This is a genomic window from Streptomyces sp. H39-S7 (genome assembly GCF_027158205.1).
In the GTDB taxonomy this organism is placed as follows: Bacteria; Actinomycetota; Actinomycetes; order Streptomycetales; family Streptomycetaceae; genus Actinacidiphila.
Map to the genome: position 1 here is coordinate 55768 of NZ_JAPVLU010000030.1, position 57671 is coordinate 113438.

A 57671-nucleotide genomic window follows, 5' to 3' on the forward strand; every position below is an offset into this window, starting at 1 on the left:
AGCTGGAGATGGTGAACAGGGAGGAGCAGTCGGTGCCCGCCATCGGCCCGGCCAGCGCGTCGGCCAGCGGCCGGAGCATCGCGTCGCCGACCAGTGAGACGCTGCTGACCTTCTCCTTCTCGACGGTGCGCAGCACCTCCTCCGGCACGTACTTGCGGTGGATGACGATCTTCTGGCCGAAGTTGAAGCCGATGAACGCGGTGAGCGTGGACGTGCCGTGCATCAGCGGCGGGGTCGGGAAGAAGACCAGCCCCTCGCCGCCCGCGGCGACCCGCTCCGCCAGCTCCTCGGGCCGTTTGACCGGCTCACCGGTGGGAGCGCCGCCGCCCATGCCGGAGAAGAACAGGTCCTCCTGGCGCCACATGACGCCCTTGGGCATCCCGGTGGTGCCGCCGGTGTAGATGATGAACTGGTCGTCGGCGGAGCGCTGCGGGAAGCCGCGGTCCGGCGACCCGGCCGCCTCGGCGTCGGTGAAGGCGACCGGCGCGATGGCCGGTTCCCGCGCGTCCGCGGCCGGTACGCCCACCCGCACGAGGTGGCGCAGCTTCTCGGTGTGCGGCAGCGCGGCGGCCACCCGGTCGGTGAACTCGGCGTCGAAGACCAGCGCCGTCAGGTCCGCGTCCCGGTAGAGGTAGACCAGTTCCTCCTCCACGTACCGGTAGTTGACGTTCACCGGAACGGCGCGCGCCTTGACGCAGGCCAGCGCCGTCTGCAGGTACTCGATGCCGTTGTAGAGGTGCAGGCCGACGTGGTCGCCGGGACGGATCCCGTGGTCGATCAGGTGGTGGGCGATCCGGTTCGCGGCCGTGTCGAGCCGGGCGTACGTCAGCCGGCGCTCGGCGCCCGTGCCGGGGTGGTCGATGTAGACGAGCGCCTCGCGGTCCGGGACCACGTCCACGACCGACTCGAAGAGGTCGGCAAGGTTGTACTCCACGGCTCCTCCAGCCTCGATGCTGCGAAGGTCTCGGCGGTCATTAGAACCCTCCTGGAGTGAGGTGGGAAGGGTTACCGGGCCGGAAATCTGACTGGTAGTCAGAAAACTATTGAACTCGACCTGCGCCTACTGCAACCTGTTCTAGGTCCGCGACGGAAGACTGCGACCTTGGAGGCCGGCCATGGGCGGCACGGAACATCTCACGGTGGAACGCGTCGGCGCGACGCTCGTACTGACGCTGAACCGGCCCGAGGCGAAGAACGCCCTCTCGCTGCCGATGCTGGTCGGCCTGTACGACGGCTGGCTGGAGGCCGACGCCGACGACACCATCCGCTCCATCGTCCTCACCGGGGCCGGCGGCACGTTCTGCGCCGGCATGGACCTCAAGGCGCTGGCCTCCGACGACGGCGCGATGGCTGGACAGGGGTACCGCGACCGGATGAAGGAGGACCCGGACCTGCACTGGAAGGCCATGCTCCGGCACCACCGGCCGCGCAAACCGGTGATCGCCGCCGTGGAGGGGTACTGCGTGGCCGGCGGCACCGAGATCCTGCAGGGCACCGACATCCGCGTCGCCGGGGAGAGCGCCACCCTCGGCCTCTTCGAGGTCCGGCGCGCGCTCTTCCCGATCGGCGGCTCCACCGTGCGGCTGCCCCGCCAGATCCCCCGCACCCACGCGCTGGAGATGCTGCTCACCGGCCGCCCCTACTCCGCGGCGGAGGCGAAGGAGATCGGCCTGATCGGCCACGTCGTGCCCGACGGCACGGCGCGGGAACGGGCCCTGGAGATCGCGGAACAGATCAACGCCAACGGGCCGCTGGCCGTCGAGGCGGTCAAGGCGTCCGTCTACGACACCGCGGAGATGACCGAGACGGAGGGGCTCCAGCACGAACTGGAGCACGGCTGGCCGATCTTCGCGACCGCCGACGCGAAGGAAGGCCCCCGCGCCTTCGCCGAGAAGCGCCCGCCCGTCTACCGGCGCCTGTGACCGCTCCGTCGTGCATCCGGCCCGTCCGGCGTGGCCGCAGGTCGCGCACCGCGCAACGAATGGAGACCAGCCCATGACGTCCGCCCCCGCACCGGAGGTGCTCAGCGCACCCCTGGTGGTCGAATTCCCGTTCACCCGCTCGCTCGGCCCCGTCCAGAGCGCGTTCCTCACCGGCCTGCGCGAACGGACCGTGCTGGGAGTGCGCACCGGCGACGACCGGGTGCTCGTACCGCCCGTCGAATACGACCCCGTCACCTCGGCGGAGCTGCGGGAACTCGTCGAGGTCGGCGTCACCGGCACCGTCACCACCTGGGCCTGGAACCCCGACCCCGGACGCAACCAGCCGCTCACCACCCCCTTCGCCTGGGTCCTGGTGCGCCTCGACGGCGCCGACACCGCGATGCTGCACGCACTGGACGCGGCAGGACCCGACTCGGTCAGCACCGGCATGCGGGTACGGATCCGGTGGGCCGCCGAACGGGTCGGCGCGATCACCGACATCGCCTGCTTCGAACCGGACGACGGCACCGGGCGGCGCGAGCCCGGCGCCACCGCGCACACCGGCGAGTTCGCCGACCCGGTGACCGGCATTGTCGCCCTCGCGCGCCTCGACTACGTCTACAGCCCCGGCCGCGCCCAGACCCGCTACCTCGCCGCGCTCGCCGACCGCAAGATGATCGGCGAACGCTGCCCGGCCTGCCGCAAGGTCTACATCCCGCCCCGGGGTGCCTGCCCCACCTGCGGCGTCGCCACCGAGGAACAGGTGGAAGTGGGGCCCGGCGGCACCATCACCACCTTCTGCATCGTCAACATCAAGGCCCGTGGCCTCGACATCGAAGTGCCGTACGTCTACGCGCACATCGCCCTCGACGGCGCCGACCTCGCCCTGCACGGGCGCATCGGCGGCGTCCCCTACGACCAGGTGCGGATGGGCATGCGCGTCGAGCCCGTGTGGAGCGACGACGGCGGCTTCCCCGACCACTACCGGCCGACCGGAGAGCCCGACGCCGGCTACGACACGTACAAGGAGATGGTCTAGATGCGGGACGTCGCGATCGTGGCGTTCGCCCAGAGCCGCCACGTCCGCAGCTCGGCCGAGGTCTCCGAGGTCGAGATGCTCATGCCCGTGCTCCACGAGGCGCTCGGGCAGGTCGAGCTGAGGGCCGGCGAGATCGGCTTCACCTGCTCCGGCTCCTCCGACTACCTCGCGGGCCGGGCCTTCTCCTTCACCATGGCCCTGGACGGGGTCGGCGCCTGGCCGCCGATCTCCGAGTCGCACGTCGAGATGGACGGCGCCTGGGCGCTCTACGAGGCCTGGGTCAAGATCCTCACCGGTGAGGCCGACACCGCGCTGGTGTACTCCTACGGCAAGTCCTCGCCCGGCGACGTCCGCGAGGTACTGACCCGCCAACTGGACCCGTACTACGTCGCGCCGCTGTGGCCAGACTCGGTGGCGCTCGCCGCGCTCCAGGCCCAGGCCCTCATCGACGCGGGACACACCGGTGAACCCGAACTCGCCGCCGTCGCCGCCCGCAGCCGCACCTCGGCGCGCGACAACCCGTACGCGCAGCTCACCACCGTCCGCGAAGGCGAGCGGTACGTCGTCCGGCCGCTGCGCCGGCAGGACTGCCCGCCGGTCGGCGACGGCGCCGCCGCGATCGTGCTCGCCGCCGGGGACACCGCCCGCCGGCTGTGCGACCGGCCCGCGTGGATCCGCGGCCTCGACCACCGCATCGAGGCCCACAGCCTCGGGGTCCGCGACCTCACCGACTCGCCGTCCACCCGGCTCGCGGCCGAACGGGCCGGGCTGTTCGACGCACCGGTCGACACCGCCGAACTGCACGCGCCGTTCACCTCCCAGGAGATCGTCCTGCGCAGGGCGCTGCGGCTGGGCGACGACGTCGACGTCAACCCGTCCGGCGGCCCGCTCGCCGCCAACCCCGTCATGGCCGCCGGTCTGATCCGCCTCGGCGAGGCGGCCGCCCGCATCCACCGCGGCGACTCCGACCGCGCCGTCGCCCACGCGACCTCGGGACCCTGCCTGCAGCAGAACCTGGTCGCCGTCCTGGAAGGGGATGTGAGATGAGCAAGGCACCTGTGGCAATCGTCGGCATCGGCCAGACCAAGCACGTCGCGGCCCGGCACGACGTGTCGATCGCGGGACTCCTGCGCGAGGCGGCCCTGCGGGCGCTCGCCGACGCCGAGCTCACCTTCGCCGACATCGACGCGGTCGTCATCGGCAAGGCCCCGGACTTCTTCGAGGGTGTGATGATGCCGGAGCTGTACCTGGCGGACGCCCTCGGAGCCGTCGGCAAACCGATGCTGCGCGTCCACACCGCGGGCTCGGTCGGGGGGTCGACCGCGCTGGTCGCCTCGAACCTGGTCGCGGCCCGCGTCCACCGCACCGTACTGACCGTCGCGTTCGAGAAGCAGTCCGAGTCCAACGCCATGTGGGGGCTCTCGCTGCCGATCCCGTTCCAGCAGCCGCTGCTCGCGGGCGCCGGCGGCTTCTTCGCCCCGCATGTGCGCGCCTACATGCGCCGTACGGGGGCGCCCGACCACATCGGGTCCCTCGTCGCGTTCAAGGACCGCCGCAACGCCCTGAAGAACCCCTACGCGCACCTGCACGAGAAGGACATCACGCTGGAGAAGGTGCGGGCCGCCCCCATGCTGTGGGACCCGATCCGCTACTCCGAGACCTGCCCGTCCTCCGACGGCGCGGTCGCGATGGTGCTCACCGACACCGAGGGCGCGGCCCGGTCGCCCCGTCCGCCCGCCTGGCTGCACGGCGGTGCCATGCGCAGCGAGCCGACGATGTTCGCCGGCAAGGACTACGTCAGCCCGCAGGCCGGCAAGGACTGCGCCGCGGACGTGTACCGGCAGGCCGGGATCACCGATCCGCGCCGGGAGATCGACGCGGTCGAGATGTACGTGCCGTTCTCCTGGTACGAGCCGATGTGGCTGGAGAACCTCGGTTTCGCCGCCGAGGGGGAGGGCTGGAAGCTCACCGAGGCGGGCGTCACCGAACTCGACGGGGAGCTGCCCGTCAACCCGTCGGGCGGGGTGCTGTCCACCAACCCGATCGGCGCGTCCGGCATGATCCGGTTCGCCGAGGCGGCCCTGCAGGTACGCGGCCAGGCAGGTGATCACCAGGTGGAAGGGGCCCGGCGGGCGCTGGGGCACGCGTACGGCGGCGGCGCGCAGTTCTTCTCGATGTGGCTCGTCGGCGCGGACCGGCCCACCACCTGATCGGGGGGTGTATCCGGGCAGCTTGCCCCATTGCCTGTCGGGCCAGGGGCCCGGTGGCTAGTGTGGGTCGCGGATGACGACCTGGGAGGAGAGCGGACGTGGCCGAGAGCACCATCGGACAGCCGTTGACGAACGGTACGAAGCCGCAGCTGGATCTTGCGAGCGCGGAGTGGCAGTCCAGCAGTCAGGGCACGGGCGACGTCCAGATCGCCTTTGTCGAGGGCTACATCGCGATGCGGGACGGGCGGAGCCCGGACGGGCCGTCGCTGATCTTCACCCCGGCCGAATGGCGCGCCTTCGTACTCGGCGCGCGGGACGGCGAGTTCGACCTCACCTGAGGCGTCCGCCGTGGACGCCCACCGCCGGCCGCCGGACCTCGTCATCGGGGCCCGGCGGCCGGCGTTCGCGGGGCGCCGCTCTGCGGCCAGGGCCTATGGCCAGGGCCTGAGTTCGGGCAGCGGCTCGGCCCCGCCGTCCAGCGGGCCCTCCGGTTCGCGTCCCGCCAGCCACGCGGTCAGGTCGGTGAGCGCGCCGCGCACGGTGACCGGCCGGCCGTCCCCCAGGACGACGGCCGGCTCGGGGCCGTCCGACGCCGCGAGCGTCAGCCGCACGCCGTCCGGTACGCGCGGTGCGAGGAAGTCCAGCACCTGCGCGCAGAATGGCCGTGACCACCGCGCGGTCCGGTACCCGATCGCCGCGTCCGCCGTGTGGATCTCCAACTCCCGCCACCAGGCGTGCGCGGCGGCCGCCAGCGTGGCGTCGCGGTAGCGCACAGGCCGCTCCAGGTCCCGCGGGCCGACGGCCGTCCACGCCTGCTCGGCTTCGTCGAGGGCCGCGGTGACGGCCGCGCGCAGTTCCGCCGCCGAGCGGCCGTGGCCTGCCTCGATCGCGGCGTCACGGGCGGGCCGCCCGCCGTCGTAGGGGTCGATCAGCTCGTCCTCGAGGGCGTAACGGGCCTGCCGGGCCAGGGCGAACCCGACCCCCTCGATATGGCTGAGCAGGTGCCCACGGGTCCAGCCGGGCAGGGCGCTCGGGGCGCGCACGTCGGCATCGGTCAGATCGACGAGCAGCCCCCGCAGCCGCGCCTGGCCGGCCAGGATCGCCGGTACGGGGTCGGGAAACCCCCGGGAGGTGCGCGGGAGTTGACGGTTCTCTGCCATACGGCCCCCTCGTTGCCGACTGCGGACGCATCACCTAATGCATTGCCGTGAATATAACATTAGGAAGCCGTTGTGGGGTGGCCGGTTCCGGTGGTCCCGGTGGCGTGTACGGGACGTCCGGAGGGCTTTGCCGGTACTTGGGGCGCCCGTCATCTGGTGTGCGGCAGGCGGCCATGGCAGTCTCCGCGGATATTGGCGCGCCCGTCGCGTTGCCCCCGTTCAATACGGCGCGACCCCGCACCTGTGCCCCCTCACCGAGGAGTCGCTTTGACGCCACTGTCCCGCCGCGGATTTCTGGGAGCGGCCGCCGGCGCCGCCGCGTTCGGCACGCTGCCCGCCGCCATCCAGCAGGCCATGGCCGCCACCTCGGCGGCCGGCACGCTCGACGATGTCGAGCACGTGGTGATCTTCATGCAGGAGAACCGTTCCTTCGATCACTACTTCGGCACGCTCAAGGGCGTGCGCGGCTTCGGTGACCGCTCGCGGCTGCGCTTCCCCAACGGCCAGGACGTGCTGCGCCAGACCGCGAAGGGACCCGCCGGCGGCAGTCTCGTCCTGCCCTGGCACCTGAACACCGCGACGACGGACGCGCAGCGGGTGCGGGATCTCGACCACGGCTGGTCGGGCACCCACAACGCCTGGAACGGCGGCAAGTACAACAACTGGGTACCGGCCAAGAGCGCCTGGTCGATGGGGTACTACCAGCGCGCCGACATCCCGTTCCAGTTCGCGCTGGCCGAGTCGTTCACCCTCTGCGACCAGTACTTCTGCTCCGTGCAGGGGCCGACCAACCCCAACCGGCTGTACCAGTGGACCGCCACCGTCGACCCCGCGGGCAAGTACGGCGGGCCGGTCACGGACAACTCCGAGAAGGGGTACTCCTGGACCACCTACGCCGAGCGGCTGCAGTCGGCCGGCATCTCCTGGCGGGTCTACCAGCAGCAGGACAACTACGACGACAATCCGCTGGCCTGGTTCAAGAACTTCAAGAACGCGGCCACCACCTCGCCGCTCTACGTCAACGGGATGCAGCGGCGCGGCGCCGACGCGTTCAATCAGGACGTGAAGAACGGCACGCTGCCCGCCGTGAGCTGGGTCGTGGCCCCCGCCAACCAGAGCGAGCACCCGGAGTACCCGCCCGCGTACGGCGCGAACTACACCTCGAAGTACGTCCTGGAGTCGCTCGCGGCGAACCCCGACGTCTGGGCGAAGACCGTGGTCTTCCTCAACTTCGACGAGAACGACGGGTTCTTCGACCACGTGGCGCCGCCCGTCGCGCCCGCCGGAACCGCGGACGAGTTCATCGGCGGAGTGCCCATCGGGCTCGGCCCGCGGGTGCCGATGATCGTGATCTCGCCCTGGAGCCGCGGCGGGTACGTCAACTCCGAGGTCGCCGACCACACCTCGCCGCTGCGCTTCCTGGAGAACTGGACCGGGGTGAAGGAGACCAACATCTCCGCCTGGCGCCGCACCGTCTGCGGCGACCTGATGAGCGCCTTCGACTTCACCACCAGGAACACCACCTTTCCCTCCCTCCCCGGCACGGCCGCGCTGGTCGCCGCCTGCGACGCCCAGAACTCCCTGCCCGACGCCGCCCCGCCGGCCGCGCAGGTGGCGCCGGTCCAGGAGCCGGGCGCCCGGCCGGCCCGGCGGATCGGCTACGGCTTCGACACCACGTCGTGGACCGAGACGTCCACGGGGCGCATCTGGATCAAGGTGGCCAACACCGGCACGCTGGGCGCCGGATTCGCGATCTACACCGTCAACCACCGGGCCTACGACAACTGGCGCTACACCGTCCCGGTCGGCGGCAGTGTGCAGGACTACTTCAGCGCCCAGACGTACGGCGGCGGCCTGTACGACATCGACGCGCACGGCCCCGACGGTTATCTGCGTGGCTTCAAGGGCGATGTGCGCACCTGGTCGAACGCGGCCAAGGGCCACCCCGAGGCGGCTGTGGCCATCGCCCGCGCGACGCCGCGGAACCTGGCGCTGACGCTGACCAACGCCGGTGGCGCGGCGGTGGTCTTCACCGTGGGCGGCAACGCGGCGGGGGACGGTTCCGGCGGCAGCACGGTGACGGTCGCGGCGGGCGGCACCCAGCAGGTCGCGCTCACGGCGGCGGCCGACGGGGGCTACGACATCACCGTGACCGCGAACACCGGCGACGGCTTCGAGCGCCGCTTCGCGGGCCGCACCTACCCCGTCCAGTAGCGCGGGGCGGCCCCCGCCCGGGAACCGTACGGAAGGGGGCCGGGAGCCGCACCCCCGTGCGGCCCCGGCCCCCTGCCGTACGCCCGTCCGGTCCCGGTCCGGAGTCAGCCGCCGCCGCGGCCCCGGTCCGCGCTGAACAGGTCCGACCACGGCCGCTGCCGCCCGCCGCTCACCGCGGCGACCCCCGAAGCGCGGTAGCGGGCGGTCTCCAGGGACCAGTCGAGATTGCCGCGCATCACATGGCGCATGGCACGCACGTAGTCCTCCACCTGGGCCCGCAGTTCGGGCGCGGCGTCGTACGCGTCGAGCACCGCCGGCAGGCGGTCGGCGAGCAGCTGGAACCGCTTCACCCGCGCGTTGGCGGCCCGCGCGATGAGTTCCACGGCCCCGTTCAGGGTGTGGTCCGTGGTGTCGAGCAGCAGGATCACGCTGTTGTTGACGTCCCCGGCCGCCAGTTCCTTGTCCACCGACATGATGTCGTTCACGAAGATCACCACGTCGCCGGTGATCTCCCGCATCTCGGCGAGCGCGCCCGAGTGCAGCATCTCCGGCAGGGTGTAGCCGCCGCACCGCTCGGCGAAGTCCAGGCACGGCTGGACGCCGATGGAGTCCCGCCGGCCCCGCAGGAAGGTCCCGAGGGTCATGGCCGGCCGCCGCGTCCGGTTCAGTGACTCCCAGTGATACGCCCGCAGGTAGTCCCGCCAGTGATCACGGAACCGGTGCTGCCACACGGTCGGCGTGCCGGCGGCCGAGCGCGTCCAGATGTCGCGGAATCCTTCGGCGAGCGGGTTGTCCGACGGGTTCGGGGCGCCCCCGCGGGGGGAAGGTGGTTCGTAGAGGATGGACACCAACGTGTCGACCTCGCGTTCCACGTCGTCCGGCCGGCGCCCCAGAGGGCCGTCGAACTGGTCGTCGAAGATGAAGAACCAGGCGTTGAAGTCGGCGGCGAGGTCGAGGTCGGGTCCGGTCGCGCGGGGGTAGAAGAACGCCATCAGGCGCTCCAGCCGCAGGGCGTCGTACTCCTCGACGTCGCGGTCGAAGCGGAGTATTTCCAGGTCGCGCAGCCATTGCAGGGTGTGCCGCCGGGACCGGTCGGTGTGCGGGCTCGAGCGGCCCTGGAAGGGGATGCTCAGCAGGGTGGTGCGTTCCGCGAGGATGTCGCGCTGGATGGGGCCGCTGGGGGCTGTGGTGTCCGACAAGATGCCCACCTCGGGTTGCTTCGCGGTCGGTCCGGAGCCGCCCGGACCGCGGGGAAAGTGAACTGGCGTTTGCCATCTACCCGTTCGTCCGACGTGGATATCACCAGGGAGCACTACGGAGCGTCCCGACGGGCGTACGCTCGGCGCTACCTGCCGAACAGGCAACGAGAACGGGAACGGACATGCCAGACGCGGTGGAACAATTAGGACGAGTGAATCGCTTGGTTCTCGAACGTGAGTCCGAACTCGTCGCGCTCGACGGCGCTTTGAACGATCTCTGCGGAATTCGGTCCGGCACCCGGCACGGCGGACTGCTCGCCTTCGCGGGTCCCGCCGGGCTCGGCAAGACGGCGCTGCTCGCCGAGGTCCGCAGGCGGGCCGCGGCGCGTGGTTGCACCGTGCTGTCCGCTCGCGGCGGCGAGCAGGAGCAGGGCATGGCGTTCCATGTCGTCCGCCAGCTCGTCCAGCCGGTGCTCGCGACGGCCCCCGAGGAGGAGCACCGCCGGATACTCGGCAGCTGGTACGACATCGTCGCCCCGGCGGTCGGGCCGGTCGCCTCACGGGGTGACGGCGCCGCCGACCCCACCGGCGTCCGTGACGGCCTGGACTGGGTGGTGACGCGCTTCGCCGTCGAGCGGGCGCCCGTCGTCCTCATCCTGGACGACGCGCACTGGGCCGACGCGGAGTCGCTGGCGTGGCTGACCGCCTTCGCCCCGCGGGCCGAGGAACTGCCGATGCTGGTGATCGTCGCCTACCGGCCCGACGAACTGCCCGCCGACGCGGTGGCGTTCCGCAAACTCGCCGGCCGGCACGGCTCACGCCCCTTCGACCTGGTGGCCCTCACCCCGGGTGCCGTCCGGCGCATCGTGCGCGACGCCGTCGGGGAGAGCGCCGAGGAGGCGTTCTGCCGTGAGGCGTGGGCGGTCACCGGAGGCAACCCCTTCGAGGTCACCGAGCTGACCGCCAAGATCTGCGACCGCGAGCTCAAGGGCCAGCGCGATGACATCGCGGAACTGCGCGAACTGGCCTCCGCGGTCAAGGGCAGCGGCCTCATCGAGCGGATCGGGAAACTGGGCACCTCCGCGGTCCGGTTCGCCTGGGCCGCGGCCGTCCTCGGCACCTCGATCGCACCGCAGCTGGCCGCCGGGGTCGCCGCGCTCGGCCACGAGGAGGCGGCCGACGCCTTCGAACGGCTGCGCGCCGCGCGCATCCTGAAGATCGGCACGTCCGACGGCTCCACCCTGGAGTTCGTCCACCCGCTCATCGCCACTGCCGTCTACCGGGCGATCCCCAGCGCGCTGCGCGTCGGGATGCACGGCGAGGCGGCGGCAGCCGTGATGGAGGCGGGACTGGGCCCGACGTCCGCCGCCCGGCACCTGCTGGAACTGCACCCAGAGGGTGACGAGGGGGTGGTGCAGCAACTGCGCGCCGCCGCCCGCGAATACCTGCGGGCCGGAGCGCCCGAGGCGGCGCAGCGCTGCCTCGCCCGCGCCCTGCGCGAACCCCCGCCCTACGGCGAGCGCGCGGCCGTGCTCTTCGAGCTGGGCTGCTCCTCGCTCCTCAACGAGCCCGCCAACACCGTCAACCACCTGCGGGCCGCCCTGGAGGAGCCGGAGCTCGAACCGGAGCTGCGCGAGGCCATCATCTACCGGCTCGCGCAGGCCTTGGGGCACACCGGCCGGATGGCGGAGGCCGCCCGTACCGTCGAGGCGGAGGCCAGCCGGGCCACCAACGCCCGCACCAAGCTGCGCATGCAGGCCGAGCAGTTCATGTGGAACGCCTTCCGGGCCGACGAACAGGACTCGCCCGCCCGCTCCCGGCGGCTGAACCGGCTGGCGGACCACCTCACCGGCCGCGGCCAGGCCGAGCGCTACATCCTGGGGCTGCGCGCGTGGGACGCGATGGTGCGCGGCGAACCGGCCGCCGTCGCCCTGCGCTACGCGGAGGAGGCCCTCGGCGACGGCCTCAGCTGGACCGACGAGAACTGGGGCTTCGAGGTACCGGTCCTCGTCGCCTTCACCTTCATGTACTGCGACCAGCCGGGCCGCGCCGAGGACCTGTTCAACAAGGGCATCGCGGAGCTGGAACGCAAGGGCTGGCGCGGCGCGCACCTGTCGTTCGGCTTCACCCTGCTCGGGTACATCCGCTACCGGCGCGGGCGGCTCGCCGAGGCCGAGGACCTGGTGCACGCCGGGCTGGGCATCGCCGACCGGGTGGGGACGGGAGTGCCCGCGCAGTGGTTCGCGATCGGCATCCTCATCGAGATCCTGCTCGCCCGCGGCCGCACCCACGAGGCACAGGAGCTCTCCGACACGTACAACTACGGCGAGGTGATCCCGAACGCGGTGGTCTACCCCGACTCCCAGACGGTCTACAGCGAACTGCTGCTGGCCCAGGGCATGCGGGGCGACGCCGAACGCCACCTCACGGCGGTCGGGCAGCGACTGGAGGCGCGCGGGATGCGCAATCCCGGCTGGTGCCCGTGGCAACTGCACCTCGCCCAGGCGGTTGCTCTCGTCGAGCCGGAACGGGCGGCGGACACCGTCCGGGAGGCCCTGCAGCGGGCCCGCCAGTTCGGCACCGCCTCGGCGATCGGCCAGGCGCTGCACGTGGCTGCCGAAGTGACCGGTGGGTCTGACAGTCTGCGGCTGCTGGCCGAGGCCGTCAGCCATCTGGAACGCTCACCCTCGGCGTTCGAACTGGCCCGCGCCCAGGTCGCGTACGGAGCCGCACTGCGCCGGGCGGGACTGCCGCTCGACGCCGCCGACCGGCTGCACGCCGGACTCGAGGGCGCGCTGCGCTGCAATTCCGACGCGCTCGCCGGCCGGGCCCGTGACGAGCTCGCGGCGGCGGGAATGCGCCCGCTGCAGCTGAACAGCGCCGGGACCGACACGCTGACCGGCCCCGAACGTACCGTGGCGGTACGGGTCGCGGCCGGCCGGTCCACCTCCGACGTCGCCGAGGAGATGGGCACCGGGGAACGCGAGGTGACGCGCATGCTGTCCGCCGTCTACCGCAAGGTCGGCACCGATCACGCGGGGCTGTCCAAGGCCCTGGAACAGACAGCGGACGGCTTCCAGCACTCCGCGCCGGGGCGATGAGCGAGGAGCGCGGCGGGTAGCCCGCGGCAAGGTCCGGAAGAGCCTCCCGGACCTTGCCGCGCGAGTACGCTGAGGTGGCATCGGGCGCGCGTGCGCCGAGCGCACCGGGTGCCGGGCGCACGCGGTGGTACCAGGAGGTGCACGGTGCCGGAGCACAGGGCCCGCCCAGGGCGCCCGTTGCTCGAACGCGATCCCGAACTGGACGCTGTCGACGAGGCGTTGCGCCGGCTCACCGGACTGCGCGCCGACGGCGGCGAGAGCCGCGACCGGCCGCACGGCGGCCTGCTGGCCTTCTCCGGCACCGCCGGACTCGGCAAGACCACGCTCCTCGCCGAGACACGGCGCCGCGCGGCGGACCGGGGCTGCGCGGTACTGTCCGCCCGTGGTGGCGACCAGGAGCAGCGGGTGGCCTTCCACGTGGCCCGCCAGCTCCTGCAGCCGCAACTCGCCGGGTCCGGCGAGAGCGAACTGCGCTCCACGCTCGGCGGCTGGTACGGCATCGTGGGGCCGGCCCTCGGCCTGTGCGTCGCCCCCGACGGCGCCGCACCCGACCCCCAGGGCCTGCGCGACGGCCTGGACTGGGTGCTCACCCACCTCGCCCAGCGGCGCGCCCCGGTGGTCCTCGTCCTGGACGACGCCCACTGGGCCGACCCCGAATCCCTCGGCTGGCTCGCCGCGTTCGCGCCACGCGCCGCGGACCTGTCCCTGCTGATCGTCGTCGCCTACCGGCCCGAGGAACTGCCGGAGCACGCCGAGTCCTTCCGCGGACTGAACGGCAGCGCCGGTCACCGGGCCCTGAACCTGGAACCGCTCACCACCGCCGCGACGGCCGACCTGGTGCGCGCGGCGGTCGGCGAGCACGCGGACGACGCGTTCTGCCACGAGTGCTGGACGGTCACGGCGGGCAACCCGTTCGAGGCCGTCGAGCTGACCGCCAAGATCCGCGACCGGGGCCTGCGCCCCGACGGGACCAGCGCGCACCTGCTTCGCGAACTGGCGGCCGCCGTGAAGGGCAGCGGGCTCACCACCGTGCTGGAACGGCTGGGCGTGCCCGCGGTCCGGCTGGCCTGGGCCGCCGCGGTGCTGGGGACGGAGATATCGCGGGACCTGGCCGCGGACATCGCGGGCCTCGGCGCCGCGCAGGCGGCGGAAGCCGCGGACCGGCTGCGCGACGCCCGGGTGCTGACCGGAGGCACGACCCTCGAGTTCGTCCACCCGCTGATCGCCACCGCCGTCTACCGGGCCATCCCCGACGCGGCGCGCGTCGCGCTGCACGGCCAGGCGGCCTGGTCGGTGGTCGAGGCCGGCCTGGGAGCGTCGGCCGCCGCCCGACACCTGCTGGAGACGCATCCCGAAGGCGACCCCTGGGTCGTGGGCCAACTGCGGACCGCCGCCCGCGAGACGCTGCGCGCGGGCGCCCCGGAAGCCGCCCGCGGCTACCTCGCGCGGGCCCTGCGCGAACCCCCGTCGCCCGGCGAGCGCGCGGCCGTCCTGTACGAACTGGGCTGCGCCTCCCTGCTGCTCGAACCCGCGACCACCGTCAACCACCTGCGGGCCGCCTTGGAGGAACCGGCCGGGGACCCCGCCCTGCGCGAGGGAATCCTCTTCCACCTCTCCCAGGCGCTCGCCCACAGCGACCGGCTCGACGAGGCCGCCGACACCGTCGGCGACGCGGCCCGGGCCGCCACCGACCCCCGCGTCCGGCTGCGCATGCAGGCCGAGCAGTTCATGTGGGACGCCTTCCGGGCCGACGAACCCGACTCGCCCGCCCGCTCCCGCCGGCTGGCGCGCCTCGCCGACCGGCTGACCGGCCGCGACCTCACCGAGCGGTACATCATCGGGCTGCGCGCCTGGGACGCCGTCCTGCGCGGCGAACCGTCCGGCACCGCACTGCGCCACGCGGGCCGGGCCCTGGACGGCGGGCTGCGCTGGGCCGAGGTGGACCGGGGCTTCGAGGTCCCGGTGCTGGTCGCCCTGGTCCACCTGTACGCGGACCGGCCCGGCCGGGCCGAGGAGCTGTTCGCCGAGGGGATCGCCGAGTTCGAGCGCCAGGGCTGGCGCGGCGCCCATCTGTCGTTCGGGTACGTGCTGCTCGGCTACGTCCGCTTCCGGCGCGGCCGGCTCTCCGAGGCCGAGGACTTCGCCCGCGCGGGACTGCGGCTCGCCGAGCGCGTCGGCCGCGGCACCCCCGTCCAGTGGTACTCCGTCGCGGTCCTCATCGAGGTGCTGCTCGCCCGCGGCCGGGTGGCGGAGGCGACGGAACTGGCCGCGGACCAGGACTTCCACGCCCCGTTCCCCAGCGCCGTCACCTTCCCCGACGCCCAGGGCGTCCACGGCGAGCTGCTGCTCGCCCGCGGCCTGGCGAAGGAGGCCGCCGCGGAACTGGCCGCCGTGGGCCGCCGGCTGAACCGGCGCGGCATGCGCAACCCCGCATGGTGCCCCTGGCAGTCGCACCTGGCGCTCGCGGAGGCGTCCGCCGCCCCGGAACGGGCCCGCGCCACCGCCCTGGAGGCCGTCACGCGTGCCCGGCAGTTCGGAGCCGCCTCGACGATCGGCCAGACCCTGCGGGTCGCCGCCGAGGTGTCCGGGGGAGCGGAGCGGATGAAGCTCCTGGAGGAGTCCGTCGACTGGCTGGAACGCTCCCCGGCCGGCTACCAGCTGGCCTGCTCGCTGGTCGCGCACGGCACGGCGCTGCGCCGGGCGGGGCGCCCCGCGGAGGCCGCCGAGCAGCTCTACCGGGGCCTGGAGGGCGCCCTGCAGTGCGGCGCCGACGAGCTGGCCTCCCGGGCCCGCGGCCAACTCACGGCGGCGGGACTGCGGCCCCTGCGCCTGCCCGCCCCCGGGACCGCCACCCTCACCGGGCGGGAACGGGCGGCCGCCGCCCGCGCGGCCGCCGGTTCGAAGCCGGCGGAGATCGCGGCGGCGCTCTCCACCGACGAGGCGACGGTCGGCCGGCTGCTCTCCGCCGTCTACCGCAAGCTCGGCACCGACCCCGGCGGCCTGCCGGGGGCGTGCCCGGCGGACCCGTCCGGCGGGCTGCCGGGAGCGGTCGCGGGAGAGGAATGAGGGCGGGGCGCCGGGAGGTCCGGCGACCGCGGCCCCCGGCGCCGCGCTGGGGGCCGCGGGCCACGTACGATGGCCGTATGTCGTTCCTCCGCCGCCGCACCGCAGCCACGCCCACCGGGCCGGACTTCGATGTCCTGGCCATGGACCCGGGGGACTGGCCCGGCATTCTCGGCGCCGGGCTGCTGCCCGGTCCCGACGGCAGTTGCCAGGGCATCTTCCTGCGCTACGACCTCTTCGGCGGCCGCGGTCCCGCCATGCTGATCGGCAATCTCCCCGAGGGCTCCCCGGCACGTGAGCTGGAGGACGGCCAGGTCCCCTTCGAGGTGGCGCAGCTGATGGTGGCCCTCGGCAACGAGGAGCCGGTGGAGGTCGTCAGCACCGAGGACACCCCCGCGATGCACGGCGACGGCCTGCTCATCGTCCGCCGGATCAAGGTCTCGGAAGCGCGGATCGCCTGCGCGCAGTTCGACCGCAGCGACGGCGTCCAGGTCACCATCGCCACCTGGGACCGCCCCATCACCGACGACCTGTACCAGCTGCTGAAGCCGCTGCCCGCGGAGATGTTCCAGCAGGGCTGACGGCACGCACACAGCACGCGAAGGGGCGCCGCCGGGATCCGGCGGCGCCCCTCGCACGTCCCGTGGGAGTACCGCTCAGCGCGGGGCGCCCACCTGGGACGGCAGGACGGTGACGTCCTCCGCCTTCACGTACTCCACCCGGTGGCCGAACTGGATCTCGTAGTAGACCTGCTTGCCGCGCACGACCTGGTGCGAGGCCGGGTCGAAGGTCGTCGAGTAGTAGTACTCGCCCTGGACCCGGTTGCCGATCGCGTACTCCTGGCCCGCCAGGAGCTTGTAGGGCAGTGGCACGATCGCCTGGACGGGAACGCCCGCCGGGAACGCCGCGGCCTCGGGATAGGCGCGCCCGTAGACCGGGATGTCGGCCAGACCCGCCTTCGGGGTGACGGTGAAGCCCCAGGCGTTGACGGCGGTCGGCTGCGACCGCGGGTTGCTGAACCAGGCCTTCTGCCCGAGGTACCAGACCGCGGTCCAGTCGCCCTGGCGCTCGGCGACGGCGTACTGCTGACCGGTCGAGGCGCGGGCCCCGACGTCGTTGACGCCCGTGGTGGAGTCACCCGTGGGATGCAGGCCGATGTCCTTCACCAGCGGCGCGTCCTCGCTCGGCGCGGTGTGCAGCCGCACCGCCTCGGAGCCGAGGGACGGGCAGGTGTCGCCCGCCGTGACACAGCCGGTGTACAGCGGCCGGTTCCTGTCGTAGTCCGGCCGGATGGTGACGAGACCGCCGGCCGGGCCCGCCGTGGCGTGCAGCGGTGCGCCCATCAGCTGGAAGTAGTGCGCCCAGTCCCAGTACGGCCCGGGGTCGGTGTGCATCCCGCCGATGTACGCGCCGGTCGGTCCCGGCACGTTGTCGTGGCCCAGGATGTGCTGGCGGTTGAGCGGGATGCCGTACTTCTTCGCCAGGTGGGCGACCAGCCGCGCGGACGTGCGGTACATCGACTCCGTGTACCAGGTGCCCGGCTCGGTGAGGAAGCCCTCGTGCTCGATGCCGATCGACTTGGCGTTGATGTACCAGTTGCCCGCGTGCCAGCCGACGTCCTTGGTGTTGAGGTGCTGGGCGATGTGGCCGTCCGCCGAGCGCACCGTGTAGTGCCAGGCCAGGTACGTCGGGTCCTGCACCAGTTTCAGCGCGGTGTCCCAGCTGCCCTCGGTGTCGTGGATGACGATGGTGTCGATCTTCTGGGTGGCGGGCCGGTCGGCGAGGTCGTGGTTGCCGTAGTCCCCGGGAGCCGTCTCCTGGTAGGGCGCGGGCAGCCACTCGCAGCCCACCGTGCGCGGGCACTCCGTCCCGCTGTCGTCCAGGTGCTTCAGCCCCAGGGCCGCCGTCCGCGCGGCGGCCGGGACGAGCCCGGGAGCCGCCGCCAGGATGACGTTCTGCCCGTCGTCGGTCGTGCGGGTCTGGCCCTGCCGCAGCACGTCGTAGACGTCATCGGCGAACGCGGCGGCGGTGGCCGAGTCGTCGGCGCCGGAGAAGCGCGCGACGGCGCCGTACCAGTCCGCGGGGTCGGAACTCAGCGGCTGCCCCAGGGACTTCTGGGTGTCAGCGATCAGCGCCGCGCCGCCGGCGACGTTGGCCGCCGCGTCCTGGCGCAGCTCCTGGGACGGCAGCCCGGTCAGCCCGGCGGCCCGCTCCAGCGTGGTCAGGGTGGCGGGCAGCTTCGACAGGTCGGCGTCGGGAACGGCGTGCGCGGTAGTGGTCAGCGGCCGGGAGTCGTCACCGCGGGGATCGTTCCCGCCGTCGCCCCCGCGCGGGAAGGCGGCGAGCGCCGTTCGGGCGTCCGTGAGGTGCATCGGGCCGTATCCCGCGGTGACGCTGGGCAGCCCCTGGTGGGTGTCCCAGCGTGACTCCAGGTAGGACACGCCCAGCAGGACACTCGCCGGCACCCGGTAGCGCTGGGCCGCGTCGCTGAACGCCTGCTGCAGCGAGGTGGTGGCGGGCGGGGCGGCGTTCGCGGATGCGGCCGTGGAGAGCACGGGCAGCAGCGCCGCGGCGGCCGCCGCGGCGGTCACCGTACGCAGGGTGCTCCGTCGGTGTCTCGCTGGTCGGGCGGCGGACTCTCGCAAAGCGGCCTCCTTGAAGCGGTGCTGGGGCGTACGGCTCCACAGAGGTATCGGCTTCCGGACGATCCGTCAACAGGGCCTGAACGGGAGCTGTTTGCGCACGTCAAAAGCCCGTGCCGGGGGTTTCCCCGGCACGGGCGCGCTGGCCTGCCCCGCGTCAGTGGTCTGGACCGGTGACGTGGTGGGCGGCGGCGGTGAGAACCCGCGTGAAGCGGGGGCGGGACGGATGCCCGCGGGCTCAGCGCGTGCCGACGGCGGCACGCACCGCCCGCCGGGCCAGGCCGCAGTCGTCGTGCAGCCGGCGCAGCAGCAGCCGCTGCTCCTCGCCCGCTCCGGCCATGGTCTGCGTGGGCGGGGTCGTGCTGCGCATGGTGCGCTGCACGGCGGTCTCGTACGTGCGGATCTCCCGGGTCAGGACGAGCATCAGGTTGACCAGGAAGGCGTCCCGGGAGGCCGGGCCCTGGTTCTGGGCGAGCTGGCTGATCTGGCGGCGCGCCACCGGGTCGTTGCCGAGCACGGACCACAGCACCGCGAGGTCGTACCCCGGGAGGTACCAGCCGGCGTGCTCCCAGTCGACCAGCGCCGGGCCGGCCGGGGAGAGCAGCACGTTGGAGAGCATGGCGTCGCCGTGACAGAACTGGCCCTGCACATGGGCGAGCCCGTGCAGGAGCTTCTGCAGGTCACCCATGTCCCGGTCGGTGAGCAGCCCCAGCTCGTGGTAGCGCGAGATCCGAGCCGGGTAGTCGATCGGCGCGTCGAACACACCGGCCGGCGGCCGCCACAGGTTGACCCGGCTGAAGGCGCCGATGACCGCACGGACATCGGACCGGGGGAAGGTCTCGGTCGGATGGCGGTGCGCCGACACAACGCGTCCGGGCATGCGCTCCAGGACCAGCACGCAGCTCTCCGGGTCCGCGGCGATCAGCCGCGGGACCCGGGCCGGTGGCCGGTGGCGGACGAACGCCCGGTAGGCCGCTATTTCGTGCTGGAACCGCTCGACCCACGCGGGGGACTGGTCCAGCAGGCACTTGGCGACCGCGGGACTGCGTCCCGACGTACCGACGAGCAGGGCGGTGCGCCCGCTGCGGCGCAGCATCTGGACGGGGCTGAACTCGGGGCATATCCGCTGGACCGCGGTGATGGCGGTCCGCAGCTGTGCGCCCTGGGGGCCGGTCAAGTCGAGTCTCCCGCTGAGCGGATGGGAGGTACCCGTCGGGAGGCCCCGCCGAGCGGCGGTGAGCGGCGGACGGGAGCGCATGGAGGAGTCCGTACCAGCGGGGAGCGACAACCGGGGCGGAGCGGACACGGAGGACGATGCTGAATACATGAGGGGGAAACAGATCCCTTCGTGTGCCTGCGAGCTCATGACAGTGGTGCGGTACTTCGTCGATGCGGTCAGGCCGTCGGCGGTTGCCGCGTCGCGGAGTCGCGACGTTGTGGTCGGTGGCGTGGCCGGCGCGTGGACGGTACGGAACCTGGTCGGCGTCCGGACCCGCACCCTGGGGAATGCGGGTTCGATCCGGTGGCCCGTTCCGTCCACGCGCCGTACGCCCCTCCCTGGGGCGGCCGTTCCCCTCGGCGGGAGCGCTTCTGCGCGACTCACGGACGACTCGAACGACCTTCCGGGAGCCGGCTGATGCCGGGCCGGGTTGGCGCTTTCCTACATCACACCCTGGCGCGGGTGGCAGACCATCTGGCGCACCCTGGCGAAGCGTGGCGAATACTCGCGGGGCCTTTGTCGGGCGATTAGTGTCAACGGTGCCGAGGAACCTGGGGGCTTGACGTGAGCAAAGAAGCCAACACCCGACTTGCGGACCTGTTCGGCCTCACCGGCTGGTCCAAGGGCGAACTCGCACGGTTGGTCAACCGGCAGGCGGCGGCCATGGGCCATCCGCAGCTGGCGACCGACACCTCGCGGGTGCGCCGTTGGATCGAGACCGGTGAGTCGCCGCGCGAACCCGTTCCGAAGGTACTGGCGGCTCTGTTCACCGAGCGGCTCGGCCGTGTCGTGACCATCGAGGATCTCGGGTTCGACCGGCACCGGCGCGCGGGGAAGAAGCAGACCGGAGACGGTCTGCCGTGGCCACCGGAGAGAACAGCCGCGGTCCTCACCGAATTCACGGGAATGGACCTCATGCTCAACCGACGCGGTCTGGTGGGCGCGGGCGCAGCGCTCACCGCTGGCTCAGCACTCAGCAGCGCCATGTACGACTGGCTGCACACCGACCCGGCCCTGGTGGCCGACGCACCGGTCATCAATGATCCACTCCACGCCGAACCCGCAGCGTACGACCGGTACGAGGCGGCTCCGGTCGGTTCCCAGGAGATCGAGGCTCTCGAGCGCTCGGTCGAGGTGTTCCGTGCCTGGGACGCGGCCCGCGGCGGCGGGCTGCAGCGCAAGGCTGTGGTCGGTCAGCTCAACGAGGTGGGCGGCATGCTCGCCTACCACCACCAGGACCATCTGCAGCGCAGGCTGTGGGGCGTGGCCGCCAATCTGGCGGTGCTCGCGGGGTGGATGTCGCACGACGTGGGCCTGGAGCCCACGGCGCAGAAGTACTTCGTGATCGCCGCGCACGCGGCGCGGGAGGGAGGAGACCGGCCGCGGGCCGGCGAGGCACTGTCCCGGGCGGCCCGGCAGATGGTCCACATCGGCCGGCCGGACGACGCGCTCGACCTGATGAAGCTGGCGAAGTCGGGTTCGGGCGAGCAGGCCCTGCCGCGCACCCGCGCCATGCTGCAGACCATCGAGGCGTGGGCCCAGGCGTCGATGGGGCGCGGCCAGGCGATGCGGCGGACGCTGGGGGAGGCCGAGGACCTGTTCTCCTCGGACAAGGGCGACGTGCCGCCGCCGAGTTGGATGCAGATGTTCGACGAGGCGGACCTGCACGGGATGCAGGCGCTGGCGTACCGCACGCTGGCCGAGCACGACCCGTCCGCCGCGGCCCAGGCGCAGATGCACGCCAAGCACGCGCTGGAGCTGCGGGTGACGGGCCGGGACCGGTCGAAGATCTTCGACTACATCTCGCTGGCGTCGGCCTGCTTCCTCGGCAACGACCCGGAACAGGCCGACCGTTACGCGCGGATGGCGCTGCTGACGATCGGCAGTACGTCCTCGCACCGGACCTGGGACCGGCTGCGGGAGATGTACCGGCTCACCGCGCGGTACGCGGACTACACGACGATCCAGGACCTGAGAACGGAGTTGGAGGCGGTGATGCCTCCGCTTCCGAAGAACAGGGGCAGCCGCCAGATCTGACGACACCTACAGGTTCCTTCTGCCACGGGCCCGGCAGGTCGACGCCGACCGGGTCTAGACGATCCTCGCGACGAGCACGCAGGCATCGTCCTCGCGCTCGGGGGCACCGAACTCCTCGACGACCAGCCGTACGCAGTCCTGTGCGGTGCGGGCCCGGGCGAACAGCGGTGCCATCGCGAGCAGCCGTCGCGCGCCGTCCGTGGGCTCCGTCGCGGCCGGGAACGACGTCCGGCGGGGCACGAGTCCGTCGGTGTGCAGTACCAGCAGGTCGCCAGGGTTGAGGGGCTCGGCGGCCTGGGTGTACCGCGCGTCGGAGGTCGCCCCGAGGAGCACTCCCTCGGGTGGGTCCAGGGCGCGTCCTGTCCCGTCCCGGAAGAGCAGCGGGGCGGGATGGCCGGCCTGGGCCCAGCTCAGGATGCTGTCGGCGGGGTTGTAGCGGCAGCACAGCGCGCTGCCGAGGGTGGGCTGGGCCGAGGTGTCCAGCAGGTGGTTCAGCCTGCCCAGCAACGGTCCGGGCTCCAGCCCGGCGACCGCCATGCCGCGCAGCGCGCCGAGCATCATCGCCATGCCGGAGGTGGCGTTCACGCCGTGTCCGGTGAGATCGCCGACGGTCAGCAGTGTCGCGCCGTCGGAGAGCTGCAGTGCGTCGTACCAGTCGCCGCCGATCAGGGCGCTGGTACCGGAAGGGAGGTAGTGGGCGGCGAGGTCCACGGTGGCCGGACCGCCGCCCTGCGGGAACCGCAGGGAGCCGCGCCACGGCGGGAGCACGGCTTCCTGCAGTTCAACCGCCAGCCGGTGCTCCGACCGCGCGAGCTGCCGCTGGCGCTGGAGAGAGTCACGGGTCTCTCTCAGCGTCAGCTGGCTGCGGCGCAGTGCGCTGACGTCCCGCAGTACGGCCCACATCGAAGCGGTGCCGCCGTCAGCGTCGAGCACGGGCTCGCCCACCATGTGCAGGGTCCGGGTGGAACCGTCGGAGCGCACGATGCGGAACTCGCCGTCGATGGGCCGGCCGTCGACCAGGCAGCCGGTCACCATCGAGGTGAGGGTCTGCTGGTCCTCCTCGACGAGCCAGGAGGGCAGCTCGTCCAGCGTCAGCGGGCCGTCGGCCGGGTCGCGGCCGAAGATGCGGTACAGCTCGTCGGACCATTGGGCCTTGTCCGTCAGCAGGTCCCATTCGGCGCTGCCGGCCCGGCCGGGAGCGTGATTCGGGACACGGTCCGGCACGGGCTCGGACGGAACGTACGATCCGGCGAAGTCGCGCGGGACGAAGGGGCCAGCGGTGTCGAGGTCGTCCGCCAGACCCTCGCGGAGCTGTCCCAGATGCTCGCCCAGATCGTCGAGCTGGTGCACCGCGAGATCGCACAGGGCGCGCTCCCAGCGGACCTGGGGGTCGCCGTCCGGGGCGGCCGCCTCGCGGCGGACCGCGTCGACCTCGCTGCGCAGCCGGCGGGCCTGGGAGATGAGCGCGTCCACCGTGCCGGGGTCAGTCGACGGTGCGGCGGAGTGATCCGCGTGCAGGTGAGACGGCATGACGCTCTCCGAGAGTGACTCCGATACCGGATACCGGTCCGAGCGGCCAGGACGGACGGAAGGGCCGGTAACGACTGTGGCACACGGCGTGATGACCCGTAAGGGTTTCGGCAATACCCGATCCGGTGGTGCTTGCGGCATATGCCAATAGCCTTCCGGAACGTCTGGCGGCCCGGAGCGACACGGGCGGCGAAACCTCGGTAGGCTGCGGCCCGCCCCGGCCCCACACATTCCCGTCCCCCGCCAGGCTTGAAACGCCCGGTGGCCGGTAAGGATGCCGGGCACCCGCAGCGGAAATCCCGTTGCCTTGGAACCCCCCGCACCGGATGCTGACCTCATGTTCGACCCAGACATAGCGCCCAGTGGAACCCTTCTCGGCCTCCTCCAGCGAGGACGCGGAGACGGGACCCTGCATGCCCTGGCGGCGCAGCGGGCAGATGCCCTCGCCGCTCTGGAGCAGTGCGTCCTGCGTGACCCCCGCCTCGACTGGCGGGTGGAATCGCGCTCCCTCTATTACGCGCGGCTGTACTCCGAACTGGAAGCCGGGCTCGACGGGATCGAACAGCACCTCTTCCATCCGGACGACCTCCTGGCGCCCGACGAGCACCGCTGCGGTCTCGCGCTGTCCGTCCTCGGCCACCTCGCCGGCTACGGGCGCGGTGACGCCCTGCGCCTGCTGCGGCGCTACGCGGCCACGGGCGGCAACTGGGAGTGGGCCCTGGACGAGCTGGCCGTCCGCGACGACGAACAGGGACTGCGCGGCCTCGGGCCCACCCTGCTCGCCCGTTTCCCGGAGACCGCCGCGGGCGATACCGAGCTGGCCGCGGCCGTGCGCGAGGCGTACGAGCCCAGGCCGTGGCAGTTGTGGGCCGAGGACTCCCGGCACCCCGCGACCGCCGCCCGGGTCCGCAAAGCACTGGAAGAGGTGTCGTTCGGCCGCTGGCAGCGCCAGCTGCGCCCGACGGGACCGACCCCCGGGTGGAGCGTCCGCGCCGTCCTCGAATGGGCCGACCAGGGCCTGGGCCAGTACCCGGCCGTCGACCGCGATCAGCCCGCGGCCCGCTGCCTGGCCGCAGTCGCAGGGCCCGAGGACCGCCCCGAGCTCGTCGCCGCCGCCCAGGACGGCCCGCCCGCCGCCCGCGCCGCCGCTCTGCGGCACCTCGCGGACCGGCAGGACCCGCAGGCCCTCGACCTCATCGAGGCCGCCGCCGCCGGTCCCGTCGACCTCGTCGTCAGAGCCGCCCTCGAATCCTTCGAGCGGATGCGCAGCACCGACGCCATGGACCGGGCCCGCTCCTGGTCGGAGCGCGAGGACGCGCTCGGCATCTCCGCCGCCCGCATGCTCGCCTGCCGCGGCGGCGACGAGGACGCCGGCCGGGTGCTGGCCGGCCTGCGCCGACTCGTCCAGGGCGACGGCGCCGACGCCGAGGGCCTCGCCGTCCTCATCGAGGGCGCCGGCCGGCTCACCATCGGCCGCGCGGCACCCGTGCTGCGCCACGTCTACCGCGAGACGTCCTCCTCCCAGCTGCGCGGCTTCGCCGCCCAGGCCCTGGCCGACACCGACCCCGGCTTCGCCGCCGGCTTCGCGGTGGAGTGCCTGTGGGACTGCGAGGAGACGACGCGCGAACTCGCCGCGCACCAGGCCGCCACCGGCGACGTACGGGTCCTGGCCCAGTTGCGCCGGATGGCCGCCGATCCGGCCGAGGAGGCCGAGGTGCAGACCGCCGTACGCGGCCGCCTCAGCTCGGGAGAGCCCGCCCGCTAGATACGCCCCGGCTTCGTCCGCGACGGCCCCCGTCCACCCGGCGGGGGCCTCGGCGGTCCGGCCGCCCGAAGGGTCATCACGCGTTCCACGGCGGTACAGATCGACGTGGCCCTGACAACGCTCGGCGCGGCGACAACGTGGGTATGCGAGTCGCGATCGTCACCGAGTCCTTCCCGCCCGACCTCAACGGAGTCGCGCACTGCGCGCTGCGCACCGCGGAACACCTCGCCAGGCGCGGGCACGAGCCGCTGGTCGTCGCACCGGCCGTGCCGAACGGCCCACCACCCGGCGACGACCCCTGCCCCGTCATCCGCGTCCCGTCCCTGCCACTGCCCGGCTACCCCCAGGTGCGCGTGGCCCTTCCGGGCCGCCGGACGGCCGCGGCCATCGCCGCGCACCGCCCCGACCTGGTCCACCTCGCCAGCCCGTTCGTCCTCGGGGTGCGGGGCATGGCGGCCGCCGGGCGGCTGCGGGTCCCGGCCGTCGCCGTCTACCAGACCGACCTGGCGGGCTACGCCCGCTCCTACCTGCCCGTCGGCGAGGCCGCCGCCTGGCGGCGCATCCGCGCCGTGCACGCGGCCGCCGCCCGCACCCTTGCACCGTCCACCGCCTCCGTCCGGGAACTGGAACGGCAGGGCGTCCCCCGGGTGCACCTGTGGCCGCGCGGGGTCGACCCGGTGCGCTTCCGGCCGGAGCACCGCGACCTCGAACTGCGCCGCACGCTCGCCCCGCGCAGTGAGCTGATCGTCGGCTACGTGGGCCGGCTCGCCCCGGAGAAGCAGGTCGGCCTGCTCGCCGGGGTCTGCGCGCTGCCCGGCGTGCGGGTGGTCGTCGTCGGCGACGGCCCCAGCGCCCCGGGACTGCGGGCGGCGCTGCCGGGCGCGGTCTTCCTCGGTCCCCGGACCGGTCACGACCTGGCCCGGATCTTCGCCTCGTTCGACGTCTTCGCGCACACCGGGCCCTTCGAGACGTTCTGCCAGACCGTCCAGGAGGCGATGGCGAGCGGGGTGCCGGTGATCGCTCCCGCGGCCGGCGGTCCGCTCGACCTCGTCGCCCACGGACGCACCGGCCTGCTGGTGCCGCCCGGTGACGCCGACGCGCTGTGCGGCGCGGTACGGCTCCTGCAGCGCGCCCCGGCGCTGCGCGCGCGGTACGGGACGGCCGGCCGTGCCGAAGTCGCCGCGCGGACCTGGGAGGCGGTCGGTGACCAACTGCTGGACCACTACGCGCAGGTGCTCGGCGCCCGGACAGCGGTCGCGGCATGAGCCGGCCGCTGCGGATCGTCCGCCTCGCGAACTTCGTCACCCCCGTCTCCGGAGGGCTGCGCACCGCGCTGCGGCACCTGGGCGAGGGCTATCTCGCGGCCGGCCACGAGCCGGTCCTCGTCATCCCCGGGGCGATGTCCCCCGGACACCCGGCCATCCGCGCGGAAACCACCACCCAGGGGAGGGTCATCACCCTTCCCGGCACCCTCGTCCCCGGCACCGGCGGCTACCAGGTGCTCGCCCGCCGGGCCCCGGTCGAGACGCTGCTCGACGCGCTGGCACCGGACCGGCTGGAGGTCTCGGACCGCACGACGCTGCGCTGGACGGGGGAGTGGGCCCGCAGGAACCGGATCCCGGCCGTCATGGTCTCCCACGAGAGCGCCGACGCCGTACTCCGCACCTGGGGGATGCCGTCCGGCGCCGCCCGGTCCGCCGCCGACCGGCTCAACCGCCGTACCGCCTGGGCCTACTCGCGGGTCGTGTGCACGACCCCGTGGGCGGCCGCCGAGTTCGAACGACTCGGGGCGCGCAACGTCGTACGGGCCCCGCTCGGGGTGGACCTCGAACGGTTCCGCCCGGAGCTCCGCGACGGCACGCTCCGGGCGCGGTACGCGGGCGGCGCCGCGGTGCTGCTCGTGATGTGCTCGCGGCTGTCGGCCGAGAAGCGGCCCGGCCGCGCGCTGGACGCCCTCGCGGAACTCCGCCGGCGCGGCGTCGCGGCGGCGCTCGTCGTGGCCGGGGAGGGCCCGCTGCGCGGCCGCCTGGAGGCGCGGGCCCGCGCCGCCGGACTCCCGGTGACCTTCCTCGGCCACGTCGCCGACCGCGGCCGACTGGCCGCTCTGCAGGCCTGCGCCGACATCGTCCTCGCCCCGGGTCCCGCCGAGACCTTCGGGCTGGCCGCCCTGGAAGCGCTCGCCTGCGGCACGCCCGTCGTCGCCAGCGCCCTGTCCGCGCTCCCCGACCTGATCGGCCCGGCGGGCGCCGGCGCCACCGACGGTCCCGCGTTCGCCGCCGCCGTGCAGCATCTCCTCGCCCGCCCCGAGTCCGCCCGCCGCGCCGCCGCCCGCCGCCAGGCCGAGCGGTACGGCTGGCCCGCCGCCGTCGCCGCCTTTCTCGCCGTTCACGAGGCCCCGCACGTCCACCCGGCAGCGGCCACGCCATGACGGCGACCGCCCGGGGCGCGTCGTGAACCGGGCCACCCCGCCCCGGACGCGACCACGGGCGGCCGAACCCGCGCCCGCGCCCGCGCACGGGGCGTGACGCGACGGGCGACTCCGGCCGGACGCGGTTATCGGCGCCCGTGCGCCGACCCGGAACCCCGCACCGGGAGGAACCGTACGGGCGTGCCCGGGACGGCCTGCGCCGCCGCGGCGAGGCGCGGCTCGGGCACCACGCCGATGACGGGATAGCCGCCGGTGACGGGGTGGTCGGCCAGGAAGACGACGGGGCGGCCGTCGGGCGGCACCTGGACGGCGCCCAGCACCATGCCCTCGCTGGGCAGTTCGCCGTCGACCGCCCGCCGCAGCGCGGGGCCCTCGGTGCGCAGTCCGATGCGGTTGGAGGCGGCGGAGACGGTGTACGCGCCGGCCGCCAGCAGCCGCGGCGCGTCCTCGGCGAACCAGTCGTCGCGCGGGCCGAGCAGGACGGGCAGGAGGAGTTCGGCCGGCGGAGCGGGCCAGGGCATCGTGTCGGCGTCGGAGGACCGGCCGGGGGCCGAACCCAGCGGGAGCGTGTCGTGCTCCGCGAGCGGCGCCGGGCCGAGCCCCGAGAGCAGGTCCGTGGAGCGGCTGCCGAGCACCGGCTCGACGTCGATGCCGCCCGCGAGCGCCAGATAGCAGCGCAGTCCGCCCTCGGCCGCGCCGAGTTCCAGGACGGCGCCGGCCGGCACGCGGACCGCGGCGCCCCAGGCGGCGGGGGCGCCGTCGATCCGGACGGCGCACGGCGCGCCGGTGACGGCCGCGACGACGGCGCGGTCCGCCCGCACCGCGCAGCCGTTGACGGTGGTCTCCAGGGTCGCGGCCCCGTCCGGGTTGCCGACCAACCGGTTGGCCCGGCGGTGCGCGGGCGGGTCGAGCGCGCCGGAGCGCGGCACCCCGAGATGGGCGTGGCCCGGCCGCCCGAGGTCCTGCACGGTCGTCAGCGCGCCCGCCCGCACCACCCGCACCAGGGCCCGCGTCATCGTGCCTCCCGCGCGAAGCGCACCCGGGTGCCGGGGGTCAGCAGCGCCGCCGGTTCCCGCCGCGGGTCCCACAGGACGGCGTCGGTGGTGCCGATCAGCTGCCAGCCGCCGGGCGAGGAGCGCGGGTAGACGCCCGCGTACGGTCCCGCCAGCGCCAGCGAACCGGCGGGCACCGCGGTACGGGGGGTGGCCCGGCGCGGGAGGTGCCGGTGCGGGGGGAGCCCGGTCAAGTAGCCGAAACCGGGAGCGAAGCCGCAGAACGCCACCCGGAAGACGAGGCCCCCGACGATGTCCGGGACCTCCCCGGGCCGCACGCCCCACCGTTCGGCGACCTCCACCAGATCGGGCCCGTCGTAGCGCACCGCGATCTCCGTCTCCGCTCCCGCTCCCGGCGTGAGCGGCGGGACGGTCCAGGCGGACATCTCCCCGGCCAGCGCGCGGGGGTCGTCCAGGCCGTCCAGCAGGATCGTCCGGGCGGCCGGGACGATCTCGCACACCGGGGGCAGCGTCCCGGCCGCGCGGCGGCGCAGCAGTTCGGCGTGGAACGCTCCGACCTCGCCGTCCGCGTCCAGCTCCACGAGCAGCGCGCGTTCCCCCACCGGGAGTGCCCTCACGCGAAGGGCCGCAACGCGACGCCCGCGTCCTGCAGTTCGCGCCGCACACGCCGTGCGAGGTCGGCCGCGCCGGGTGTGTCGCCGTGCAGGCACAGCGACCGCGCGCCGGCGGCGATCCGCCGGCCGCCGCCCGCGACGACCTGCCCGTCGCGGGCGACCGCCAGGGCCTGCGCGACGACGGCGTCGCCGTCCTGGAGCACCGCGCCCGCCTCGCCGCGCGGCACGAGCGTGCCGCGCTCGGTGTAGGCCCGGTCGGCGAACGCCTCGGCGACCGCCGGCAGCCCGGCCTTCTCCGCCGCGGCCAGCAGTTCGGATCCCGGCAGCCCCAGCACCGGCAGACCGCCGTCCGGCCCTCCCGCCAGCACGACGCCCGCCACCACGGCGGCGGCCTGCGCCGCGTCGTCCACCGTCCGGTTGTAGAGCGCGCCGTGCGGCTTGACGTACGCGACCCGGGAGCCGGCCGCCCGGGCGAAGACGTCCAGGGCGCCGATCTGGTAGGCGACTTCGGCGGCCAGCTCCTCGGGCGGCACGTCCATGGCGCGCCGTCCGAAGCCGGCCAGGTCCCGGTAGGAGACCTGCGCGCCGATCCGCACGCCGCGCTCTGCCGCGAGCGCGCAGACCCGCCGCATCGTGACCGGATCGCCCGCGTGGAAGCCGCACGCGACATTGGCGCTGGTGACGACGGAGAGCAGCGCGTCGTCGTCGGTGAGGGTCCACCGTCCGAAGCCCTCGCCGAGATCCGCGTTGAGATCGATGACCATGCCCGCCATGGTGCTGCATCGAGAACGACTCTGCTACGGGTGACTTGTGGCCGGGCGGGTGATCCGTGCCGTTTCGTTCGATGTCGGTGGCACCGCCTAATGTGTGCGTCGTGACCGTAACCACCCCGTACCCGACGACGGGCGCGCCCCGCCCCGCTCCGGGCCCGGCCGCCGACGAGGGCCTGGCCCGCCGCCTCAAGGCGCTCGCGTGCACCGCGCCGCTGCACGACCTGGACGTGCGCAAGGCGAACCTGGCCGGCGAGTACTCGGTGTACGCGATGGCGGAGGTGGCGCTGTCCGCCATCGACATGGTCACCCTCCACATGGACTTCGACACCGGCGCCGACCCGGAGCAGATAGTGACCAGGCTGCTGCCCCGGGTCGCCGCCCAGGCACCGCGCCGGCCCGTCGAGGAGCACGAGCGGGTGGCCCGCTGGGTCCTGGAGAACCTGATCAACGTCGGCAGCGTGGACCGCGGCTTCCGCGCGGTCTACGGCACCTTCGGCGCCGACGGCGCGTACGTCCGCCGCGACTACGACTTCAAGCTGATCGAAGAGGTCCCGGGTCCCGGCGGCAGTGTGTATCTGCGCGCCACCGACGAAGCGGTCAACGTCCTGGTCGGCGCGCTCGACACGGACGTCACCAGCGCCCAGATCGCCGCCGAGGTCAAGCTGGAGGTGCTGATCAGCCGCGGGCGGCTGGCGGACGCCCAGCTCGCCGCCGAGCAGGCCCGCTACCGCACCGTGCAGTACGCGGAGACGCTGCGCCGCGCCCTGGAGGCGACCCGGCGCAACGTCCGGGCGGTCGACTGGCTGCGCGCCGTCCCGGACATGATCGCCGAAGCGCTCGACCACGTCGCCGACCGGTACCGGCACGAGAACGCGATCCTCACCAACATCCGCAAGGCGCGGGACGAGGCGGAGGACCCCGAGCACAAGCGGCGGGCCGCCGAGCTCGTCGACATCGTCAAGGACTGCATCCGCCGCCACACCCAGCTGCAGTCGCGGCTGCTGGAGGCCGGGCCGCTGTTCCGCGCGGAGCAGGACCGGCAGGCGTTCGCCTCGGCGCCCGCCCGTGCGGGACTCGACCTGTACGGGCAACTGGTCTCGCCCATCCTGCCGCTTCCCGTCGAGCAGGCCTCCCGGGTCACCGACGCCTTCTTCGCCCGCGGCGCGGGCCTGCGCACCCCGCCCGCCGTGCGGGTCTGCGACCTGGTGGACATCCTGCTCACCCCGCCCATCGAACGGGAGCACCTGGGCGCGGCGATGCCGGAACCGGACCTGGTGGCCACCCCCGCCGACAGCCGCTTCAGCGAGGAGCAGCTGGAGAGCGCGCTGGAACTGCTGGACCTGCCGGACGACGCGCCGCGCCGGCTGTCCGGGCTGCTCGCCGACGCCCGCCGCCGCGACCCCGAACTGCCCTACCTCGTGGCCCTGCTGGCGGTGCACGCCGCCAGCCCGCCGGTCGGCACCGCCTACCGGCAGGGCGAGCCGCGGCTGCTCTTCTCCGTCGACGACGGCGAGGAGCTGACGGATCCCGAGTTCGGCGGCGCCGACCTGATCGTCGGCACCGCCCGGCTCGACACGGCCGGTATGGCCGCGGCCCGTTCGGAGATCGCATGACGGCCGACACCCCCACCAGACCGCTCGGCGCCCCCGAGCCGCCATCCGCCGTCCGCCCCGAGGAGATCCACCCGTGACCGAGTACCGCGACGCCGAGACCGCGCAGCCGGCCGCCTACGGCGATGCCGTGCCGGCCGTGCGCCCCGGCGCCCCGTCGCCCGTCACCGCGGCCGACGCGGCGGACGCCGCCCGGCTGGTCTCCTACGGGCTGCAGCCCAAGCTGCTGCCCGCCCGGGACGCGGAGTACGCGGAACTGATCCGCAGACACCGCGAGGAGCCCGCCTTCGCCCGCCTCGCGGACGCGGTGGCCGCCGGGCTCGGCCTGATCGTCCTGGAGGTGTCGCCGCGCGCCGGGATGGCCGTGGCGGCCGCCGAGGACTCGGTGTTCGCGGTCCGGATGGGCGAGTACTCGCGGCGGGCCGCCTCCGACGCCGCCGACCGCTTCCTGCACGGCCTGGCGCACCTGGCCACCGCCACCATGGCGTTCCCCCGCCCCGAGGACCTCGCGGACGACGGCTACATCGGCCGGATCACCGTCAACGGCGTCGACGGGTTCGTCCGCCAGGCGTGCCGCCGGCTGGAGGAGCGCGCCGCGGAGCAGGGTGAGAACACCGACCCGGCCAGCGACGCGCCCGGCCTGGAAGCGGCCTGGCGGGTCTGGACGCGCCGCAGCTCCACCGGCGCCACCAAGGACGCCCGGCGGCTGTCCGGGTCCACCACCGGCATCGTCGGCAAGGCGGTCGCCTTCCTCGTCGACTCCGGCTTCCTGCAGCGCACCGGGGACGAGGCGGGCGGCACGTTCCGCACCACCGCCCGGTACCAGCTGCAGGTCCGGGACATGGCGGGCAGCGCCGCCATGGCCGAACTCCTGGAGCTGGGCGTGGTGCCGGTGAGCGACGGTTCGGCGACCCTGCTGCCGCCCGACGACACGGGGGAGCTGGACCTCGTCGCCGAGGCCGGCCTGCCCTTCCACGAGAGCGGCGGCCACGAGACCGGCAGCCACCGGAGCCGCGGCCGCGAGAGCCGGCACAGCCCGGAAGACCTGCACAGCCACTCCTGAGCCGCCCCCACCCGCGCGCCCGTCCGCGCAGATAACGAGAGTCCGCCGCCATGTACGAGCTGTCCCGGCTCCGCCTGTACTCCATCGGCCCCGCCGGTGCCCGGTACGCAGACACCGTCCTGGACCTGCGGGGGGTCGGCGCGCCCGTACCGCAGCCCGCCCCCGCCCAGGCCGAGTTCTTCCAGGACGAGCCGACCGGTCCGCTGCGCCGCCCCGCCCCCGCGGGCGTCCTGTTCCTGGAGAACGGCGGCGGCAAGTCCGTCCTGCTCAAGCTGATCTTCTCGGTGATGCTGCCCGGTCACCGCAACACCCTCGGCGGAGCCAGTTCGGGCGTGCTGCGCAAGTTCCTGCTGGCCGACGACTGCGGCCATGTGGCGCTGGAGTGGCAGCACACCGTCACCGGCGAGCTGGTGGTCGTCGGCAAGGTCAGCGAGTGGCGCGGCCGCCAGGTCTCGTCCGACCCGCGCAAGTTCGCCGAGGCCTGGTACTCCTTCCGCCCCGGCCCCGGGCTCAGCCTGGACTCGCTCCCGGTCGCCGAGTCCACCGCCGTCCGGCCGCCCGCCGAGGGCGCCTCGGGCGCGACGGGCCGCCGCCGCACGATGAAGGGCTTCCGCGACGCCCTTACCGAGGCCGGCAAGTTCTATCCGCACCTGGAAGTGGCCTGGGAGGAGATCCACGACCGGTGGAACGAGCACCTGGGCGAGCTGGGCCTGGACCCCGAGCTCTTCCGCTACCAGCGGGAGATGAACGCCGACGAGGGCGAGGCCGCCGGCCTCTTCGCCGTCCGGCACGACTCCGACTTCGCCGACCTGCTGCTGCGCGCCGTCACCGACACCCGGGACACCGACGGTCTCGCGGACCTCGTCCACAGCTTCGCGGGCAAGCTCGGCCGCCGCGCCGAGCTGACCGCGGAGCGCGACTTCACCGCCGGCTCGCTGGAGCTGCTGGAGCGGATCGTCGAGCACGCCGGCGCCCGCGAGCTGGCGCGCGGCATCCACACCCAGTCCGAGCGCCGCACCCGCGCCCTGGCGCGCCGGCTGTCCGCGCGCGCCCGGGAGGAGCGCGGCCGCGGCGCGGAGCTCGCGCAGAACACCGAGCGGGCCGCGCAGGACGTCACCGACGCCGAGCGGGCCCGCGGCCGCAGCGCCCTGGTGGCCGCGGAACTCGCCTACCGGCACGCCTCGCTGGCGCTCGCCGCGTCCGACAAGGGCGCGGCGGGACTGCGCCGCGAACTGAACGAGGCCCGCACCCTGCACTCCGCCTGGCAGGCGGCCGAGACGGTGCTGCGGCACCGCGCCGCCGGCGACCGGCTGGCCCGGGTCAGCGCGGCCATCCAGGAGGCCGAGCGCGACGCGGCTCCCGCGCTGGCAGCCCGCACCCTGGCCGCCGGTGACCTGGTCCGCGCCCTGCACGCGGCGGCGGACGGCGCCGACCGGCAGGCAGACCTCGAGGAGGAGCGTTCCGCCGCGCTCCAGGAGCGGTCCGTGGCCGCCCACCGGGACGCCACCGCCGCGGCCACCGAAGCGCAGCGCGCCCGCAGCGAGGCCGGCCACCTCGGCCAGCGGCTCGCCGAGGTGGCGCAGGAGACGGCCGAGGCGGTCGACGCCGGCTGGCTCGACGACTCCGCCCCGGACGCCGACCCGGCCCGCGCCGCCCTGGAGGCCTCCGACGCCGAGCGCGCCGCCGCCGCGGTCGCCGAGGCCGCCCGGGAGACCGCCCGTCAGGCGGCGGAGCACGCCCGTGAGGCCGCCGCGGCCGAGTCCCGGGTGGAGCTGGCCGCCGCCCGCGCCGCGGACGCCCTGGCGGCCGCCGAGGCCGCCCACTCCGCCGACTTCCGCGTCGCCGAGGCCCTCGCGGCCGAGCCGCGGCTGTCCGAGCTCCTGAGCCTGCCGCCGGCCGAGTCCGTCACCCGGGACGCCATCCCCGGCCCCCGCGGCCCGGCGCCCTCCCCGGCCGCCCCGCCCCGGCCCGGGGGCGTGCCCGCCGCGCCGCGCCGGCCCGGCGGCGGCCCGCTGGGCGCCATGGAGCTGGACGCGTTCGCGGAACCGCTGCGCGAGCTGCTGGACGGCACCGTCGCGGCGTCCGAGCGGCAGTTGTTCGACCTGCGGACGACGGCCGCCGACGACGCGCGGATCCTCGCGGCGCTCGGCGACGGCGGCCTGCTGCCGCCGGGCCCGGACGTGCTGGCCACCGTCGAGTACCTGGGCGAGCACGGCATCCCCGCGCTGCCCGGCTGGCGCTACCTCGCGCAGGCCGTGGACCCGGCGGACCACACCGCGGTCCTCTCGGCGCGCCCCGAGCTGGTGGACGGCGTCGTCGTCACCGACCCGGAGACGTACCGCCGGGCCCGCGAGGTCCTCGCGCAGGCGGCCCTGCTGCCGCGCTCGACCGTGGCGGTGGGCACCGCGGCGGCCCTGCTCGCCCCGACGCCCTCGGGCGGCGCCGAGTCGGACGTGTTCCTCGTCCCGCCGAACCCGGCGATGCACGACGAGCTGGCGGCCGACGGCGAACGCCAGGAGCTGCGGGCCCGGGCGAGTGCCCGGGAGGCCGAGATCCGCGCGCTGGCCGCGCGGCTCGGCCACGACCGGACCCTGGCCGCGCGGCTCGCGTCCTGGCGCTCCGGCTGCCCGCAGGGTCAACTGGGCCAGCTCGCCGCGGCGGTGGAAACGGCCGTGGAGGCCGCTGCCGCGGCCCGCGCGGAACTCGCGGAGGTGCGCGCCCGGCGCGCCGAGGCGGACGAGGTGTCCGCCGAGGCGGCCCGCGAGCGCGACACGCGCCAGGACGCGGCGCAGCAGGCCCGGCGCCGCGCGGATCTGCTGGCCGGTCTCGCCCACCGGCTGCGCGAGCGGGCCAACTGGCAGCGCAGGGCCCGGGAGCTGACCGAGGACGCGTCCGAGGCCGAGGCCCGCGCCGAGGCCTGTCTCGCGCTGGCCCAGGCGGCCGACGAGGACCGCAGGGCCGCCCAGCGCGGCGCCGACGACGCCCGTCGCACCGCCCGTGTGCTGCGCGCCGAGCGGTCCGAGATCGCGGGCGCGCCCGACGAGCCCGCGCGGGCCGCGGCGCGGCCCTCCGGCGAGTCGCTGCCCGCGCTGCGCGAGGCCTACCGTGCGGCCTCGCAGCTGTACGAACAGGTCGGCGTCGGCGCCGACCTGCGCGCCGAACAGGCCCGCGCGGAGAGCACCGAGAGCTCGGCTCTCACCGAACTGGACCGGCTGAGCAACAAGGTCCGCAGCCGCGCCGCCCAACTGCTGGAAGGTTCCGACGGCGCCGACGGCCCCTCCCGGCAGGCCGCGGCGGGCCGCGCCGAGCAGCTCGTCCAGACCATCGAGGCCCGCGCCTCGGCGGCCAGCGAGCAGCTGGGCCGGCTGCGCGGCGAGGCCGAGCGGCTCGCCCCCGCAGCAGGGGAGGCGCACACCGACCTGCCGGCCGGACTGCTGCCGCGCGACGCCGGGCACGCACAGGAGCTGCTGCGCGGTGCCAACGGTGAGCTCGCCGCGCGCACCGAGGCGCTGGACGAGGCCCGGGGCGCGCACGCGGACCTGGTGCGCTCGCACCGGGCCGCGGAGGACGCGGCCGGCGGCTTCGACGAACTGGCGGCGCTGCTGCGCGATCTCCTCAGGGACGGGCCGGCCGCCCACGAGGAGGCCGAGGCGGAGCCCGAGCCCTACGCCGGCACCCTGGAGGAGGCCCGTACGGTCTCCGCCGAGGTCCGGCGGAGCCTGCGCGCCTGCGCCACCGACCTCTCGGCGGCCGAGTCGCAACTGCGCGAGGCGTCCGACATCCTGGTCCGCCACGCCAACGCCGCCCGGTTCGAGCAGGTCAAGACACCGGCCCGGCAGCAGATCCGTGAACTGCCGGCGGCCGGACTGCCCGAGCACGCGGCGGCCTGGGCGGTGGCGTTCGCGCCGCGACTGCGCGTGCTGACCGACGAGATGGAGCAGTTGGAGCGCAACCGCGACAGCATCGTGGACCGGCTGCGCGGCCTCGTCGAGTCGTCGCTGGCCACCCTGCGCTCCGCCCAGCGGCTCTCCCGCCTCCCCGAGGGGCTGGGCGACTGGTCCGGGCAGGAGTTCCTGCGGATCCGCTTCGAGGACCCGGACCACGCGGCGCTCACCGAGCGCCTCGGCGAGGTCATCGACGAGGCGACGAGCTCCGCGGTCCGCAAGAACTCCGACCTGCGGCGGGACGGCATGTCCCTGCTGCTGCGCGGCGTCGCGGCGGCCCTGCAGCCGAAGGGGATCTCGGTGGAGATCCTCAAGCCGGACGCCGTGCTGCGCGCCGAGCGGGTCCCGGTGGGTCAGATGGGCGACGTGTTCTCCGGCGGGCAGCTGCTCACCGCGGCCATCGCGCTGTACTGCACGATGGCCGCGCTGCGCAGCAACGACCGGGGCCGCGACCGGCACCGGCACGCCGGCACGCTCTTCCTGGACAACCCCATCGGCCGGGCCAACGCGACGTACCTGCTGGAGCTGCAGCGCGCGGTCGCCGACGCGCTGGGCGTCCAGTTGATCTACACCACCGGCCTGTTCGACACCACGGCGCTCGCCGAGTTCCCGCTGGTCGTCCGGTTGCGCAATGACGCGGACCTGCGCGCCGGGCTGAAGTACATCACCGTGGAGGAGCACCTGCGGCCCGGTCTGCCCGTCCAGGACACCGGCAGCGAGACGGTGCACGGGGAGATCACGGCCACCCGCATGTTCCGCCGCCCGCCCGAGCCGCGCCCGCAGCAGGAGCCGCGACCCGAACGGCAGCCCCTGCCGTAGGCGGGGTCACGGCCCCGGGAGCCGTGGTTCAGGCCCGCGACAGCGACCCCGGTATGTGCCCGCGCGGCTTCGGCTTCGCCGTGGTCCGCTCCCGGCGCCGTGCTCTGCGCCGCTCCCGGCGCAGCGCACGCGCGGCGCTGCTCGGGCTGGAGACCACGCCGTTGCGCTGGTTCCAGACCTGGCGGGTCACCCACACGTCCAGCACGGCCCAGGTGGCCACGATCACGCTGACCACCGTGAAGATCATGGCCGGCGCGGAGAGCCAGGACCCGCCGAAGGTCAGCAGGGTGGTGATCACCGCCTCTATCAGCGTCAAGGACGCGATCAGCGCGGCACGGACGGCGGTGGCCCGGACCGGATCGGCCATCCGCGGGGTTCCGACGGGATCTTCGACCCACAGGGAGAGGGGTTCTGTGTCCATGGAAAGTGACTGCCCCCGAATCGCCCTCGACATTCCGCAGTACCTTTCCGGCCACTCGCGCCAAAGGTGCATCGCGCCCGAACCGGGGTGACCCGAACCCCGATGTCATCCGTGTTGCCCGGATTAAACCCGAAAACGAGCCATCGTCAAATCTGGCCGACGTACTCCAGCCACCGGACTGGCTTTCGAGTTACCTGTGAGGCAGTAGTAGGCTCGCGCAGATTCCATGCGATCGAACACCCCGCGAACGGGGCTGACGTTGGGGAGGCCATGCGCTTTCGCGGTACGACGATCCGCCGGAAGATCGTGGCGCTGCTGCTGATCCCGCTGGTGTCGCTCACGGCCATCTGGGCATTCGCGGCCACGCTCACCGGCCGCGAGGTCTGGGGTCTGCTGGACATCGAGCGCCTCGTCAACGACGTCGGCTATCCGACCGAGGACGCGGTCCAGGCCCTCCAGCAGGAGCGGCGCGCCGCCATTCTGTATCTGGCCGATCCCCGCCGGTCGGATTTCAGGGCCGGGCTGGCCAGGCAGGAACAGGCCACCGACAACGTTTTCGCCAAGTTGCGGACCAACGCGTCCGACGCCGGCGTCAGGGACGACCTCAGCGGCGACGCCAAGCTCCGACTGGACGCCGTGACACGGGGGTTCGAGGACCTGCCCGCACTGCGCGCCCGGGTCGACGGCCAGACCATCACCCGTAACGAGGCGCTCGGCGCCTACAACGAGATGGTCGATCCCTGCTACGACTTCCTCGACGCGCTCAACCCGCTGAACAACGTGGAGATCGACAAGCAGGGCCGCGCCCTCATCATCATCACCCGGGCCCGCGAAGCGATCAGCCGCGAGGACGCGCTGATGGCCGCGACGATCACCACCGGCCGGATGAGCTCGCAGGAGATGCGCTCCTTCACGTTCGCCGTCGCCGAGCAGCGGGACTACTTCGACGACAACCTCAAGCTCCTTCCCGAGAACGAGCGGTCGCTCTACGACGAGTTCTGGCGGGGTGCCAACGGCAAGGCGCTGCTCGCCGTGGAGGACTCCGTCATGACCGCGGGCGCCGCCACCGCGCCGCGCGTCGCCGACCAGGCATCCTGGCTCGAGACCGCGACCACCGCGCTGACCGAGCTCGACCGGTTGAACAACCAGGCGGGCGACCTGCACAAGAAGCGCGCCGAGCCGTATGCCCTGAAGCTGCTGATCATGGCGGGGATCGCCGGCGGAGCCGGCCTGCTCGCCGTCATCGCCTCGCTCTTCGTCTCCGTGCGCATCGGCCGCAGCCTGATCCGCGACCTGTCCGGGCTGCGCAAGGAGGCACAGGAGGTCTCCGGCACCCGGCTGCCCCGCGTCATGCGCCGCCTCGCGGCCGGCGAGAAGGTCGACGTCGAGACCGAGGTGCCGAGGCTGGAGTACACCGACGACGAGGTCGGGCAGGTGGGCAAGGCCCTCAACACCCTGCAGCGCGCCGCCGTCGAGGCGGCCGTCCGCCAGTCAGACATGCGGCGCGGCGTCTCCGACGTCTTCGTCAACCTCGCCCGCCGCAGCCAGGTCCTGCTGCACCGCCAGCTCACCCTGCTGGACGCCATGGAGCGGCGCACCGAGGACACCGAGGAACTCGCCGACCTCTTCCGCCTCGACCACATGACGACCCGCATGCGGCGGCACGCAGAGGGCCTGGTGATCCTCTCCGGTGCCGCGCCCTCCCGGCAGTGGCGCAAGCCCATCCAGCTCATGGACGTGGTGCGCGCGGCGGTCGCCGAGGTCGAGGACTACGAGCGCATCGAGGTCCGCAGGCTGCCCCGGCTGGCGGTGGCCGGCTCGGCCGTCGCCGACGTGACGCACCTGGTCGCCGAACTCATCGAGAACGCCGCGGTCTTCTCCCCGCCGCACACCGCGGTCCGGGTGCACGGCGAGCACGTCGCCAACGGCTTCGTGCTGGAGATCGACGACCGCGGCCTCGGACTCACCCCGGACGCGCTGCTGGAAGCGAACCTGCGGCTCGCCGAGACCCCCGAGTTCGAGCTGTCCGACACCGACCGCCTCGGCCTCTTCGTGGTCAGCCGGCTCGCCCAGCGGCACGGCATCCGGGTCTCCCTGCGCCTGTCGCCGTACGGGGGCACCACCGCGGTCGTCCTCATCCCGGCCACGCTGCTCACCGACGCGGGTGAGGACACCGGAGCGACCCGTCTGGGCGGGGCCCTCGGGGCGGAGGAAATCGACATGGATTCGGCGGGAACCGAACTCTCCTTCCGGCAATGGGGACTGGAGACCGCCAGGAGCGACGACAGCAGGGAGCACGCCCAGGTACCGGACGCGGCCCCCGACGTCCCCGGCCCCGGCCCCGACGGCGGTGACGGCGACCCGATGCCGCTGCCGCGCCGCCGCCGTACCGCCCCCGTCCTGGTCTCGGACCGCGGCCGCCCGGTCGCCCCGCCGACCGTCCCCGCCGCCCGCTCCGCGGAGCCGTCCGGCCCGCCGGCACCGTCGGCACCGACGGCGGCCCTGCTGCCGAAGCGGGTCCGGCAGGCCAACCTCGCCCCGCAGCTGCGCGTCGAATCCGCGTCGCAGGACACCGGTGCCGCGGCGCGGCCCGGTGCGGGGGCACCGCGCGAACGCACCGCCGACGAGGTGCGGGACCGGATGGCCGCGCTGCAGCGCGGCTGGCAGCGCGGACGTGAACACGACGTCGCAGAAGACACCGTCGGCCCGCACGGTCCGGACGACGAACACACAGCACCGAGAACGACTCCTGAGGGGAACGGTCGATGACCGCACCATCGAGCCCGACACGCGAGCTGAGCTGGCTCCTTGACGACCTGGTCACCCGCGTGGCCAGTATCCGCAAGGCCCTGGTGCTCTCCGGCGACGGCCTGGCGATCGGCGCTTCGGACGGCCTGACCCGGGAGGACTCCGAGCACCTCGCCGCCGTCGCCTCCGGCTTCCACAGCCTGGCCAAGGGCGTCGGCCGGCACTTCGACGCCGGCGGGGTCCGGCAGACCATGGTGGAGCTGGACGAAGCGTTCCTGTTCGTGACCGCGGCCGGTGACGGCAGCTGTCTCGCCGTGCTGACCGACGCCGACTCCGACGTCGGGCAGGTGGCGTACGAGATGGCGCTGCTGGTCAAGCGGGTCGGCGCCCACCTGGGCACCGCGCCCCGCACCGACAGCGGCGCGGCGCTCAGCGGCTGACGGCATGACCTGATGACGGGTACGGGGTGACATGACTTCAGAAAAGGACCGATGGTACGACGACGCCGCCGGCCCGGTGGTGCGTCCGTACGCGATGACTCGTGGCCGCACCAGCCACGCCGCCGAAGGCCGACTCGACCTCATCGCCCTGGTGATGACCGAGCCGGACGGTGAGGACGGGGCGGCCGAGGGCGACCACACTCTGTCGCCCGAGCACCTCGACATCATCGACCGCTGCCAGCTGATGGCGACCTCGGTCGCCGAGCTGGCGGCCGACCTCGATCTGCCGGTGGGCGTGGTGCGCGTGCTCGTCGGCGACCTGCTGGACGCGGAACTCGTCCACGTCAGCATGCCTGTTCCGCCGGCCGAACTGGTCGACGAGAGCATTCTTCGAGAGGTGATCAATGGGCTTCGGGCGCTCTGACCGACGCCGCAGGTCCGCCCCTGATCCGGTAGCGCTCAAGCTGCTGGTCGCGGGCGGTTTCGGGGTCGGCAAAACGACTTTGGTGGGGGCGGTCAGCGAGATCAGGCCGCTGCGCACCGAGGAGCCTCTGAGCGAGGCCGGCCGGCCGGTCGACGACATCCACGGGGTCGAGGCCAAGACCACGACCACCGTCGCCATGGACTTCGGGCGGATCACGCTCCGCGAGGACCTGGTGCTGTACCTGTTCGGCACGCCCGGCCAGGACCGCTTCTGGTTCCTGTGGGACGAGCTGGCGCAGGGTGCGCTGGGCGCGGTCGTGCTGGCCGACACCCGCCGTCTGGAGGACTGCTTCGCCGCCGTCGACTACTTCGAACGGCGCGGCATCCCCTTCACGGTGGCCGTGAACGTCTTCGACGGCGCCACCCAGCACGCGACCGAGACGGTCCGCGACGCGCTGGACCTCGACCCGCACGTGCCGGTCGTGATGTGCGACGCGCGGGACCGGGCCTCCGCCAAGCAGGTGCTGATCACTGTGGTCGAGCACGCCGCGAAGGTGGCGGCGGACCGCAGGGAGCCCGCCGCCACCTGATGACGCGACTCAGGGCCGGTCGCCCTGGCTGTCCTCGTCCTGCCAGCCGAAGCTGCGCTCGACGGCCTTCTTCCAGCGCCGGTACTCGCGCTCCCGGGTCGGCTCGTCCATGCCCGGGGTCCACTCGGTGTCGCGCTTCCAGTGCGCCTTGAGCGTGTCCAGGTCCGGCCAGACGCCCGTGGCCAGGCCTGCCGCGTAGGCGGCGCCCAGGCAGGTCGTCTCGGCGACGACGGGCCGGATCACCGGCACCCCCAGGACGTCCGCCTGGTGCTGCATCAGCAGGTTGTTGACGGTCATGCCGCCGTCCACCCGCAGTGAGGTGATCCGCACCCCGGAGTCCTGGTACATCGCGTCGACCACCTCGCGGGTCTGCCAGCTGGTCGCCTCCAGCACCGCCCGCGCCAGGTGCGCCTTGGTGACGTAGCGGGTCAGACCGGTGATCACGCCGCGGGCGTCGGAGCGCCAGTACGGGGCGAACAGGCCGGAGAAGGCGGGCACGACGTAGGCGCCGCCGTTGTCCGCGACGCTCGCGGCCAGCGCCTCGATCTCGTCGGCGGAGCGGATGATGCCGAGCTGGTCGCGGAACCACTGGACCAGGGCCCCGGTGATCGCGATCGAGCCCTCCAGGCAGTACACCGGGGCCTCTCCGCCCAGCCGGTAGCCCACAGTGGTGATCAGGCCGTTCTTGGAGGGCACCGGCCGGGTGCCGGTGTTGAGGAGCAGGAAGCTGCCGGTGCCGTAGGTGTTCTTGGCCTCGCCGGGTTCGTAGCAGGTCTGCCCGAAGACGGCCGACTGCTGGTCGCCGAGGGCGGCGGCCACCGGCACCCCCGCCAGCTGCCCGACGGCGGTGCCGTAGACCTCGGAGGAGGAACGTATCTCCGGCAGGATCGCCTCGGGGATGTTCATCGCGGCGAGCGCCGACGGCTCCCACTGCAGTGTTTCCAGGTTCATCAGCAGGGTGCGCGAGGCGTTGGTGACGTCGGTGACGTGCGCCCCGCCGTCGACGCCACCGGTCAGGTTCCAGATCAGCCAGGAGTCGATGGTGCCGAAGGCGATCTCGCCGTTCTCGGCGCGCCGCCGCAGCCCCGGCACGTTCTCCAGCAGCCAGGCCGCTTTCGGCCCGGAGAAGTAGCTGGCCAGCGGCAGGCCGGTCAGCTCGCGGAAGCGGTCCTGGCCGTCCTGGCCGCCGAGTTCGTCGCAGAGCGCGGCGGTGCGGGTGTCCTGCCAGACGATCGCGTTGTGCACGGGCCGGCCGGTGGCCCGGTCCCACAGCACGGTGGTCTCCCGCTGGTTGGTGATGCCCAGCGCGCTGAGCTGGTCGGCGCGCAGCCCGGCCTTGGCGAGCGCACCCGCCACCACCGCCTGCACCTTGGACCAGATCTCGGTGGCGTCGTGCTCCACCCAGCCGGGCCGGGGGAAGATCTGGCGGTGCTCGCGCTGGTCGACGGCGACGATCGAGCCGTCGGTGTCGAAGACGATGCACCGGCTGGAGGTCGTGCCCTGGTCGATGGCGGCTACGTACGTGACGGACTGGTCACTCATGACGGCCTCCCGGAGAGCTAGAACGCGACGTTGTAGAGGAGCCCCGCGAGCGCGCCGCCGATCAGCGGACCGGCGACCGGCACCCAGGCGTAACCCCATTCGGACGTGCCCTTGTTGGGGATGGGCAGTAGTGCGTGGACGATGCGCGGGCCCAGGTCGCGGGCGGGGTTGATGGCGTAGCCGGTGGGCCCGCCCAGGGACAGGCCGATCCCGACGACCAGCAGGGCGACGAGCAGCGTGGTGGTGCCCGACTCGCCCAGGCCCTGGTTGCCGGGGAAGGCGAGCACCGGCAGGACGAGCCCCATGGTGGCGATCGCCTCGGTGACGAGGTTCTGCCAGGGGACGCGGATCTCCGGGACGGTCGAGAAGATCCCGAGGGTGCCCAGCGGCTCCTCGTCCCGGCCGTCGTTGGCGGCGAACTGGCCGTAGTAGACCAGCCAGGCCAGGGTCGCGCCGATGACCGCGCCGATCAGCTGTCCGCCGATGTAGTACGGCGTCTGGTCCCAGTCGCCGGTGTCGATGGCGATGCCGAGGGTGACGGCCGGGTTGAGGTGGCCGCCGGAGAGCGGTCCGGCGGTGTAGGCCCCGGCGAGGACCCCGAAGCCCCAGCCGAAGGCGATGACGATCCACCCCGACGCCCTTGCTTTGGAGTGCTTGAGGGTGACGGCGGCGCAGACTCCCGCGCCGAACAGGATCAGTATCGCGGTTCCGATGATCTCGCCGATGAAGACGTCCCCGTTGGAATGCATGGCGGTCTCCCTCGCGCAGGCTGCACTGACCGGGCTGGTGCCATCGATGAGGCGCACGACATCGCCTGCGGTGGAAAGCGCCTCCCGTGGGCCTTGCGCACCACCGGCAGTGTTCTCCTGGCGTGATGGACCGTCAAGGCCGCGAACGGCTCACCGCACGGCCACCACCGAGGAACCGTGGCCGAACAGCCCCTGGTTCGCGGTGATCCCGACCCGGGCGCCCGGCACCTGCCGCTCGCCGGACCGGCCCCGCAACTGCCAGGTCAGCTCGCAGACCTGCGCGATGGCCTGTGCCGGTACCGCCTCGCCGAACGAGGCCAGCCCCCCGCTGGTGTTCACCGGGATCCGGCCGCCGAGCGCGGTCGCGCCGTCCCGCAGCAGCTTGGCGCCCTCGCCCGGCGCGCACAGCGCCAGGTCCTCGTACCACTGCAGCTCCAGGGCGGTGGACAGGTCGTAGACCTCGGCCAGGTCCAGGTCGGCCGGCCCGATCCCCGCCTCCTCGTACGCGGCCGCCGCGATGGACGCGCGCAGTCCCAGGGCGGGCGGCTCCACCGCGGCCGCCGAGTCGGTGGCGAAGTCCGGCAGGTCCAGGACGGTCTTGGGGTAGGACGGGGTGACGGTGGAGACCGCCCGGATCCGCACCGGGTCCGTGGTGTGCCGGCGGGCGAACTCCATGCTGGAGAGCACGACCGCGGCGGCGCCGTCGGAGGTGGCGCAGATGTCGAGCAGCCGCAGCGGGTCCGCGACGACCGCGGAGGCGGCGACCTCGCGGGCCGAGACGGCCTTGCGGTAGCGGGCGTTGGGGTTGGCGGCGCCGGCCGCCGAGTTCTTCACCTTGACCTGGGCGAAGTCCTCCAGGGTGTCGCCGTGCAGGGCCATCCGGCGGCGGGCGTAGAGGCCGAAGTACGTGGGGTTGGTGGCGCCCAGCACCCGGAAGCGCAGCCAGTCGGGGTCGTCGGGGCGGTTGCCGCCGGCGGGGGCGAAGAAGCCCTTGGGCGCGGCGTCCGCGCCGATCACCAGGGCGACGTCCGCCATCCCGGCCAGGATCTGGGCCCGTGCGGCGTTGACGGCCTGCGCGCCCGACGCGCAGGCGGCGTAGACGCTGGTGACCCTGGCTCCCTGCCAGCCCAGCGCCTGGGCGAAGGTCGCTCCGGCGACGTAGCCGGGGTAGCCGCCGCGCACGGTGTCCGCGCCCACCACGAGCTGGATGTCGGTCCAGGCCAGCCCGGCGTCGGCGAGGGCCGCGCGGGCGGCGGCCACGCCGTACTCGGTGAAGGACCGGCCCCACTTGCCCCACGGGTGCATGCCCGCGCCCAGTACTGCCACGTCGCGCGTCATCGGCCGCCTCCCAGGGGCTTCCAGTGCCAGGTGGTCCAGATGGTCTCGTCGTCCTCGTTGAGCACGCCGGGGACGAGTTCGACCTCCATGCCGACGGCGAGGTCCGCCAGGGCGGTGCCAGGGGCGGCCTGGCCGAGCACCACCATGCGCTCCGCCGCGAGTTCGACGGCGACCAGGACGTACGGCTCCCACTCCCGGCCGGCGTCGGAGACGTAGGGCGCGGGTGGGCGGTAGCGCCCGTCGGTGTACGACCAGACACGGCCGCGCCGGGACAGCCGCGTCTCCTCCAGCGTGGTGCCGGAGCAGGCCGGGTTGCGGCAGAAGGTGTCCTCCCGGGGGAAGAACACCGATCCGCACTCCTGGCAGCGGGTGCCGATCAGCCGGAAGTCCTCGTCGGTGCCCTCGGCGGCCGGTCCGGCGGCCGGGTTGGGGCCGGGTTCGGTGAACCAGCCGGCCACCACAGGTCTGCGCGCTCGTGCCACGTGCCGCCTCCCCTTTGAATCTGACGGTTCGTCAGGAGTCTGCCACGGCGGGGCGGGGGAGGGAATGGCGGGGCCGGGCTCGGGCCCCGCCCCGGGAACCGCGTCGGCGGCCGGGTCAGTCCCGCGGCTGCTCCGCGAGCCACTTGGCCGCGAGGTCGGCCAGCTCCGCGTCCCGGCCGGCCAGCATCGTCGCGATCATCTTCGCGTCGCCGCGCAGCGACCAGCCGGGGTGCCCGAACGAGGCCGGGTTGTTCTTCTCGATCAGGAAGTGCGCCGGCCAGGCCGTCCCGTAGCCGATCAGCGGCAGTGCCGCCAGATACCGCTTGCGCCCCAGGGCCAGCCCGTACGCGGTGACCGCGAGGCCGGTCAGCGTTCCGGTCAGGTGCACCCAGCGCGTGGCGGCCCGGGAGTGCATCGCCACGTAGTAGGGCCAGAAATCCTCGAACGAGTCGAATGTCCGCTGCGTCATGTCCGCACGCTAGCCCTCATCCCTGGACTCCGTCAGGGGACGGTGCTAAGTTCTTCTCGAACAGAGAATTACTCAATGTGAGAAGAACTCGACGAGAGGCAGTCATGGCACCGCAGCAGGAGGAGGACCGCTTCCTCGCCGCCTACGACCCGCGCGCCTTCGACCCGATCGCCGTGACCGTCGACGTGGTCGCCCTGACGCTGCGCGAAGGCGCCCTCCATGTGCTGCTGGTCCGCCGGGGCGCGCCGCCGTTCGAGGGCGCCTGGGCGCTGCCCGGCGGTTTCGTCCGGGCCGGCCGGGAATCGCTCGACCAGGCCGCGGCCAGGGAACTCGCCGAGGAGACCGGTCTGGACGCCGCCGACGGGCTCGGCCGGGTACACCTCGAACAGCTCGGTTCGTACGGCCGCCCGGAGCGCGATCCGCGGATGCACGTGGTCTCCGTCGCCCACCTCGCCTTCGCTCCCGACCTCCCGGACGCACGGGCCGGCAGCGACGCCGCGGCCGCCGCATGGATCTCCGTCGCAGAAGTTGAACCCGGTTGGCAACCGGACGCGCCGGACCGGCGTCCCAACGAACAGGGCCGGCGGCCCGGGGCCCACGGGGGTGGTCCCGGCCGCCGGCCCCCAGGCCCCGAGCTGGCCTTCGACCACGCAGGGATCCTCGCCGACGGCCTGGACCGCGCCCGCTCGAAGATCGAGTACACGCCGCTGGCCACCGCCTTCCTCGGCGAGCAGTTCACCATCTCCGAACTGCGCGCCGTGTACGAAGCCGTCTGGGGCGCGACCCTGCACGCGGGCAACTTCCACCGCAAGGTCCTCTCGGTCCCCGGCTTCGTCGAGTCCACCGGCGGCACCGCCACCCACGGCAGCGCCCGCGGCGGCCCGCGCGCCCGGCTCTACCGTGCGGGCGACGCCCGCCTCCTGCACCCCGCCCTGCTGCGCCCGGACCGCGAGGAGACCGTGCGATGACCCTCACCAGCGGCGGCTGCCACACCTTCGACCAGGCCCTGGACGCGCTGCGCCACGGCTTCCCCGAGGACCGGTCCGCCGCCACCCGACTGCACCGCCGGCTCGCCCGCCTCCTGCACCCCGACACCGCGCCGTCCGGCCGCCGGGCGGAGGCCTCGGCCGCCTTCCAGGACCTGACCGCGCGCTGGCAGGAGTACCTGGAGCCCGTCACCGTGACCACCCGCCGCCACACATACCTGCTCGGCGACGGCGACGCGCAGGCCACCGGCGACCTCGCCGTCCTGCGCCGCGCCTCGTACCGGAGCGCCGACGGGACGCGGCACGACGCGCTGCTGAAGATCCCGCTGCGGCCGTACGACAACGACCTGATCGAGCACGAGGCCGACGTGCTGACCCGGCTCGACACCCGAGGGGAACCGCGCCACCGCGCCTACGCCCCCCGGCTGATCGAGACGTTCCGGCACCGCGACACCGGCGGCACCGAACGCCGGGTCAACGCCCTCGAACCGCTCGACGGCTTCCACAGCCTCGCCGAGGTCGCCACCGCGCACCCCGGGGGCCTGGACCCGCTGGACGCCGTCTGGATGTGGCGCCGGCTGCTGGTCGCCCTCGGCTGGGCACACCGGGCCCAACTCGTGCACTGCGCGGTCTTCCCCGAGCACGTCCTCATCCACCCCGCCCTGCACGGGCTGGTGCTCGTCGACTGGTGCTACGCCACCGCGACCGGCACCACGGCGCCGGTCCTCATCGAGCGGCACCGCGAGCGGTACCCGCCCGAGATCCCCGACCGGCGGCCCGTCACCGAAGCCACCGACCTCCACCTCGCGGCGCGCTGCATGGAGCAGCTGATGGGGGAGCGCATCCCCAAGCCGCTCGCCGCCTTCGTCCGGGGCTGCACGCTCCCCGGCGAGGCGGGCCGGCCGCACGACGCGTGGCGGCTGCTTGCCGAACTGGACGAGCTCCTGGACCGGCTCTACGGCCCGCGCACGTTCCGCCCGTTCGCCATGCCGGCCAACTGACCACCCGCACCACCACACCGCACACGAACACATCACCAAGGGGGAACACCATGGGCAGCGGAAGCTGGTCCACCAATGTCTACGACGCCGCCGCACGCTACCGTGCCGCGTCCGGCGCGGGCGCCTTCGCCTACAGCGACCACGTCACCTCGTCCGCCCCGCGCGGCTCCTGGACGGCGCACCCGTCCCTGGACCCCAAGGACCTCACCGTCCGCGAGAGCCGTGACTCGGCGGAGCACCCCGCCTCGGTCGCCATCTCGGTGCTCTTCGACGTGACCGGTTCGATGCGGTCCGTCCCGCAGACGCTGCAGACCAAACTGCCCGAGCTGTTCGGACTGCTGCTCCGCAAGGGCTACGTCGAGCACCCGCAGATCCTCTTCGGCGCGGTGGGCGACGCCACCTGCGACCGGGTGCCGCTCCAGCTCGGCCAGTTCGAGTCCGACAACCGGATGGACGCCGACCTCGGCAACATCCTGCTGGAGGGCGGCGGTGGCGGGCAGATGACCGAGTCGTACGAGCTCGCCATGTACGCGATGGCCCGGCACACCTCCATCGACTGCCACGAGAAGCGCGGCCGGCGCGGCTACCTGTTCCTCATCGGCGACGAGATGCCGTACGGCAAGGTCAAGGCCCGCGAGGTGCGCGACGTGATCGGCGACGACCTGCGGGAGGACATCCCGATCACCGCGATCATCGCCGAGCTGCGCCGGAAGTTCGACGTGTACTACATCCTGCCGGCCGGGTCCTCGTACGTCGGCAACACCGAGGTCCTCGGCCTGTGGCGCAAGCTGCTGGGCCAGAACGTCATCGAACTCGACGACCTGGACGCGGTCTGCGAGACGATCGCGCTCACCATCGGCCTCGGCGAGGAGGCCATCGACCTCGCGGAGGGCCTCGCCGACCTCGACGACGTCGGCTCCGACGCGGGCGCCTCGGTCGGCAAGGCCCTGGCCGCGATCGGCCGAGACCGCGCCGCCGGCCCGGCCGCCGGCGCCCCCCTGATCGACGCCGCGACCACCACCGGAGCCGCAGGCACAACACGTCTGTGACGTGAGCCGGGACGCGCCCCCGACCCCCGCACCGCACCGCGCCGCACCGCGCGGAAGCGCCCCCGCGGAAGCGGAAGCGACCAACGAACCACCCCGGAGGGGAAAATGCACAGCATCGTCGTCGACCTCGGCTACGGCGACGCCGGCAAGGGCGCCGTCGTGGACCGGCTCTGCTCGGCGGAGCCGGTCCGGGCGGTGGTCCGCTTCAACGGCGGCGCCCAGGCCGCGCACAACGTCGTCGCACCCGACGGACGCCACCACACCTTCGCCCAGTTCGGCTCCGGCACGCTGCACGGGACGCCCACGTACCTGTCCCGCTTCATGCTCGTCGACCCGCTCGCGCTGGCCGCCGAGGCGGACCACCTCACCGCGCTCGGCGTCCGGGAGCCGCTCTCGCTGCTGACCGTCGACCGGGACGCCGCGCTCACCACCCCGTACCACGCGGCCGCCAACCGGCTGCGCGAACAGGCCCGCGGCGGGGAGCGGCACGGCTCGTGCGGCATGGGCATCGGCGAGACCGCGGCGTACGCCCTCGCCCACCCCGAGGACGCGCCCCGGGTGGGCGACTGCGTCTCCCGCCCCCGCCTGCTGCGCAAACTCGCCCTGCTGCGCGACCGGTTGTCCGACGAGCTGGGGCGGCTGCCGGCGCCGCCCGTCGAGCACTGCGCGGACGCGTTCGCGGCCTTCGCCCGGGCCGTGACCCTGGCCGGCGAGGGGTATCTCGCGCGGCTGCTGGCCGAGGGGCCGGTCGTCTTCGAGGGCGCGCAGGGCGTGCTGCTCGACGAGTGGCACGGCTTCCACCCGTACACGACGTGGTCGACGACCACCTTCGCCAACGCCGAGACGCTGCTGGCCGAGGCGGGCGGCGCGGGCACGGCGCTGCGGCTGGGGGTGGTGCGCACCTACACCACCCGGCACGGGCCCGGCCCGCTCGTCACCGAGGACCCGGAACTGGCGCGCGAGCTGCCGGAACCGCACAACGGACACGGCCACTGGCAGGGAGCCTTCCGTACCGGGCACTTCGACGCGGTGGCGCACGCCTACGCCGTCGAGGTCTGCGGGGGAGTGGACGCCCTCGCCGTCACCCACCTCGACGCCCCCGCCCGCTGCCCGGGACTGCGGATCGCCCGTGCCTACGGCATGGACGGCCGGCTCGTCGAACGCCTCCCGGCCGGCGCCCCCGGCGACCTCGCGAGGCAGGCCGAGCTGACGGACCGGCTGGCAGGGGCCAGGCCGGCCGTCTGGGAGACCCCCGGCGCCGACCCGGACGCCTGGTCGGCCGCCGTCGGCGAGGCGCTGTCCGCACCCGTCGCGCTGGAGTCCTACGGGCCGACGTGCGCGGACGTCAGAGACCGCCGGGAGACCGGGAAGTCGAAGTACGTGTCGGGGAAGCGTTCCGGCTTGTACGTGTAGTGCCACCACTCCTCGGCGAGGTTGACGAACCCCAGCCCTTCGAGGGTGCTCTTGAGCAGCAGGCGGTTCTCCCGCTGCACACCCTGGATGCGTGGGTCCAGGGTGTGGGAGAGCGTGTCGAAGTAGTCGAACGGAGTCCCCATGTCGACACTTCCGCCGGAGCGCCGCACGATCGTCACGTCCAGGGTGCTGCCCCGGCTGTGCCCGGACTTCTCCGCGATGTACCCGTCCTCGAACAACCGCGACTTGTCGACATGCGGATAGAACTCGTCCTTCATCCGCTGGTCGTCGAGGTCCTTGGCCCACGCCACGAAGTGATCGACCGCGCGCTGCGGCCGGTAGCAGTCGTAGACCCTGAGCGAGTACCCGCGGCGCAGCAGCTTCACCTGGGCCGCGTGCAGCGCCTCGGCGGCCGGCCGGGTCAGCAGGCAGATCGGCTGCCGGTAGCCGTCGATGGGCACCCCGACGAAGTTGTGCGCGGTGAAGTAGCGTATCTCCTGCTGGATCGTCGGGTCGATGTCCCGCAGTGCCACGAACGCCTTGGGGGCCTTGGGCCCGCCGCCTCCTCCGCCGTCCCCGGAACGCGCCTGCGCCGGTGCGGCGGCGGTACCCGCGGTGACGGCGATCAGCGTGGCGACGGAGACGGCGAGGGTGCGGAGCACGGTCGTGAGTCGTGGCATGAATCCTCCAGCGGTCGGACGGATGTCGGGGGAGCGGGTCGGCGGAGCGCGGTCGTCGACGCGCAACAGTGTCGCGGATCGGGGGCGCGGACAAGTGCCCCCGGGCGGAGTGATCGGATACAGTCCCGGCGTGCCCCGTCGCGAGAAGGACTCCAACTGCTCCTACTGCGGAACGGCGTTCGCCCCCGCCGCCGACTGGCCGCGCACCTGCGCCGCCTGCGGATCCACCGCCTACCGCAACCCGCTTCCGGTCGCGATCGCGCTGCTCCCGGTCCGCGACGGCACGGGCACCGGACTCGCCGTCATCCGCCGCACCATCGAGCCGGGCCGCGGACTGCTCGCCCTTCCCGGCGGCTTCATCGACCACGGTGAGACGTGGGAGCAGGCCGTGGTCCGCGAGCTCGCCGAGGAGACCGGGATCGCGGCGGCGGCGGCCGACCCCGTGCTCGCCGACACCCTCACCGACCCGGAGGGCGGCTTCCTGCTCGTCTTCGGCCTGCTGCCGCTCCGGGAGGCGGCCGGCCTCCCGGCGTCGGTCCCCACTGACGAGACCGAGGGCTGGGAAGTGCTGCGCGCGCCGGCCGAGTTGGCCTTCCCGCTGCACACCCTCGCGGTCCACCGATGGTTCGACGGCGAGTACGACGGACGCGCCACCCGGCCCTGATCACGCCCGAACCGTCCCGGCGACCGCCACCCCGTCACCCCTTCACTCCGGCAGTCCGCGCACCCGCACCCGGTGGCCCACCTCGTCCCCGCCGCCGGTGGAGCGCTCCACCACGACCCGCCCGTCGACCAGCCGCGACGTGAAGCGCTCCACCAGCGGCGCGGCCCAGCCGTCCCCCTCGTCGGTGAACACGATCCCGCCGCCCGTGCGCCCCGCGGCCGGGGCCCACACCTCCAGTTCCACCGTGCCGTCGTCGCCCGCCACCGGCAGGACTGCGCCGGCCCGCGCCAGCACCGGGATCCGGCCGAGCGGCGCGTCCAGCAGGATCTGGCCCGGCCCCTCGTACGCGGCGCCGGTCGCGGTGTCGTACCAGCGTCCCCGCGGCAGCCGGATCGCGCGGGTGACCGAGCCGCGCTCCATGACGGGTGCCACCAGCAGGGCGTCGCCCAGCAGGAAGGCGTCCCCGCAGCCGCGCAGCCCGCGGTCCTCCGGATCGTTCCACCACAGCGGCCGCACGTACGGGGCGCCGGTACGACGCGCCAGGTGGGCGAGGGTGTCGAAGTACGGCAGCAGCCGCCGCCGCTCGCGCAGCGCGGCCGTCGCGTGCTCCTCGACCTCCGGCCCGAACCCCCACGGTTCGCGCCGTCCCGCCGCGATCGCCGAATGGGTGCGGAAGAACGGCAGGTAGGCGCCGAGCTGGAACCAGCGCAGATACAGCTCGGGGGACGGCGATCCGGTGAACCCGCCGACGTCGGGCCCCGAGTACGGCACCCCGCACAGCCCCAGGCCGATCACCAGGGAGAGCGAGGCCCGCAGTCCGGGCCAGCCGGTGGTCACATCGCCCGACCACGTCCCGCCGTACCGCTGCATCCCCGCCCAGCCGGAGCGGGAGAACAGGAACGGCCGGGCGTCCGGCGCCAGTTCCCGCAGCGCCTCGTAGCCGGCCTGGGCCATGGCCAGCCCGTAGACGTTGTGCGCCTCCCGGTGGTCGCCGCCGCGGCCCTCCAGGGCGTGCCGGGCCGAGCGCGGCAGGGTCGGCTCGCCGAACGCGGTGAACGACACCGGTTCGTTCATGTCGTGCCACACCCCGGCGAAGCCCTGGGCCAGCCGCTCCGCGTAGAGGGCGCCCCACCACTTGCGCGCCCGGGCGTCGGTGAAGTCCGGGAAGACCGCCTCGCCCGGCCACACCATGCCGCGCACCTCCTGGCCCCGGGCGTCCCGTACGAACGCCCCGGCGGCCGTCCCGCTGTCGTACACCGGGTTGCCCGGCTCCGCCTTCACCCCCGGGTCGACGATCGACACCAGCCGTACCCCGTCGCGCCGCAGGTCCGCGGCGAGCCCGGGGAGGTCGGGGAACCGCTCCCGGTCCACGGTGAAGACCCGGTGGCCGTCGTAGTGGTCGATGTCCAGGTGCAGGGCCGACAGCGGCAGTCCGCGCTCCCGGTACCCCGCCGCGATCCTGCGGACCTCCTGCTCGTCGTTGAACCCCCAGCGCGAGTGCTGGTGGCCCAGGGCCCAGCGCGGCGGCAGCGCCGGCCGCCCGGTCAGCGCCGTCCAGCCCGCCAGGATCCGGGCCGGCGAGCCGGTCAGCACCCAGTAGCGCAGCGGTCCGCCGTCGACCCGCAGCTCGCAGCCGCCGGGCCGGTCGTGCCCGGAGCCCGCGCCCTCCTCGCCGTCGCGCAACGTCACCCGGCCGTCCCAGGTGTTGTCGTGGAAGACCAGATGGCAACTGGCGTCCGCGACCACCATCTGCACCGGCATGGTGATGTACAGCGGGTCGTCGCCGGGGCCGAAGGAACCGCCCGGGTCGGTGTTCCACAGCCGGTACGAGCCCTCCCGCAGCCGGGGTCCCGACGACCGGCCGCCCAGACCGAACACGCACGCGTCCGCGGCGGTCTCCGAGCGCTGCACCCAGCGGGTGCGGTCACCCGGTTGCCGCCCCGCCGGATCCCACCAGCGGGGCGGCAGGTCCCGCCGCAGCAGCACACCGCCCGGGGTGCGGAACTCCACCGCTCCGTGGCGGGAGACCAGGACCGTCACCCGCTCCGACACCACCCGCCAGCCGTCCCCGGTCCTGTCGCGCTCCAGCTCGACCCGGGTGTCGACGGGCGGTCCGTCCCCGGCCAGCGCGTACGACGGCTCCGGCTCGGCCCCGTCCCATCCGCAGAACACCGCGCCGCCCACCGCGACCCGCACCCGCAGTGTCGAACGGGTGAACCGCACCACCCCGCCGCCCGGCAGCGGCTCCATCCCCAGCGCGGGCCCGGGCACCCGGGCCCGTTCCGTCCCCCGCCGCGGCAGGTCCCGCCCGTCCGTGCGCTGCCGCCGCCACGCGGACCGCAGCGTGCGCAGGCCGTTCGCGGACCCGACCATCCGTACCGACCGCACCAGGTCCCGAGCATCCATGGCGACCACCCTTCCACTGCTCCCTACCGCCGTACCGCGCGTTCAACCGGTGTTCACCTGTAGGTGCACCACATCGCGCCACTCCCCGTTGTGGGGGCCCCGCCCTGGCGTCGGAGACGATCACGTGGCATCGTCCTGCCCAGCCCTGCCGCAGGACATTCCGCCCGCGCAGGGTCCAGCCGCACACAAAGCGACGTCGCCGTACCGTCCGGGAGCCGCCCCATGAGCACCACGACCGAGCCCGCCCACGCCCCGGAGCCCTTGTGGACCCCCGGCCCCGAGCGGGTCGCCGGCGCGCGGGTCACCCACTTCCAGACCTGGGCCGCGGAACGGCACGGCGCCCCGGCCGGGGACCCCGCGGACCCGGCTGCGAGCTACCGGGCGCTGCACGCCTGGTCGGTGCGTGAGCCGGCGGTGTTCTGGGGAGCCGTCGCGGAGTGGTTCCAGGTACGGTTCTCCACCCCCTACGAGGCCGTGCTCGCCGACGCCTCCATGCCGGGCGCCCAGTGGTTCACCGGCTCCGCGCTGAACTACGCCGAGCACGCGCTGCGTCCGGCCCTGGACCCCGAGCGCGCCGACACACCCGCACTGGTCCACCTGGATGAACGTCCCGGGACCGGCGAGACCAGCTGGGCCGAACTGAGCCGGCAGGTCGCCTCCGTCGCGGGCCGGCTGCGCGCCCTCGGCGTCACTCCCGGCGACCGCGTGAGCGGCTATCTGCCCAACATCCCGCAGGCAGTCGTCGCGCTGCTCGCGACCGCCGCGGTGGGCGGCGTGTGGACCTCCTGCGCCCCGGACTTCGGCGCCCGCAGCGTCCTGGACCGCTTCCAGCAGGTCGAGCCCGTCGTCCTGTTCGCCGTCGACGGCTACCGCTACGGCGGCAAGGAGCACGACCGGACGGACAGCGTCGCCGAACTGCGGGCCGAGCTGCCCTCGCTGCGCGCCGTCGTCCACATCCCGCTGCTGGGCTCCAAGGCGCCCGAAGGCGCCCTGGAGTGGGACGACGTCGTGTCGGACGACACCGCGCCCGCGTACGAGCAGGTGCCCTTCGACCATCCGCTGTGGGTGCTGTACTCCTCGGGCACCACCGGCCTGCCCAAGGCCATCGTCCAGTCCCAGGGCGGCATCCTGCTGGAGCATCTCAAGCAGACCGGCCTGCACATGGACCTCGGTCCCGGCGACCGCTTCTTCTGGTACACGTCCACGGGCTGGATGATGTGGAACTTCCTGGTGTCGGGCCTGCTGGCCGGTGCCACCGTCGTGCTCTACGACGGCAGCCCCGGCCACCCCGACACCGGCGCGCAGTGGCGGATCGCCGAGCGGACCGGTGCCACCGTCTTCGGCACCTCCGCCGCCTACGTCATGGCCTGCCGCAAGGCCGGGGTCCGGCCGGGCCGCGACTTCGACCTCTCCGCGGTCAAGTGCGTCGCCTCCACGGGGTCACCGCTGCCGCCCGACGGGTTCCGCTGGATCCACGAGGAGGTCAAGGAGGACGTCTGGATCGCGTCCGTCAGTGGCGGCACCGACGTGTGCAGCTGCTTCGCGGGCGGCGTGCCCACCCTCCCCGTCCACATCGGGGAGCTGCAGGCGGCGAGCCTGGGCACCGATCTGCAGGCCTGGGACGGGTCGGGCCGGCCGGTCACCGGCGAGGTCGGGGAGCTGGTCGTCACCAACCCGATGCCGTCGATGCCGGTGCGGTTCTGGAACGACCCGGGGGACACCCGCTACCGCGAGAGCTACTTCGAGATGTTCCCCGGCGTGTGGCGGCACGGGGACTGGATCACCATCACCGAGCGTGGCACCGTCATCATCCACGGCCGCTCCGACTCCACCCTCAACCGGCAGGGCGTCCGGATGGGCTCCGCCGACATCTACGAGGCCGTCGAACGCCTCCCGGAGATCCGCGAGTCGCTCGTCATCGGCGTCGAGCTGCCGGACGGCGGCTACTGGATGCCGCTCTTCGTCCACCTCGCGCCGGGCGCCGGGCTCGACGAAGCGCTGCGCGGCCGCATCAAGGACGTGATCCGCGCCGAACTCTCCCCGCGCCACGTCCCGGACGAGGTCATCGCCGTCCCCGCGGTGCCGCACACCCTCACCGGCAAGCGCCTGGAGGTCCCCGTCAAGCGCCTGATGCAGGGCGCGGCCCTCGACAGCACGGTCAACCCCGGTTCCGTCGACGACATCGAGGCGCTGCGCTTCTACGAGCGACTGGCCCAGGACCGCCGCGCCTCCTGACGAGTGCCGTGGGGGACCCCCCCCGGCGCCGCCCTCACCCGGTGTACTGGGCGAAGATCTTCGAGAACTCGTAGGGCGCCTGCGGGACGTTGGTGCACAGGTACAACGCGCCGTTGCAGGCGTTGCGGTCGCGGGTCTCCTCCCAGAAGCCGAGCATGCCCAGGTGCCTGGCCTGGGCGAACGCGACGAGCTGCCGGGAGTCCGCCTGGTCGAAGATGTGCCCGTCGTCGTTCTGGCCGAGCATCGGGGTGACGCTGGTCATCGCCCACAACTGGGCGTCCGTCCTGGCGGGGTACAGGGCCTTGAGCTGTGCCTGGGTGCTCTGCGCCGCCTGGACGGCCGCATCACCGTAGTCCGTGGCGCGGTAGTAGTCCATGGCCATGACGTTGACGGCGTCGAGGGTGACGCCCGCGTCGCGCGCGGACCTGACGATGCTGATGCCGTCCGCCGTCAGTCCCTCGGGCAGCACCGGCAGGGTCAGGGAGATCCGCAGCCCGGGGTGCGCCTGCTGGAGCCTGGCCAGCGCCTGCGAGCGGCGGCTGATGGAGGCGGGCTCGGCGGTGGCGGCGCCCTCGATGTCGAAGTCGGCGTACGTCAGGCCGTACGCCGTGACGACGGCGTCGTACTCGGCGTACAGCGAGTCGACGGTGGAGCAGGCCTGGGCGAGTTC

44 protein-coding genes (2 of these 44 only partly in view) are annotated in these 57671 nt (G+C 73.7%); 26 read left to right on the forward strand and 18 right to left on the reverse strand.

The window, feature by feature from the left end:
- Nucleotides 1-934, reverse strand: partial view of an acyl-CoA synthetase gene (locus O3X23_RS26830; protein WP_269274133.1) — the 5' portion only. 701 nt of this gene lie to the left of the window's left edge; 934 of the gene's 1635 nt are visible here — the first part of the coding sequence; it begins with the start codon at nucleotides 932-934; the stop codon falls past the left edge of the window.
- A 181-nt stretch (nucleotides 935-1115) separates the two neighbouring features.
- On the opposite strand from O3X23_RS26830, the gene O3X23_RS26835 reads away from it, so the two are divergent.
- From O3X23_RS26835 to O3X23_RS26855, 5 genes are all read left to right on the forward strand, one after another.
- Nucleotides 1116-1922 (forward strand): crotonase/enoyl-CoA hydratase family protein, encoded by an 807-nt coding sequence (locus tag O3X23_RS26835; protein ID WP_269274134.1) that lies wholly within the window; start codon nucleotides 1116-1118, stop codon nucleotides 1920-1922.
- A 73-nt stretch (nucleotides 1923-1995) separates the two neighbouring features.
- Nucleotides 1996-2961: a Zn-ribbon domain-containing OB-fold protein gene (locus tag O3X23_RS26840; RefSeq protein WP_269274135.1), complete on the forward strand. Its 966-nt coding sequence runs from the start codon at nucleotides 1996-1998 to the stop codon at nucleotides 2959-2961.
- Complete coding sequence (locus tag O3X23_RS26845) at nucleotides 2962-4008, forward strand: thiolase domain-containing protein (RefSeq protein WP_269274136.1); 1047 nt, start codon at nucleotides 2962-2964, stop codon at nucleotides 4006-4008.
- Nucleotides 4005-5171 (forward strand): thiolase domain-containing protein, encoded by a 1167-nt coding sequence (locus tag O3X23_RS26850; RefSeq protein WP_269274137.1) that lies wholly within the window; start codon nucleotides 4005-4007, stop codon nucleotides 5169-5171. Before O3X23_RS26845 ends, O3X23_RS26850 begins: the two co-directional genes overlap by 4 nt.
- Before the next feature lie 98 nt (nucleotides 5172-5269).
- Nucleotides 5270-5509 carry a DUF397 domain-containing protein gene (locus O3X23_RS26855; protein ID WP_269274138.1) on the forward strand — a complete coding sequence of 80 codons (240 nt, stop codon included), beginning with the start codon at nucleotides 5270-5272 and terminating at the stop codon, nucleotides 5507-5509.
- 93 nt (nucleotides 5510-5602) lie between these two features.
- Here the strand turns inward: O3X23_RS26855 and O3X23_RS26860 are convergent, their stop codons facing one another.
- Nucleotides 5603-6331, reverse strand: a complete 729-nt coding sequence (locus O3X23_RS26860; RefSeq protein ID WP_269274139.1) for a maleylpyruvate isomerase family mycothiol-dependent enzyme — start codon at nucleotides 6329-6331, stop codon at nucleotides 5603-5605.
- Between the two features lie 267 nt (nucleotides 6332-6598).
- Between O3X23_RS26860 and O3X23_RS26865 the strand changes: the two genes are divergently transcribed.
- Nucleotides 6599-8545, forward strand: coding sequence for a phosphocholine-specific phospholipase C (locus O3X23_RS26865; protein WP_269274140.1), 1947 nt, complete (start codon nucleotides 6599-6601; stop codon nucleotides 8543-8545).
- 104 nt (nucleotides 8546-8649) lie between these two features.
- Here O3X23_RS26865 and O3X23_RS26870 read toward each other — a convergent pair whose 3' ends face one another.
- On the reverse strand, nucleotides 8650-9744 hold the full coding sequence (locus O3X23_RS26870; RefSeq protein WP_269274141.1) for an isoafricanol synthase: 1095 nt from the start codon (nucleotides 9742-9744) through the stop codon (nucleotides 8650-8652).
- Nucleotides 9745-9926: 182 nt separating this feature from the next.
- On the opposite strand from O3X23_RS26870, the gene O3X23_RS26875 reads away from it, so the two are divergent.
- From O3X23_RS26875 to O3X23_RS26885, 3 genes are all read left to right on the forward strand, one after another.
- Nucleotides 9927-12845 carry an ATP-binding protein gene (locus tag O3X23_RS26875; RefSeq protein WP_269274142.1) on the forward strand — a complete coding sequence of 973 codons (2919 nt, stop codon included), beginning with the start codon at nucleotides 9927-9929 and terminating at the stop codon, nucleotides 12843-12845.
- Nucleotides 12846-12989: 144 nt separating this feature from the next.
- Complete coding sequence (locus tag O3X23_RS26880; protein ID WP_269274143.1) at nucleotides 12990-15911, forward strand: ATP-binding protein; 2922 nt, start codon at nucleotides 12990-12992, stop codon at nucleotides 15909-15911.
- A gap of 77 nt (nucleotides 15912-15988) precedes the next feature.
- Nucleotides 15989-16489: a hypothetical protein gene (locus O3X23_RS26885; RefSeq protein ID WP_138353938.1), complete on the forward strand. Its 501-nt coding sequence runs from the start codon at nucleotides 15989-15991 to the stop codon at nucleotides 16487-16489.
- A gap of 75 nt (nucleotides 16490-16564) precedes the next feature.
- Here O3X23_RS26885 and O3X23_RS26890 read toward each other — a convergent pair whose 3' ends face one another.
- Together O3X23_RS26890 and O3X23_RS26895 are read right to left on the reverse strand one after the other, a co-directional pair.
- Nucleotides 16565-18553 (reverse strand): N-acetylmuramoyl-L-alanine amidase, encoded by a 1989-nt coding sequence (locus O3X23_RS26890; protein ID WP_443047982.1) that lies wholly within the window; start codon nucleotides 18551-18553, stop codon nucleotides 16565-16567.
- Between the two features lie 235 nt (nucleotides 18554-18788).
- Nucleotides 18789-19877 (reverse strand): aminoglycoside phosphotransferase family protein, encoded by a 1089-nt coding sequence (locus O3X23_RS26895; RefSeq protein WP_269274144.1) that lies wholly within the window; start codon nucleotides 19875-19877, stop codon nucleotides 18789-18791.
- Between the two features lie 456 nt (nucleotides 19878-20333).
- Between O3X23_RS26895 and O3X23_RS26900 the strand changes: the two genes are divergently transcribed.
- A complete protein-coding gene (locus O3X23_RS26900) occupies nucleotides 20334-21806 on the forward strand; it encodes a DNA-binding protein NsdB (RefSeq protein WP_269274145.1) in 1473 nt (490 codons plus the stop codon).
- 54 nt (nucleotides 21807-21860) lie between these two features.
- On the opposite strand, the gene O3X23_RS26905 is transcribed toward O3X23_RS26900, so the two are convergent.
- Nucleotides 21861-23336 (reverse strand): PP2C family protein-serine/threonine phosphatase, encoded by a 1476-nt coding sequence (locus O3X23_RS26905; RefSeq protein ID WP_269274146.1) that lies wholly within the window; start codon nucleotides 23334-23336, stop codon nucleotides 21861-21863.
- A 337-nt stretch (nucleotides 23337-23673) separates the two neighbouring features.
- On the opposite strand from O3X23_RS26905, the gene O3X23_RS26910 reads away from it, so the two are divergent.
- The 3 genes from O3X23_RS26910 to O3X23_RS26920 all read left to right on the forward strand — a co-directional run bounded on the left by O3X23_RS26910 (nucleotide 23674) and on the right by O3X23_RS26920 (nucleotide 27529).
- Complete coding sequence (locus tag O3X23_RS26910) at nucleotides 23674-25101, forward strand: HEAT repeat domain-containing protein (protein ID WP_269274147.1); 1428 nt, start codon at nucleotides 23674-23676, stop codon at nucleotides 25099-25101.
- Nucleotides 25102-25244: 143 nt separating this feature from the next.
- Nucleotides 25245-26366 carry a glycosyltransferase family 4 protein gene (locus tag O3X23_RS26915; protein WP_269274148.1) on the forward strand — a complete coding sequence of 374 codons (1122 nt, stop codon included), beginning with the start codon at nucleotides 25245-25247 and terminating at the stop codon, nucleotides 26364-26366.
- Nucleotides 26363-27529 (forward strand): glycosyltransferase, encoded by a 1167-nt coding sequence (locus O3X23_RS26920; protein WP_269274149.1) that lies wholly within the window; start codon nucleotides 26363-26365, stop codon nucleotides 27527-27529. Before O3X23_RS26915 ends, O3X23_RS26920 begins: the two co-directional genes overlap by 4 nt.
- A gap of 125 nt (nucleotides 27530-27654) precedes the next feature.
- On the opposite strand, the gene O3X23_RS26925 is transcribed toward O3X23_RS26920, so the two are convergent.
- From O3X23_RS26925 to O3X23_RS26935, 3 genes are read right to left on the reverse strand one after another with little or no spacing between them, the layout of a single operon-like run.
- Complete coding sequence (locus tag O3X23_RS26925) at nucleotides 27655-28545, reverse strand: biotin-dependent carboxyltransferase family protein (RefSeq protein ID WP_269274150.1); 891 nt, start codon at nucleotides 28543-28545, stop codon at nucleotides 27655-27657.
- Nucleotides 28542-29159, reverse strand: coding sequence for a 5-oxoprolinase subunit B family protein (locus O3X23_RS26930; protein WP_269274151.1), 618 nt, complete (start codon nucleotides 29157-29159; stop codon nucleotides 28542-28544). The genes O3X23_RS26925 and O3X23_RS26930 overlap by 4 nt, the downstream gene beginning before the upstream one ends.
- Complete coding sequence (locus tag O3X23_RS26935) at nucleotides 29156-29929, reverse strand: LamB/YcsF family protein (RefSeq protein ID WP_269274152.1); 774 nt, start codon at nucleotides 29927-29929, stop codon at nucleotides 29156-29158. The genes O3X23_RS26930 and O3X23_RS26935 overlap by 4 nt, the downstream gene beginning before the upstream one ends.
- A 71-nt stretch (nucleotides 29930-30000) precedes the next feature.
- Between O3X23_RS26935 and O3X23_RS26940 the strand changes: the two genes are divergently transcribed.
- The 3 genes from O3X23_RS26940 (at nucleotide 30001) to O3X23_RS26950 (ending at nucleotide 37365) form a co-directional block, all read left to right on the forward strand.
- Entirely contained in the window at nucleotides 30001-31542 is a 1542-nt protein-coding gene (locus O3X23_RS26940) for a hypothetical protein (RefSeq protein ID WP_443047983.1), read from the forward strand.
- A gap of 127 nt (nucleotides 31543-31669) precedes the next feature.
- Nucleotides 31670-32602, forward strand: coding sequence for a hypothetical protein (locus tag O3X23_RS26945; protein WP_269274183.1), 933 nt, complete (start codon nucleotides 31670-31672; stop codon nucleotides 32600-32602).
- 50 nt (nucleotides 32603-32652) lie between these two features.
- The gene (locus O3X23_RS26950) at nucleotides 32653-37365 is read left to right on the forward strand and encodes a hypothetical protein (RefSeq protein ID WP_269274154.1); all 4713 of its coding nucleotides are present in this window, start codon (nucleotides 32653-32655) and stop codon (nucleotides 37363-37365) included.
- 28 nt (nucleotides 37366-37393) lie between these two features.
- Here the strand turns inward: O3X23_RS26950 and O3X23_RS26955 are convergent, their stop codons facing one another.
- Complete coding sequence (locus tag O3X23_RS26955) at nucleotides 37394-37786, reverse strand: hypothetical protein (RefSeq protein WP_331283954.1); 393 nt, start codon at nucleotides 37784-37786, stop codon at nucleotides 37394-37396.
- 270 nt (nucleotides 37787-38056) lie between these two features.
- Between O3X23_RS26955 and O3X23_RS26960 the strand changes: the two genes are divergently transcribed.
- Genes O3X23_RS26960 through O3X23_RS26975 form a run of 4 tightly spaced genes read left to right on the forward strand, consistent with a single transcriptional unit; the run spans nucleotide 38057 to nucleotide 41987 of the window.
- Nucleotides 38057-40555, forward strand: a complete 2499-nt coding sequence (locus O3X23_RS26960; RefSeq protein ID WP_269274156.1) for a sensor histidine kinase — start codon at nucleotides 38057-38059, stop codon at nucleotides 40553-40555.
- Nucleotides 40552-40974 carry a roadblock/LC7 domain-containing protein gene (locus tag O3X23_RS26965; RefSeq protein WP_250974712.1) on the forward strand — a complete coding sequence of 141 codons (423 nt, stop codon included), beginning with the start codon at nucleotides 40552-40554 and terminating at the stop codon, nucleotides 40972-40974. Before O3X23_RS26960 ends, O3X23_RS26965 begins: the two co-directional genes overlap by 4 nt.
- Nucleotides 40975-41005: 31 nt before the next feature.
- The gene (locus tag O3X23_RS26970) at nucleotides 41006-41398 is read left to right on the forward strand and encodes a DUF742 domain-containing protein (protein WP_269274157.1); all 393 of its coding nucleotides are present in this window, start codon (nucleotides 41006-41008) and stop codon (nucleotides 41396-41398) included.
- Complete coding sequence (locus O3X23_RS26975) at nucleotides 41379-41987, forward strand: GTP-binding protein (protein WP_269274158.1); 609 nt, start codon at nucleotides 41379-41381, stop codon at nucleotides 41985-41987. The genes O3X23_RS26970 and O3X23_RS26975 overlap by 20 nt, the downstream gene beginning before the upstream one ends.
- A gap of 9 nt (nucleotides 41988-41996) precedes the next feature.
- Here the strand turns inward: O3X23_RS26975 and glpK are convergent, their stop codons facing one another.
- The 5 genes from glpK to O3X23_RS27000 all read right to left on the reverse strand — a co-directional run bounded on the left by glpK (nucleotide 41997) and on the right by O3X23_RS27000 (nucleotide 46567).
- Nucleotides 41997-43529, reverse strand: coding sequence for a glycerol kinase GlpK (gene glpK / locus O3X23_RS26980; RefSeq protein ID WP_269274159.1), 1533 nt, complete (start codon nucleotides 43527-43529; stop codon nucleotides 41997-41999).
- 17 nt (nucleotides 43530-43546) lie between these two features.
- Nucleotides 43547-44278: an MIP/aquaporin family protein gene (locus O3X23_RS26985; RefSeq protein ID WP_269274160.1), complete on the reverse strand. Its 732-nt coding sequence runs from the start codon at nucleotides 44276-44278 to the stop codon at nucleotides 43547-43549.
- Between the two features lie 150 nt (nucleotides 44279-44428).
- Nucleotides 44429-45616 carry a lipid-transfer protein gene (locus O3X23_RS26990; RefSeq protein WP_269274161.1) on the reverse strand — a complete coding sequence of 396 codons (1188 nt, stop codon included), beginning with the start codon at nucleotides 45614-45616 and terminating at the stop codon, nucleotides 44429-44431.
- Nucleotides 45613-46098: a Zn-ribbon domain-containing OB-fold protein gene (locus O3X23_RS26995; protein WP_269274162.1), complete on the reverse strand. Its 486-nt coding sequence runs from the start codon at nucleotides 46096-46098 to the stop codon at nucleotides 45613-45615. The genes O3X23_RS26990 and O3X23_RS26995 overlap by 4 nt, the downstream gene beginning before the upstream one ends.
- 115 nt (nucleotides 46099-46213) lie before the next feature.
- On the reverse strand, nucleotides 46214-46567 hold the full coding sequence (locus tag O3X23_RS27000) for a DUF962 domain-containing protein (RefSeq protein ID WP_269274163.1): 354 nt from the start codon (nucleotides 46565-46567) through the stop codon (nucleotides 46214-46216).
- Between the two features lie 104 nt (nucleotides 46568-46671).
- Here O3X23_RS27000 and O3X23_RS27005 point away from each other — a divergent pair, with 104 nt between their 5' ends.
- The 4 genes from O3X23_RS27005 to O3X23_RS27020 all read left to right on the forward strand — a co-directional run bounded on the left by O3X23_RS27005 (nucleotide 46672) and on the right by O3X23_RS27020 (nucleotide 51016).
- A complete protein-coding gene (locus O3X23_RS27005; RefSeq protein ID WP_269274164.1) occupies nucleotides 46672-47535 on the forward strand; it encodes an NUDIX hydrolase in 864 nt (287 codons plus the stop codon).
- On the forward strand, nucleotides 47532-48554 hold the full coding sequence (locus O3X23_RS27010; protein ID WP_269274165.1) for a molecular chaperone DnaJ: 1023 nt from the start codon (nucleotides 47532-47534) through the stop codon (nucleotides 48552-48554). Before O3X23_RS27005 ends, O3X23_RS27010 begins: the two co-directional genes overlap by 4 nt.
- Before the next feature lie 50 nt (nucleotides 48555-48604).
- Nucleotides 48605-49603 (forward strand): hypothetical protein, encoded by a 999-nt coding sequence (locus O3X23_RS27015; RefSeq protein ID WP_269274166.1) that lies wholly within the window; start codon nucleotides 48605-48607, stop codon nucleotides 49601-49603.
- A 105-nt stretch (nucleotides 49604-49708) separates the two neighbouring features.
- The gene (locus O3X23_RS27020) at nucleotides 49709-51016 is read left to right on the forward strand and encodes an adenylosuccinate synthetase (RefSeq protein ID WP_269274167.1); all 1308 of its coding nucleotides are present in this window, start codon (nucleotides 49709-49711) and stop codon (nucleotides 51014-51016) included.
- Here the strand turns inward: O3X23_RS27020 and O3X23_RS27025 are convergent.
- The gene (locus tag O3X23_RS27025; RefSeq protein ID WP_269274168.1) at nucleotides 50926-51696 is read right to left on the reverse strand and encodes a M15 family metallopeptidase; all 771 of its coding nucleotides are present in this window, start codon (nucleotides 51694-51696) and stop codon (nucleotides 50926-50928) included. The two genes, O3X23_RS27020 and O3X23_RS27025, sit on opposite strands and share 91 nt — an antisense overlap.
- Before the next feature lie 130 nt (nucleotides 51697-51826).
- Between O3X23_RS27025 and O3X23_RS27030 the strand changes: the two genes are divergently transcribed.
- Nucleotides 51827-52360, forward strand: a complete 534-nt coding sequence (locus O3X23_RS27030; protein WP_269274169.1) for an NUDIX domain-containing protein — start codon at nucleotides 51827-51829, stop codon at nucleotides 52358-52360.
- Nucleotides 52361-52402: 42 nt separating this feature from the next.
- Here the strand turns inward: O3X23_RS27030 and O3X23_RS27035 are convergent, their stop codons facing one another.
- Complete coding sequence (locus O3X23_RS27035; protein WP_269274170.1) at nucleotides 52403-54766, reverse strand: glycoside hydrolase family 31 protein; 2364 nt, start codon at nucleotides 54764-54766, stop codon at nucleotides 52403-52405.
- Nucleotides 54767-54988: 222 nt separating this feature from the next.
- On the opposite strand from O3X23_RS27035, the gene O3X23_RS27040 reads away from it, so the two are divergent.
- Nucleotides 54989-57001 (forward strand): acetoacetate--CoA ligase, encoded by a 2013-nt coding sequence (locus O3X23_RS27040; protein WP_269274171.1) that lies wholly within the window; start codon nucleotides 54989-54991, stop codon nucleotides 56999-57001.
- 34 nt (nucleotides 57002-57035) lie between these two features.
- Here O3X23_RS27040 and O3X23_RS27045 read toward each other — a convergent pair whose 3' ends face one another.
- Nucleotides 57036-57671 carry the 3' end of a cellulose binding domain-containing protein gene (locus O3X23_RS27045; RefSeq protein ID WP_269274172.1) on the reverse strand. 930 nt of this gene lie beyond the right edge of the window, so 636 of the gene's 1566 nt are visible here — the last part of the coding sequence; its start codon lies beyond the right edge, outside the window; the stop codon is at nucleotides 57036-57038.

Coding starts and splice junctions, on each gene's coding strand:
- O3X23_RS26940 (WP_443047983.1), top strand. CDS start 30,001: ATGTCGGTGGCACCGCCTAATGTGTGCGTCGTGACCGTAACCACCCCG.
- O3X23_RS26875 (WP_269274142.1), top strand. CDS start 9,927: ATGCCAGACGCGGTGGAACAATTAGGACGAGTGAATCGCTTGGTTCTC.
- O3X23_RS26840 (WP_269274135.1), top strand. CDS start 1,996: ATGACGTCCGCCCCCGCACCGGAGGTGCTCAGCGCACCCCTGGTGGTC.
- O3X23_RS26885 (WP_138353938.1), top strand. CDS start 15,989: ATGTCGTTCCTCCGCCGCCGCACCGCAGCCACGCCCACCGGGCCGGAC.
- O3X23_RS27035 (WP_269274170.1), bottom strand. CDS start 54,766: ATGGATGCTCGGGACCTGGTGCGGTCGGTACGGATGGTCGGGTCCGCG.
- glpK (WP_269274159.1), bottom strand. CDS start 43,529: ATGAGTGACCAGTCCGTCACGTACGTAGCCGCCATCGACCAGGGCACG.
- O3X23_RS26925 (WP_269274150.1), bottom strand. CDS start 28,545: ATGACGCGGGCCCTGGTGCGGGTGGTGCGGGCGGGCGCGCTGACGACC.
- O3X23_RS26975 (WP_269274158.1), top strand. CDS start 41,379: ATGGGCTTCGGGCGCTCTGACCGACGCCGCAGGTCCGCCCCTGATCCG.
- O3X23_RS26860 (WP_269274139.1), bottom strand. CDS start 6,331: ATGGCAGAGAACCGTCAACTCCCGCGCACCTCCCGGGGGTTTCCCGAC.
- O3X23_RS26965 (WP_250974712.1), top strand. CDS start 40,552: ATGACCGCACCATCGAGCCCGACACGCGAGCTGAGCTGGCTCCTTGAC.
- O3X23_RS26960 (WP_269274156.1), top strand. CDS start 38,057: ATGCGCTTTCGCGGTACGACGATCCGCCGGAAGATCGTGGCGCTGCTG.
- O3X23_RS26845 (WP_269274136.1), top strand. CDS start 2,962: ATGCGGGACGTCGCGATCGTGGCGTTCGCCCAGAGCCGCCACGTCCGC.
- O3X23_RS26955 (WP_331283954.1), bottom strand. CDS start 37,786: ATGGACACAGAACCCCTCTCCCTGTGGGTCGAAGATCCCGTCGGAACC.
- O3X23_RS27000 (WP_269274163.1), bottom strand. CDS start 46,567: ATGACGCAGCGGACATTCGACTCGTTCGAGGATTTCTGGCCCTACTAC.
- O3X23_RS26920 (WP_269274149.1), top strand. CDS start 26,363: ATGAGCCGGCCGCTGCGGATCGTCCGCCTCGCGAACTTCGTCACCCCC.
- O3X23_RS26970 (WP_269274157.1), top strand. CDS start 41,006: ATGACTTCAGAAAAGGACCGATGGTACGACGACGCCGCCGGCCCGGTG.
- O3X23_RS26895 (WP_269274144.1), bottom strand. CDS start 19,877: ATGTATTCAGCATCGTCCTCCGTGTCCGCTCCGCCCCGGTTGTCGCTC.
- O3X23_RS27010 (WP_269274165.1), top strand. CDS start 47,532: ATGACCCTCACCAGCGGCGGCTGCCACACCTTCGACCAGGCCCTGGAC.
- O3X23_RS26985 (WP_269274160.1), bottom strand. CDS start 44,278: ATGCATTCCAACGGGGACGTCTTCATCGGCGAGATCATCGGAACCGCG.
- O3X23_RS27040 (WP_269274171.1), top strand. CDS start 54,989: ATGAGCACCACGACCGAGCCCGCCCACGCCCCGGAGCCCTTGTGGACC.
- O3X23_RS26910 (WP_269274147.1), top strand. CDS start 23,674: ATGTTCGACCCAGACATAGCGCCCAGTGGAACCCTTCTCGGCCTCCTC.
- O3X23_RS26915 (WP_269274148.1), top strand. CDS start 25,245: ATGCGAGTCGCGATCGTCACCGAGTCCTTCCCGCCCGACCTCAACGGA.
- O3X23_RS26905 (WP_269274146.1), bottom strand. CDS start 23,336: ATGCCGTCTCACCTGCACGCGGATCACTCCGCCGCACCGTCGACTGAC.
- O3X23_RS26950 (WP_269274154.1), top strand. CDS start 32,653: ATGTACGAGCTGTCCCGGCTCCGCCTGTACTCCATCGGCCCCGCCGGT.
- O3X23_RS27015 (WP_269274166.1), top strand. CDS start 48,605: ATGGGCAGCGGAAGCTGGTCCACCAATGTCTACGACGCCGCCGCACGC.
- O3X23_RS26935 (WP_269274152.1), bottom strand. CDS start 29,929: ATGGCGGGCATGGTCATCGATCTCAACGCGGATCTCGGCGAGGGCTTC.
- O3X23_RS27005 (WP_269274164.1), top strand. CDS start 46,672: ATGGCACCGCAGCAGGAGGAGGACCGCTTCCTCGCCGCCTACGACCCG.
- O3X23_RS27025 (WP_269274168.1), bottom strand. CDS start 51,696: ATGCCACGACTCACGACCGTGCTCCGCACCCTCGCCGTCTCCGTCGCC.
- O3X23_RS26850 (WP_269274137.1), top strand. CDS start 4,005: ATGAGCAAGGCACCTGTGGCAATCGTCGGCATCGGCCAGACCAAGCAC.
- O3X23_RS26990 (WP_269274161.1), bottom strand. CDS start 45,616: ATGACGCGCGACGTGGCAGTACTGGGCGCGGGCATGCACCCGTGGGGC.
- O3X23_RS26835 (WP_269274134.1), top strand. CDS start 1,116: ATGGGCGGCACGGAACATCTCACGGTGGAACGCGTCGGCGCGACGCTC.
- O3X23_RS27020 (WP_269274167.1), top strand. CDS start 49,709: ATGCACAGCATCGTCGTCGACCTCGGCTACGGCGACGCCGGCAAGGGC.